We start from the raw sequence: 57,671 nt of genomic DNA, 5'->3' as shown, positions 1-57,671 counted from the left end.
CACCGGCTTTACATGAAAGTTGTGTTATAGGTACCGCTGTTGACTGTATCTCCTTTGATAATACATACGCTCATATTTTCCAATATTTGTTAGGTCGTACGTTAGTAGTGTCCTCTATGGATGATGCTATTGGATTACAGAAGAAATATAATCAACAATTGCGCATTGTTACCCTTACAGGGGAACAATTCCAACCAGGTGGTTCTTTGACGGGTGGTGCTACAAAGCGTAAGCGTGCCTCCGTATTGAGCCGTAAGGAAGAGGCTACTAGTCTTGAACAAGAGCTTGTACAAATTGAAGAACAAATTCGTTCTTTAACAGCTAGTTTAGAAAATCTAGAAAAACGGGTTGAAGAGGCTGAAAAAGAACGAGCTACCCTTGATGAAAGCTATCAACATACGAACTTACTGTATGTGGCTAGCGAAACAAAGGTACAAAATATTCAAAATCAAATGGATCGTAAGAAACGTGTTCTCCGTGAAGAAGAGCAACGTTTATTACAAATTGATATTGATTTAGCTAGTACAACGGCTAACTTGAAAGACCAAGAAACAGCATTGGCTTCTTTGCAAGAAGACCACGGTGTAGATGGCAATCAAGGGGCCTTAATGGAGCGTTTAACTGTATTACAAAAGGTACAGCAAGAGGCGTATGAAGCTTTCACAGAGGCACGCCTCACCTGTGATACGTTGCGACAAACCATTAAGGAACGCGAAGCTCAGCGAGAACAACGTAATCAATCCATTGCTAACATTGTAGAGCGCTTAACACCGTTACGTAATTTGCTGATTAGCACTACAGAGCGCTGTGAAGTGGAGCTACCAAAGGCTAAAGAATTGGCAGACCTAGAATTGGCTTCTGCCACAGCGGAGGTTGCACGATTGCGTGCACTTCGCGATGAGGCTTATGATAAAACATCTACAGGACGTGAAGAGATGGAATCTATCCTCGGTGAGCAAGATCGATTGAATCAACGATATAAAGTCGTTCAAGGTCGACTCGTCGATATGGAAGGTAAGATTACACGTCATCGCATGGATTGTGAGCGCTTTGTAGAAGAACTACAAGAGTTAGGCTTTACATTGGAAGATGCACAAGCCCTTCGTATTGAAGGATCCGTTAGTGATTGGAAAGACGAACAAGCACGTTTGATGGCTGAAATTGCCGAGCTTGGTCCAGTCAATCCAAACGCTGTTGAGGAATATGAAGAAACTAAAGAACGGTATGATTTCTTAACTACACAATTGGCGGATTTAGATACGGCGAAGGAGCAATTGCAAGCGGTTATTGCGGAAATGGATAAAGCTATGAGTACACAGCTATACGATGTATTAGATGTGGTAGGCCGCAGATTCCAAGAGGTATTTAGTCAGTTATTTGGCGGTGGTACAGCTCAAATTGTTCTGACAGATCCAGATAATATCTTGACTGGTGGTATCGACTTTTATATTCAGCCGCCAGGGAAGAAACGTCAACAATTGACCTTGTTGTCCGGTGGTGAACGGGCTCTTACAGTTATTGCTTTATTATTCTCGTTCCTCGACTATCGCCCAGCCCCATTTTGTGTGCTTGACGAAGTTGACGCAGCCCTTGATGAAGCCAATGTAGAAAGATTTAGTTCTTACCTAAATCGAGTAAATAAAGAAACACAATTTATCGTAGTATCTCACCGTAAAAAAACGATGGAAGCTGCCGAAGTATTACAAGGGGTAACCATGGTTGAACGGGGCGTATCACGATTATTAACAGTAGCATTTGAAGATGTGAAGGAGGATCTTGCATAATGGCATTCGGATTCTTTGATAAAATTAAAGACGGCTTAGAGAAAACTCGTAAGTCTTTTGTAAAAAACGTAGAAAGTATCATTATTGGTTATGCTCAAATCGATGATGATTTCTTAGATGATTTAGAAGCAGTTATGCTTACTAGTGACCTTGGTCCTAAAACGACAGAATACTTGATGAAAGAAATTCGTCGTGGTGTAACAGAAGGTATTATCAACAATACCGGCGATGTAATGCCATTTATGGAAGACCGCATTACAGAAATGCTTGTTGACCAAGAGGATGAAATTACACTTCACCATCCAGAGGTTATCTTAGTAGTTGGTGTAAACGGCGTTGGTAAAACAACGACTATCGCTAAATTGGCTAACTACTATACTAAAGAAGGTAAAAAGGTTATTATCGCTGCAGGTGATACATTCCGTGCCGCTGCAGCTGACCAATTATCTATTTGGGCAGATCGCGTAGGTGTGCCTATCGTTAAACATAAAGAGGGTGCTGATCCTGCAGCCGTAGTATACGATGCAATGGAAGCGGCAAAAGCTCGTAATGCAGACCTCGTTATCGTCGATACAGCAGGTCGTCTACACACTAAAGTTAACCTTATGGAAGAGCTTAAAAAGATGGGCCGCGTAGCGAATAACCATGTAGAAGGGGCTCCGCATCAAACATTGCTCGTTCTCGATGGTACTACAGGTCAAAATGCTGTAAGCCAAGCTAAATTATTTGGTCAAGCAGTGCCAGTAAACGGCATTGTGGTGACTAAACTTGATGGTACAGCAAAAGGTGGCGTAGTTATCTCTATTAAAGAGGAACTAGGTGTACCAGTACGCTGGATTGGCGTTGGTGAAGGCATGGATGACTTACGTCCATTTAATGCGAAAGAATTTGCTAATGCACTATTTAATAAAGGAATGATTCAAGGTGACAAATAAATATAACCGGGAATTCTTACTTGAATATGTAGAATCTGAAAATAAGAAAAATGAATGTAATGTTAGCCTAGAAAATATGGAAAAGATTGTTAGCTTAATCGAGTATTTTGGCATTGAATTATATCGTCCTATTACAAGATTGCTACTTTCAAACTGGGAAGAGATTACAGAACGTATTAATAACTATACTGAAGCAGATTGGATGATGGCTGATGAAATCCAAAAGACTACACCTACATTAGATCGCTTCTCTATTGCTATGCTCATCGAAGTATTAGAAGGTGAAGATACGTTGAACCAAGCAGAAAATGCAGGTCGTCGTCTATCTGAGGAAGAGCTCAAAGCTATCCGTAAACATCAGGATGAACAGTAATGAAACATAATACATATAATTACGAAGGGGGCCAACCATTTAAAGTGGAGGCGCCCTTTACGCCTACTGGGGACCAACCAACTGCCATACAATCTCTAACAGAAGGTATTGAACGCGGTGAATGGGCTCAGGTCTTGCTCGGTGCTACTGGCACAGGTAAGACATTTACGATGGCAAAAGTTATCGAGGCGGTACAGAAACCGACCTTGATTATTGCACACAATAAAACATTGGCTGCTCAATTATGTAGTGAGTTTAAAAGTTTTTTCCCTAATAATGCGGTAGAATACTTTGTGTCGTACTACGATTTCTATCAACCAGAAGCATATATTCCTTCAAGTGACACGTACATTGAGAAGGATGCGTCTATCAATGATGAAATCGATAAATTACGACATAGTGCCACTATGAGTCTCTTTGAGCGTCGCGATGTAATCATCGTTGCCTCCGTTAGTTGTATTTACGGCTTAGGTGACCCTGAGGATTACTCGGAGCTCGTATTGTCCTTGCGCTTGGGTCAGACGAAATCTCGCGATGAAATTCTGTCTAAACTCGTAGATATTCAATATACGAGAAATGATATGAATTTTATTCGTGGTACCTTCCGTGTTCAAGGTGATACCATCGAGATTTTCCCTGCTGCTTATAGTGAAAGAGCCATTCGGGTTGAACTCTTCGGCGATGAAATTGATCGTCTCGTTGAGGTAGATGCTTTGACGGGTGAAGTGATTGCTGAACGTAAGCATGTTGCTGTGTACCCAGCATCTCACTATGTAACAACGAAAGATAAGATGCGTATTGCTGTAGAGCGTATTGAAGCCGAATTAGATGAACAGTTAGCTAAGTTAAAAGCAGCTGATCGTTTACTTGAAGCGCAACGTCTTGAGCAACGTACGCGTTATGATATAGAAATGATGCAGGAAATGGGCTATTGCTCAGGGATCGAAAACTATTCAAGACATATGTCTGAACGTAAGGCTGGAGAAGCTCCATATACATTGATAGACTATTTCCCAGATGATTTCCTCATCATGGTGGATGAGTCTCATGTAACGATTCCTCAAGTACGTGCTATGTACAATGGCGACCGTGCTCGTAAGGAATCTCTAATCGAATATGGATTCCGTTTACCATCTGCACTCGATAATAGACCACTTCAATTCGATGAATTCGTAGAGCGTATTAATCAAATCGTCTATGTATCAGCCACACCTGGTCCGTATGAAATGGAAGTGGAAACGAATATTGCAGAACAAATTATTCGTCCTACAGGCTTATTAGATCCATCCATTGAAATTCGTCCTATTAAGGGGCAAATGGATGACTTACTAGGAGAAATTCATAAGCGTGCAGCTAAGAATGAACGTGTTCTCGTTACGACCTTAACGAAGAAGATGGCTGAGGACTTAACAGAGTTCTTGAAGGAAATGGGCGTCCGTGTTCGTTACCTTCATTCAGATATCGTTACCATCGAGCGTGCTGAAATCATCCGTGATTTACGGGCCGGTGTCTTTGATGTACTAGTTGGTATTAACTTGCTTCGTGAAGGCCTAGATATGCCAGAAGTTTCTTTAGTAGCTATCTTAGATGCGGATAAGGAAGGCTTCTTACGTTCTGATACGGCTATGATTCAAACAATCGGTCGGGCAGCTCGTAATGTGAATGGTCACGTTATCATGTACGCAGACCGCGTAACAGGTTCTATGCAACGTGCTATTGATGAAACAGATCGCCGTCGTGCTGTGCAAGAGGCCTATAATATTGAACATAATATTACGCCTAAGTCTGTCTCTAAAGATGTAAAAGAGCTTATTGAGTTGACGAAAATTGAAGAAGATATGGTCACCGATGGGAAGGACTTTTCACCGAAGAAGGGGAAAAAGAAATCCTCTACAACGGGGATGGACCATGGACACGAACCATATGCTCAAGAGGCATCTACTTCTAAGGTGGCAGATATAACGCCGGAAGAGTTATTCAATAAAATTGAAGACCTTGATCGTCAAATGAAGGCCGCTGCAAAGCAGCTTGAATTTGAAAAGGCCACTAAGCTTCGTGACCAATTGGGGGAACTACGTCAACAATGGTCCGATATGCATAGTGCAGGTGAAAGCAAGTTGAAAAAGCCTACATCTAGCAAGGGTAAAAAACGTACAAGTTCAAAGAGTAAATCTTAAGTAGCAGTAACATGCATTCATATATTGTAAAATATTACCTGAATGTAATAAACCGAATCTATATAGATTGTAAGAAAACACATAGATTATATAGACTATATGTGCGATAATATAGATATATTATTTCATGTTAGTAATCAGAGAGATGATGCCGTTTGGTATCATCTCTTTAAATAGGGAAAATAATGAAAGACCAATTGATTGTAAAAGGTGCGCGTCAGCATAACCTTAAAAATATAGATATATCCTTACCACGGGACCAGTTTATCGTGTTGACTGGACTCAGTGGTTCTGGTAAATCGTCCTTGGCATTCGATACGATTTATGCAGAAGGACAACGACGCTATGTAGAGTCTTTATCTGCTTATGCTCGTCAATTCTTGGGACAAATGGATAAACCCGATGTAGATTATATTGAAGGTTTATCTCCAGCTATCTCTATCGACCAAAAGACCACAAGCCGTAACCCTCGTTCTACAGTTGGTACTGTAACGGAGATTTACGATTACTTGCGTCTACTATTTGCTCGCGTAGGTCATGCTCATTGTCCTGAATGTGGTAAGCCTATTACACAGCAAACGATACAACAAATGACAGATGACGTAATGAGTTTCCCAGAAGGTACTAAGATTTTAGTACTGGCGCCTATGATTCAAGGGAAAAAAGGGGAGCATAAATCCGTCTTTGAACAACTTCGCAAGGAAGGTTTTGTTCGTGCCCGCGTAGATGGTGTTGTACGTACATTGGATGAAGACATTGTATTAGAGAAAAATAAAAAACATTCTATCGATATCGTTGTAGACCGCCTTGTTGTTAAAGATGGCATAGAATCTCGCTTAGCAGACTCTATGGAGACCGCATCAAAATGGGCAGAAGGCATTGTAGTTATTCAAGAGGTAGATGGACCTGAACACATGTATAGTCAACACTTTGCATGTCCAGATTGTCATATTTCCTTACCGAAAATTGAACCACGGATGTTCTCCTTTAACAGTCCATTTGGTGCATGCCCAGCTTGTTTGGGTATTGGCTCCACCATGGAAGTAGACGAAGAGCGCGTTATTCCAGATGGATCTATTAGCTTTGCCGATGGTTGTGTACAAGCGTTGAGCTCTAACCCTAATGCATGGTTTATGCGCCAAGTAGAAGGTCTATTGAAAGCCAATGGATACTCCTTAGACTCTACCTATGATGAACTACCAAAAGCATTACAGAAGAAAGTAATGTATGGTACGACGGATAAGGTGGCTTTCACCTATGAAAATATGCGTGGTGAAGTGAAAGAGTTCTTTACGGAGTACGAAGGTATTTTGCCGATGGTAAAACGCCGTCATAGTGAAGCCTCTACTGATTCCATGCGCGAAGAGTTTGAAAAGTTCATGTCTATCAAGCCTTGTACTACTTGTCATGGGGCTCGTCTTAAACCTGAAGTATTAGCCATTACCGTAGGGGATAAGAACATTAATGAGGTAACGCAGTTAACGATTAAAGAAGCACTCGATTTCTTTGGTGCCTTACACCTTACTGAACGGGAACAAGTGATAGGTGCTCAGATTTTAAAAGAAATTAATGCTCGTCTTGGGTTCCTCAACAATGTAGGTCTTGATTACCTTACTATGAACCGTAGTGCAGGCACTTTGTCTGGTGGTGAAGCGCAACGTATTCGTTTGGCTACGCAAATTGGCTCTGGTTTGGTAGGTGTATTATACATCCTAGACGAACCGTCCATAGGTCTACATCAACGAGATAATGATCGACTCATCGATACTTTGAAAGGCTTACGGGACTTAGGTAATACCTTGCTCGTCGTAGAACACGATGAAGATACGATGCGTGCTGCCGATTATCTTGTCGATATCGGGCCTGGTGCAGGTGAACATGGGGGGCAAATCATTGCAGCTGGTACAGTAGAGGAAGTGATGAAGGTAAAAGACTCTATTACTGGTCAATATTTGAGCGGCCGCAAGTTTATCGCCCTTCCTGAAGAACGTCGTAAGCCAGGTAAAAATTGTATTGAAATTCGCGGTGCTAAGGAAAACAATTTACAAAATGTAAATGTAAAATTCCCTATTGGCTTATTCAATGTTGTTACTGGTGTTAGTGGCTCTGGTAAGTCTACCTTAATCAACGAAATTCTCTATAAAGGTTTAGCTAATCAATTATATCGTTCTAATCATAAAGTAGGGGCTCATAAAGAGATTCGTGGTCTTGAACATATCGATAAAATCATCAATATCGACCAAAGTCCTATCGGTCGTACGCCTCGCTCTAATCCAGCTACCTATACAGGTGTATTTGATGCCATCCGCGAGCTTTATAGTCAAACACCGGAAGCAAAGATGCGTGGCTACAAACAAGGTCGCTTTAGCTTTAACGTAAAAGGTGGCCGCTGTGAAGCTTGTCGTGGTGACGGTATCATCAAAATTGAAATGCACTTCTTACCAGATGTGTACGTACCTTGTGAGGTTTGTAAGGGGGCTCGTTATAACCGAGAAACCTTAGAGGTCAAATACAAAGGCAAATCGATTGCTGATGTACTTGATATGACGGTTGATGATGCGGTTGAGTTCTTCAGCGCTATTCCAAAGATCAATCGTAAAATGGTTACCTTACAAGAGGTTGGTCTTGGCTATATTCGTTTAGGTCAAGCGGCGACAACCTTATCTGGTGGTGAAGCACAACGGGTTAAATTAGCTACTGAATTAGCTCGTCGCAGCACCGGTAAAACACTATACATCCTAGATGAACCGACTACAGGTCTTCATGCTGAGGATATTCGCAAGTTATTACACGTATTGCAACAACTTGTAGAGGGTGGCGATACCGTTGTCGTTATCGAGCATAACTTAGATGTGATTAAGATGGCAGACCATATCATAGACCTCGGGCCTGAAGGTGGTAATCGTGGTGGCACTATCGTAGCTACAGGTACACCTGAAGAAATCGTTAAGGTGAAAGAAAGCTATACGGGCAAATTCTTAGGTCCTGTATTAGAACAGACTAAGAAATTTATGAAAGCAGCGAAAAATAAGAAATAAAATATCTAAAAATCTATGAGGAAAGGAGGACATATGCCATCTGAAGAATTACTAGAGAAGGTCAGTCATTTGCCAACTACGCCCGGTGTGTATTTATGGCGTGATCAGTATAACCGCATCATCTATGTTGGTAAGGCTATTAACTTGCGCAATCGAGTGCGTTCCTATGTGCGCAATGATGCCAACCGGGCACCTAAGGTTGCGGCCATGATGAAGCGAGCCGTCGATGTAGAAATCATTCAAACTAAGACGGAAATGGAAGCGCTCATCTTAGAGAACACGCTTATTAAGGAGCATGAGCCTAAATACAATATTAGGCTTCGTGATGATAAAACGTATCCGTACGTAAAAATCTCAGTGCAAGAGGACTACCCACGTGTATATATGACACGCCGTCTTGAACGAGATGGGGCCAAGTACTTTGGACCTTTTACAGATGTAACATCAGTTCATGTAGTACTAAAATTGATTCGTCAGTATTATCCGTTGCGTACTTGTAAATCTATGAAGGTAGAGAGACCGTGTTTACAGTACCACATGCATTACTGTGAAGCGCCGTGCTTTAATAAGATTTCTGTACCAGATTACCGGAAGTATATTGATGAAATTGTAGAACTCTTTGAAGGTAAGCCTATACCATTGCTTAACGAGATTAAGGAAAAAATGGAACTAGCTGCAGAAGACTTACGCTTTGAAGATGCAGCACGGTATCGAGATCAGTTAGCTAGTATTGAAAAGATACAAGAAAAGCAACGGATGGTTACACAGCGTGGCGATTTAGACGTGTTAGGTATTGCGGTGGATACCTCAATGGCTTGCGTACAGTTATTATTTATTCGTGGTGGTCGATTACTAGGTCGTGAAAACTACTTTGTGCAACATGATGGAGATAGTGCTGAAACCATAATGACGGACTTTATCAAGCAATACTATGGGGATACGAACTTTATTCCTAAAGAGTTACTACTCCCTATGGATAGTACAGATAGAGACTTGTTACGTGAATGGTTTACCCGGCTTAAAGGGCAGAATGTAGACGTATCTGTACCACAACGAGGGTATAAGATGGATATGATCAAGATGGCTCATGAGAATGCGAAAACCTTCCTAGAAGAGCGCCGTCGTCAGTGGCAACACCAAATCGATAAGACCGGTGGAGCTGTTAAGAAATTAGCGGAAGTATTGGACTTACCACGCTTGCCGGAGCGTATGGAATGCTTTGATATCTCTCATACCCAAGGTGCTGAAACGGTAGCATCTATGGTTGTCTTTGAAGGTGGCAAACCAGCGAAGAAGGAATATCGTCGATTCAAATTAAAAACGACACAAGGCAAGCCGGATGACTTCAAGTCTATGGCGGAAATCATGGAGCGACGTTACGGTAAGGAAACAGACTGGCCTATGCCTGATCTCATCATCATCGATGGTGGTAAAGGTCAGCTCAATGCAGCATTGCCATTGATCCGTGGTGTAGGTGTTACAGATGTGCCAGTTATCTCTTTAGCTAAACGTATTGAAGAGGTCTTTGTAGAAGGACAATCTGAAAGTATTATCCTAAGCCATCGTTCACCGGAGCTTCAATTGCTCCAACAAATACGCGATGAAGCCCATCGCTTTGCTATTACGTACCATCGTAAGCTTCGTGGGAAACGTAATTTAGAATCTATTTTAGATCACATTGAAGGTATTGGCCCTAAACGCCGAAAGGCATTATGGGCTCACTTTAATAGTTTAGAAGCCATGAAAGAAGCATCTATTGATGAGCTTTCAAAGGTGGAATCTATGAATTATAAGACGGCAGAAACACTATATAATTTCTTCCGCATGTCCAACGTAGAAAAGCAAGATATTCTAAAATAAAAAGGCACCTATTGATAAGGTACACATCAGTGTCATCTTCAATAGGTGCTTTGATTATTTTGCAATAGCGTTAGGTTTATAATGTTGGATGTAGTACGTGCGAAGTGTAAATAGTATACTAGCAACTACTACACTAGATAACAAACCAATCCATACGCCAAATGGTCCATAATTAGGATTTTTAGCGAGAATATAAGCAGTAGGGAAACATACGCCCCAATATGATACGAGGGAGATGTATAGTACTACTTTTACATCCTTGTAAGCTCTTAGTATACCTTGTAGTGGAGTACCGATGGCATCGATAGCGGAAAAGAATACGCCATATCCAAGGAATTGATAAATAAGATCATATACTTCATCATCATTTGTGAATAGGTCCGCAATATCATCCATATGGGTGAACGTAAAGGCACAAATGAGTAACGCAATAATGATGGCCATTACGCGAGCGATGTAAGAATACTGAATGGCATCCTTTTTGCGCCCTGCACCGAGCTCGTAAGCAACGGCAATAGTAGAGGCCATAGCAATACTGAGTGGTAAGCAGTAGAATACATTAGTAAAGGAAATAACCGACTGATGGGCTGCTACTACGGCAGATCCAAAGTGAACCATCAAGAGGCCAGCGATACTAAAGATACTAGCTTCTAAGAAGATGGAACCACCAATAGGAATACCCACATGTAATTGCTCACGAATATAGTGGAAGCTTGGACCTTTAAAGTCTTTATAAATACGATAACCTTTAAGCTTCGGATGTAATAGAATAACCAAGCTAAAGAGGATAAAGTTAGTCCAACAAGCACCAGCTAAACCGTAACCCGCGCCAATACCACCGATTTCAGGGAAACCGTAGTGGCCAAAGATGAGTGCATAGTTTAAGAATACATTAATCACAAAGCTTGTAAAAACGATAGCCATAGAGTAATGTGTTAACCCATGGGAATCAACTGTATTACGCAAAGTATTTACCCAAAGTAGAGGGAATAAACCAAGAGCAAAAGCTTTCAGATAACTAACACAAACCTCAGAGGCAGCAGGTTCTAAATTTAACGTAGTCAGTAATGGGCGAAGACCCAATATACCGATTAGTAAAATGATAAATGCTAGGCCTGTACCAATGAAAAGACCTTGATGGAAAATCATGGAAATATCATCTGTTTTCTTAGCTCCCAATAGCTGAGAAATGATCGGTGTGATACCCATTAAAGTTCCTTGTGCAAAGATATAGAAGAGGAGCCATAAATTATACCCCGTAGCGACCCCAGCTAAATCTATCGTACTATATTGTCCCGTTAAAAAGATGGCTATAAAGGTACCACCTATAAGGGAAAATTGCGTTATGCACATAGGAGTAAATAGCTTAATGAACAACCATAACTTTTGTAATATAGAATATGTTTGATACATACTAACCTCCCTTTTATTGATATACTATACAATATCATAAAATCGCTTAATTTAATAGATAAAACCTAGGAATAATAGGAATTAAATCTATTAATCAATAGCGGTTATATTGTTGATTTTGAGAATAAAAATAGTTATGAATTCCCACTCATGAAGGTGAAGAATGTATGAGAAAAATGTATATATATGTTAATATTTGAATTTTACACTACTGAACTATATCGATTATAATATATATACTATAGTTATATTCTAAGGAGGATACATTGGACATCTTATCTGTACAAGGTTTATTAGCGATGCTTCAGATCATCGTTATCGATATCTTACTTGCTGGCGACAATGCCATTGTAATTGGTATGGCAGCTCGTAACTTGCCAGCACATTTACAGAAGAAAGCCATCTTCTGGGGCACAGCCGGCGCTATTATTTTACGTCTTGTTATGGCATTCCTATTTGTAGAGGCATTGAACAATATTCCTGCACTTCGTTTAGTAGGTGGTATTCTCCTCTTATGGATCGGATACAAGCTCGTTGCCGATGATGAAAGCGAGCATAATATCGAAGCTAAGGATAATTTACGCGCAGCCATTACAACTATTGTTATTGCTGACGGTATCATGGGTATCGATAATGTTATCGGTGTAGTTGGTGCTGCAGGTGGTCATATGACAATGGTAGCCATTGGTATGCTCATAACTGTACCAATCATCATTTATGGCAGTACTTTATTTGTAAAAGTCATCGAACATTTCCCAATTATCCTATACGTTGGCGGCGGTATCCTTGGCTGGGTAGGTGCTGGTATGGCAGTAGAGGATACATTGATTGCTCATAGTGTTGAGCCATATGCACTGTTCATCAAAATTGCTGCAGCAATCCTCGTAGTAGGGGCATCTTTGGTAGCTAAAAAACTCAAGAAATAATAGAATATATCTCTTCTCCTAATCATAGGAGGAGAGATTTTTTTATGTAAACTAATAGCTCTCTTTTTAGGTGAGAAAATAGAAAAATTATGGTATAGTTAAGGGATAGTTATTGAATTACTCGTTTGAATTGAGGTATGTACAGAATGGAATTTTTAGAAGTTGCCACGTGGGTAACCATTGGTAAAATTATTTTGATTGATATTTTGTTGGCTGGCGATAATGCTGTAGTAATTGGTATGGCAGCAGGTAAGCTAGCTCCAGAACTACAAAAGAAAGCCGTAATTTGGGGTACAGTAGGTGCCATTGTAATGCGCCTTGTATTTGCTACCCTTTTAGTAGAGGCTCTTACTTTAATTCCTCTTATCCACTTAGGTGGTGGCCTTGTACTTGTATGGATTGCCATTCAATTATTAAAAGGTGGCGATGAAGATGCACATATCGAAGCTAAGAATTCATTAATGGGTGCCATTTGGACGATTATTGTAGCTGACGCAATGATGAGTATTGATAATGTCATCGGTGTAGTAGGGGCCGCTAGAGGTCATTTAGAGCTTGTTATTGCAGGTATGTTAATTACTGTTCCAATTATCGTATTTTGCTCTACATTATTTGCTCGAATTATTAATAAATTCCCTGCCATTCTTTGGGCTGGTGGTGCACTCCTTGGTTGGGTTGCAGGCGAAATGATTGTGGAAGATCCACTTCTTATGCCATATATTCAAGGTGAAGAATTACTCGTTAAATTCGGCACTGTATTCTTCGTTCTTATTGTGACAGGTATGATTAAAATTTGGAAGAAAAGAGACGCGTAATGAACGGTACTAATCGTACATCTCGTAAAAAACAATCTAAACAACATAGAAGAAGTAATCGCTCTAATTCACCGCAAGCTATAAGCGGCCAATTATCTAAAAAACAACAGGCTATTTTAAATGCGCCTGTTAAGTTTGGTGATGAAGTATTGGTAACTATTCATGGCATCGGTAGCAGCGGTGAAGGGGTAGGTCGTGTAGACGATTTTACTGTCTTTGTGCCTTTTGCCTTACCTGGAGAAACTGTGAAAGTAGCTATTGATATGGTTAAAAAAACCTATGCTACAGGGCGCCTCTTAGAAATTGTTACGATGGCTCACAATCGTATCGATGCAAGTTGTAATCTTTATGGATTCTGTGGAGGCTGCCAACTACAACACATTACCTATGAAGGGCAGCTTTCACTAAAAACACAAAAGGTAAAGGACGTTATCGAACGTATTGGTCATCAAAATCCAGACCTTGTTAAGCCTACATTAGGACCTAAAGAACCATGGGCATATCGCAATAAGATGCAAATGCCTGTAGGCGGCACTAAAGGCGATATTCAAATGGGATTCTATGCGATGGGATCTCACGATATCGTGCAAGGCACAAACTGTCCTATTCAAGATGAAGGGAATAATATCATCGCTCAAGCTTGTTACCAAATCGCTAAAGAGTTTGATATTGAACCGTATGATGAATATACAGGAAAGGGTGTACTGCGCCATATTATTGGACGCATTGGACAATCTGGATGGATGATTATCCTTGTAACGGCAATAGAACAATTGCCGTATAAAGAGAAGTGGGTAGAAAAATTAACTGAACGCATCCCTCAAGTAGAAACTATCGTTCACAACGTTAATGGTAAGCGTACTAATGTTATCTTAGGCCCTAAAAATAATATCCTTTATGGTGATGGGACGATTACAGACCATATTAAGGACCTACAGTTTACATTGTCCCCACATTCATTCTTTCAAGTTAATCCAGAACAAACTACAGTACTTTACGACCAAGCTCTTGAGTATGCAGATCTTAAAGGGGATGAAACCGTTATCGATGCGTACTGTGGTACGGGGACAATTTCATTGTTTTTGGCGCATAAAGCTAAACATGTAATAGGTATTGAAATCGTAGAACCAGCCATTATTAATGCTCGTGAAAATGCGAAACGCAATGGCTATGATAATACCGAATTCATCGTCGCTGATGCGGCTGTAGAAATGCCAAAACTCTACAAGGCTGGCGTACGACCAGACGTCATCGTATTCGATCCAATTCGAGCAGGCTGTAAAGAAGAAGTACTAACCTCTGCAGCAGGGATGGAACCAAAACGCATTGTTTACGTATCCTGTAACCCAGCTACCATGGCTCGAGACATTGAAATCCTTACACACTACGGCTATGAACTAAAAGAAGTACAACCAGTGGATATGTTTCCAATGACAGCGCATGTTGAAGCAGTGGCTTTACTCACTAGAAGCAAAGCGATGTAGTGAGGATTAGAATGGCTCATATTAGAGATGACCAAAATTTATGGAAAAGCTTATTTTTAAAAGTATATGTTTTGTAGGTGAGACTATGAACATTAAGAAACAAATTGTTTTATTTTCAATTTTAGCTATGTCTGTTATGGCAGTATCTGCTGAAGATATTAGCACTTATAATCCTCAAGTTATTGAGAAACACCAAATTACAAATGAAGATATTGCATCAGCAACATCTTATGGACAGTCTTTAGTAGAAAAGAAAAATATCAAAATGATATCTACTGCTAAGAAAAAGTTTATTAAAAGACGTTATGGTGGAATTTTCCCAAGAAATGAATTGCAAGGTATCGTATATGTTCAAACTCCATTCGCAATTTTTGCAAATACGGCATTGGAGGATGCTAGAGGTGTAGCAAGTACTTATTCAACAAGAAATGCTACTAATATATTACAGGTTAGATCTTTCCTTTATATGCCGGAAAGTAAGATGTATAATGATACTAATAATGTCGTTATATCTATAGTACAAAATGGAAATACATATTATCCAATAGAAACAGTACGTGGCGATGATCAATATGAAGGTCCTGGTATGTGGGTAACAGTAGGTTATCAATCATTATTTGAATTATCTAAGATTGATACTAATAGTCCTTTTGAAGTTCATATTAAGTCTGATGCGGTTAAGGTTGGAGAGGCAGTAATTCAGTTCCTACCATTAAATGCGTCTAATAAGTATGTTTTAGATGACTCATATTCACTTTATAGAGGTGATGCAGTTTTTATTGATAAGAAATAATGTTTTATTAAGAATGTTATTTTACATTTTTATAAATCCAAAACTTTTATGGCTTACTTCTAATATAATAAAAGGGTGTAAAAGAATGCAGTAAAACCGCATTCTTTTACACCTTTTTTACATTAAGACTATTTCCAAAGGTTTATTTAGTAAATAATTTTCAGAATGTCTGATTTTTTATATAATAAGGTTATAAATATTAGTACAGTATGTAATGGGGATAATTAGTTCAGAGGTAAGAAGGTAGTATATCAACAACGATTGGTTGACATCACATAGATTGGGCTATAGCATTTTACGTGTGATAAAGTAAACCGAGCGTATACTTTATAAGGGAGATTATAATGGAGTTGGTAAGTTGGTTACTTTATAAATGGAGATGATTCTTTGGCTAACCATGCATATAGAGATAAAGAAAGACGAGATATAATACTAGCAAGTGAGGCTCTTGAAGAAAATAGGGATAAGTCTTTTTATTGTCCATATCCGCTATGTAATAGTAAATTATTTGTATGTGCTGGTGATGGCTCTCGGAAAGCATATTTTAGAGCAACTAAATCTGCGTATAAACATATTGCTAATTGTCCTTATGCAAATAGTTCAGTCGCTTTTGATGACAATAAATTTAATGAGTTAAATTTTTCTTTTGAAAATGCAATGCAAAATCTTTTAGTTAAGAAGAATCCGAAAAATTCAAGTGGGAATTCTAAAAAATCTTCATATGGTGAACATTATAATCTCACACTCAGTACAATAAAGCAGATATATTCTATATGTAAACGATTCCATCCTAATTACTCATATGGAAATGAGAAAATTGGAAGAATGATTTTAGATGATAGAACTGCATACTGGTATCCTAAAGGTGTTTTCGGCTTTAAAATAATTGAGTCTTGTGTAAAAGGTCGCTTTTACGATAGTGATAAAAATGAGATTTATTTAGTAGCTCCTGTAGCAAATCCTAATTATCATTTTATATTATCTATTTCTGATATAAACCTTTATAACAAGATAAGAAATATGGTATTTGAAAATAAAGATAAAATTATTATAGTTGCTGGAGACTGGAAACCTTCAAATTTAGGCTATGGTTACTTTGAAACAAAAATATATAGTGATAGACAAATATCTATTTTAAATTGATATTTTATAAACTATTATGAGATTATTTTTTTGGTGGATAAATAATATAAGCCGTATCTTTTAAAGGAGTAAGACAATGGAGCTTCGATCACTTGCTAGGATATCTTTACCTAAGGACGAATATGTTTACTTGTTGGGGATGGCTATTTCAGTATTTATCTCTAATAATGGTTTTATTATAGAGAACATTATTAATACAGATAGTGATTATTCTTGGTATGACTTGATTGATAAAGAATTAGGCCAACTTAAATCGCCTATTGCTCAAACAATTACGAAAAATGCTGGTGGAGAAATAGCTGAGTTATTTTCAGATATTGTTTATAGGCGCAATCGTATCATTCATAGTTTTAGAATCACTTCATCTAAAAATGAGCAAATTTTAGCTACAAAAGATAGAATTACCAATCAACAATTTTATATAGATGAGCATTATTTGATAAATTTTATAGAGTTGAATAATAAATTATCTTACTTATTGCATGAATATCGTGAATATTAAAATAATCAATAATGATATTTTGTTGTCTAGACTAAAAGCCCTTCGCTTATGCAAAGGGCTTTTACTGTACACTCATACTTATAAATGTAATATAATTAAAATAAATATATGTATTGTATTCGATGAGGTATTTGTTATGGGATTAATTTTAGATATTTATGAGGTAATGCACCAATTGAGTATTTGGCGACCAATATTTCATTCGGAAGCAGATTTTCAGTTTAGCTTAGCCTGGATGATTAAAGAACAATATCCAAATTGTGATATTAGATTAGAGTTTGTACCTGAATTTAATCCTAATTTACATCTTGATATTCTTGTTATATTAGATGGTAAATGGATTCCTATTGAGCTTAAATATACGACAAAAAAATGTATTAAAACTATAAATGATGAAGTGTATGTGTTGAAGGAGCAAGGTGCTAAGGATCAAGGTTGTTATAACTACTTAAAAGATATAATGCGTATAGAGGAATTTAGGGATAAGAGTAATAAGTTTATTGAAGGTTATACAATTAAGATAACTAGTGAAATATCTTATCTAAAGCCTCCGACAAAAGTAAATAGGCAATTTTAAAAGTTTTTGCAAACATTTGTTCTAAAACACTTGACCGAACATTCGTTCGTGTGCTAATATAAGCATGTAAACAAACAAATGTTATCAGATATTATGTTCGATGTAAATGTGAGGTATGAGATGAAAAATATATTAATGATTGTACATACGCCGAATTTTCTATTGAGGATGGTTCTATAAAAACTGGGTGTATGAGTTGGGCCGCTAATACAGGAAAAGGAACAATGCGTGGAATGGAAGCACCTATAGAATTAACTGGGATATATCCTATAAATTGGAAAGAATATTCTAAAGTTGATGATACTAATAGCGGTACTTTTATGTATTTTGTAAATAGGATAAGTAAATAAAATTAGGAGATATATTATGTTTAAACCTATTCGTATAAAGATAAATGAAATAGATCGTGCTGCTACAGAAGCTTTATTACAATCTAATCGTCGTGGAATTATTGCCATGAATGGTGTTGAGGGTTATCCTTATGCTATTCCTATTAATTATTTTTATGATTGTGATAATAAAAAGATTTATTTTCATGGAGCTAAAGCTGGTCATAAAGTAGAGTCATTGAAAACTTCAGATAAGGTATGTTTTACCGTATATGGTAATGAGAGAATTGATGAATCTGAATCCTGGGCGCCGTATGTACAAAGTGTAGTCGTATTTGGAAGATGTCGTTTGCTAGAGGCAGGTTCAGAATCTATAGATCGATTAAAAGAATTTGCTATGAAATATTATCCTAGTGAGCAGCTTGTAGACAAAAATATTGCTCATGCTGGTAGAGCAGTTCAAATGTTTGAAATCACCATTGAACATATGAGTGGTAAACAAGTACAAGAGAAATAATAGATTAGCCCTTCGTTTATACGAAGGGCTTTTACTATACACTCATACTTATAAATGTAATATAATTAAACTAAATGGATAGTATTGGTGGAACATTTATGTATATAGTTAATACGATAAAAATTAGCTAAATAATTAAATTCAAGAAATTCAGGGAGGGATTAACATGTTAGGAGCAATCATTGGTGATATAGTTGGTTCACGATTCGAATTTAATAATATTAGACGGAAGGACTTTGATTTCTTTACAGATCAATGTGTGTTAACTGATGATAGTATCATGACACTTGCTGTAGCAAAGGCCATTCTTATGAGCCAACCAAATTACAGAAATCTTTCAAAAAATGCAGTGGAATGTATGCAGACGATTGGGAGATGCTATCCAGGTTATGGTTATGGTGATCGGTTCTATAGATGGATTTTTTCAGAGAATCCAAAGCCATATAATAGTTATGGTAATGGCTCAGCTATGAGAGTTAGTGCTGCTGGGTTGGCAGCACATAGTTTGGACGAAGCAAAGCTTCTTTCTAAATTAGTTACTGAGGTTACTCATAATCATCCAGAAGGCATGAAAGGTGCAGAGGCGACAGCAGTTGCCGTATACTTAGCTAAAATTGGTAAAGATATACAAGAAATCAGAGATTATATTAATCAGCATTATTACACTATGGATTTCACATTGGATGAAATCAGAGATACCTATAGGTTTAATGAAAGTTGTCAAGGAACCGTGCCACAAGCATTGCAAGCTTTTTTTGAATCTACTGATTTTGGAGATGCCATTCGCAATGCCATCTCAATAGGTGGTGACAGTGATACTGTTGCTGCTATTTGTGGCGGTGTAGCACAGGCATATTATGGTATTCCAACGGATATTAGAAAACAGGCTCTATCGTTTTTAGATACTAAACTGCTAGGTATATTAACTGCCTTTGAAGAGAAGTTTATACCAGTTGTTGTATAAGTAAATATTATATAGGAGAGAGGGATATGATACATCTTAAGGACTTAGGCAGTTTTGAATCTGTACCGAAGTTAGTGACAGATATTATAAATGGAAATATAACAGCACTTGAAAGCGCATTAAATAGTGGTTGGGATATAGATGAACCTGTACAAATTGGTAAATATAGTGAGTATTCACCTCTACAATTAGCGTTAGTAATGGACTGTTTGCCAAGTGTAAAATGGTTGGTCGAACATGGCGTAGATTTAAATGATAAAGAAAATCCAAGTTTCTTGTTAGCTGTTCGGTATGCTGACCAAAAGGTAATAGATTATGTTGTGGAGCATGGTGCTAATATTCATGCTTTGAACTCTGTGGATGTAGATGCTTTTCAAGCTGCCTTATATGGCAAGAAATATGAGAACTTACAACTGATTCATGACTTAGGCCATACAGTACAGAAATATGGCGGTAAAGCTTTCAGAAATGCCATTACAGATGAAAATTATGAGGTCTTAGATTTCTTTATTAATAATGGTGTGGATATTAATTACAACAAGCCTGATTCTGTATATCCTTTTAAGCCAACCCCACTATGTGTAGCTGCTCGGTACGTAGATTTACAGATGTGTAAATACTTGGTAGAACATGGTGCGGATGTGACTATCACCGAAAAGGATGGTATGCGTCCTTATAGTATTGCTATTGAACGTGGCGATATGGAAATGGCTGAGTATTTTAAAAATCTAGAACCAGCTGAGTATCATGATTTACAGAATAAAATGGATCAATTGAAACCTTTTAAACTACCAAAAGCATTAGTTGCATTTTTAGAGTCGGATAATCTTTATTTTGAATTGCCAGAGTCTGATTTTATATCCATAGAATTTTTCCCTCTAATTGATACAATTCCATTTAAAGTAGGCCGTCGTAACCTATTGCGTTTATCTAAAGAGCTAGGTGAATATGATCATTGGCAAGTTGTGTGGGATCCTAAATCTAAAAAGATTGGTTGTTATGATACAGAACATCAAGAGTTACAAGAGCTTTGTAAATTTGATGAGTTTATAGCAGATATGGCAGGTCAATTAGAAACCTTATTCTAATGTATATTGTAAAGTTGAGGAGATACATATGGCAGATGCAGTTGAGAAAACTTATACAGATTGGTCAATTGATGTAGGTGACTATAAGTATGAAGGAATTACCTTGAATGAGGTTGAGCAAAATCTCTATGCTATTGAGGATCAAGAGCAAAATTTTGTAGTTATATCACCATCAAAGGCAATCCTAATAGATAATAAAATGTATAACTTTGTACAGGTCTGTAATGATGAAGATACCGATTTATTGCATATAGAGCTTAGTGTAACTAATGATGGTGAGCAGGGTGCCATTATATACGGTAAAAATGAGCTAGGCCCTCAAGAGACATTCCATATCATAGAAGAATTTATTGCACATCATAAGGTACCGTCATTAGATGATTGGGAAATCGTGTTAGATTTAAGACCGAAGATGGAAAGCTATTTAAAGGGTACAAACGATGACTAATCCTGTAATATATGATGAACAGTTAAGGCAATATACCATATCCTACGAAGGAATACAGTTTTGCTGGGATGAGAAACCAACAGATATTAATTTAGATACGGCAAAGTTATTGGCTGTTAATTACCATAAAAATATAGATACAATTGTAACTTTCATTTATAACGAAATACGAGATTGGTATGGTGATGTAACTATTGATGACGTGAAATCATACATTGGTACGCCTATTATTGAACCAGAACGTGATGTTGTAACCTATTGCGAGCAAACCTTTGATGATACCCATATCTTTTCTTTTACATTTTGGGATGATGAATTCAAAGATTTACATTATTTTGCCATAGATGGATGATATATTTTCCATGATTTTGCTAGTATGACTTATATGTGGAGTCTATTATGTTATATACACCTAATAACATTTTGTATAAGTATATTCGCTATCGATTTAGACGGATTCAGATTCAGTGCAATATGTTATATGATATAGCACCAGAGGAAGAAGATGAGATTTGTCGTAATCTATTAAAAAAGAGAGCGAAGATATTAATTCCCGTTGGCATATTATATTTTTTGCTTTTTGGGATTATCTTTGCTTGGCTAGTAGGAACAAGTGAGGAATTGAATCCATTAATGCAATGGGAATTAAGAGTTATAGATTATGTTATACCCATTTTAAATACCATAGATATTAAGTGGTATGCATATTCCCTAGACTTATTGCGAGTAGCAGTTATTTTAGCCCCTATAGCGATTATAAATGCATCTCCTTATATTATTATTTCCTATATGGTAGATACTATTTTGATACGACGTGAGGTAAAAGCTTTAATCAAAACTTATTCTATGAATGAGTAATTAAAAATTTAGATTATATTGGTTTAAACTAGGAGAGAGTATTATGAGTAATCTAAAAGACTTTGATTGGACCGGATTTTGGAATGATGTTGACTATGCGTTTGAATCCTATATTGGTAAACCGGTTACTGACAAGGATATTAAAGCAGCTGAAGCAGATCTAGGTTATACATTGCCTGCTGCATATATTGAGCTACTTAAAAACCATAATGGTGGTGTAGTAAAGAAAAATTGTTTTATTAACGATGATGACGATTGTGTATATGTAACAGGAATATATGGCATCGATAGAGATAAAAAATACTCTCTTTTAGGTGAGATGGGAAATGAGTTTTGGATTTCAAAAGTAAAATATCCCCCTATCGGTGTCGTTGTAGCCGATACGATTTCTGGTGGGCATGATATGATTTTCCTCGATTATCGTGAGTGCGGTCCAACCGGTGAACCTAAGGTTGTACGGGTCGATCAAGAATGTGATTACTCCATGACTCCCTTAGCAGATAATTTTGGTGACTTTATTAAGAACTTATATATCAGTATAGAAGATATTACGGATGAAGAGTTTCAAGAATTAAGTGATGCGGATAAGGTTAAGATCCTTAATGAACAAGAGGACTTAGACATCGATCGTGCCATGGAGCTATTAACTAACATAGGTATCGATAATTTGTCACCTATACTATTAAGCACCTTAGGACGTATGTATAACAATAATGGCCGCGCATCAGAGGCTATTGATTTATTTAATCGTATCGACGAGGCACATCGTGATTGGTCTTGGTATTATCGTTGTGGCTATGCTCATGCGATGTTAGCTATTGGTGAAAGCTACGAATCTGAACATGTACAGAAGGCACTACAGTTAATAGAAACGGGCATAAAAATGACGAAAGAAGCCGGGTTAGATAAACAACTTGGTTGGTGTTGTGAAGTTGTTAAATACTTATTAACTCAAATCAAGCCAAAAGAGTACAAGGAGGATTATCCTTTGATATTTGAAACCATTAAGAATGTCTTTGATAATAAAAATAGTAAAAAGACTACAGAAGATAACCATATTGAAGACGCTAATGAAGACGAAGAGGATAACTATCCTACATATGATGTAGTACATTGGGTATTTAATAAGCAAACATATAGCAGAGAAGAGTTTTCCAAAGAATACAATGAAAATGTAAAAAGATATGTAGATGATGATCAAGCAGATGACGACGATAGATTAGAAGAACCTGAAATTCTAGTAACCTATGAAGCTTGGATTGAAAGTGAAGACCAACTTTTTTATAATGAACGTGTTACAGACGAAGAATTGCTGGAAGAAGATAAAGAAGATGGCATGTGGCAGGTAGAAATTATGGCTCATCTTGTGGCTGATAATGGCACATATTTTACTAGAGAAGAATTGCTCTTTAAATTGCACAATTTGATGGCCAATAAAGAATTAGGCGATCATGTATTCTTTGAAGGTATTGAATACGAAGGCCATGAATGTGAAGGTTACGGACTTATAGATAATGAAGATGGCATACCTGTATTCTATATTTGCTGTGGTAGTTGATTAATAGAGAAATAATATATTAGCCCTTCGCTTATGCGAGGGGCTTTTACTATACATACAAACTTATACCAGTAATAAAATAAATTAAATTATTGTACTTATGTGCTTTGGGCTACGTTATTTTATATGGGGTACGTGTAAAATATAACGTGATATTTTACACATTTTAAAATCTTAGGGTTGTTAAAGAGAGAGAGTTGATGCCTATGACAGAAAATGAACTCATATATGATGAGAAATATTGTGAATATAGAATTCTTTATGAAGGCTTAGAATTTTGTTGGGATGAGAAACCATCAGGTGATTATTTAGATACTGTAAAAGTCCTCGCAAAAAATTATCATAAAAATATCGATAAAATTGCTGCTTTCATGCTTGATGACATTCGAGAAATGTATGGTGAATCTATTACTATAGATGATGTGAAAGCGCGAATAGGTGTGCCTAAAATTGAAATAGAAAATGGAACTGCCACTTATTGTGAGCAAACCTTTGACTATACCCATATATTTTGTTTTGAATTTTGGGACGACGAGTTTGAAGACTTAAATTACTTTGCTATTGATGGCTAATATATTGCTATAAAAATGGCAAAAGAGGCTACTTTAGATATATAAGTTTGATGTTGTGAAGTAGTATAGTATCTATTAACTTCAATTTATTTTAAAGGATTACAAGGAGGATTATCCTATGATTTTTAATGCCATAAAAAACCTGTTTAACAAGGATGAGAATACTGAGCAGATTGAATATCTTGGTACTGATAAAGATGGTAATAAAATATATGAAGGTTACTATCATGAGTTTAAGGGAATTCCTTGGGTTTTCAATAAAACGACTTATACTAGAGAAGAGTTTCTTAAGGCGTTTTATGAATGCTTAGAAGAGCATAATGTTAATCGTGATAATTTACCGCCATTAGTAGAGTCTGAAATTTTAGTGAGCTACGAAGCTTGGATTGAAAGTAAAAGTCAGCTTCACCCTAATGAATACTTATATGAAGACGATGAATTAGAAGAATATGATAAAGAAGACGGTATGTGGCAAGTAGAAATCTATGCTCGCTTCAAAGCAGATAATGGACAGTACTTTACTACTGAAGAGATTCTTTTCAAGATACATAACACAATGGCCAATAAAGAGCTCGGTGATCATGTATTCTTTGAAAATCTAGCCTATGATGATCACGAGTTTGAAGCTGACGATGCCGAAGATGTCGACGATGATGATGAAGGTACTCCTGTATTTGTCGTATGGCTTGGTAGCTAGTAAATAGCTGTTTTTGATATAAACTATTATTTTAAAATCAGTCAGTTTGATATGTACCCCCTTTACTGGACAACCAGTAAAGGGGGTATTTTAATGAGATATAGTTATGAATTTAAAAGAAAAGCAATTGAATTATTCTATCAAGGTGAATGGCCGAAGACACCTGCCGGTGTATCAACACATATATTTCATAGTCAAATAAGGGGATGGGTACATATCAGTTATTGTTTTGAGTTATTTGTTATTTTTATGATAAGATGAGTTCATATACATATTAATGATATGAGAGGAAGTGTATTGTATGTCTATGAGTGTTAAGCAGTTTCTATCTTTGACTGATGATGAACAGTTGCAAACTATTAAAGATCTCAATGATATCGGTCAAGAGGATATTATTATCGATGTATTGACGGGGGTTGGTATCGATAACTTATCTGTACCTTTATTAGGCGAACTTGGTAGAGCCTATAACAATAACGATAAGCCAGAAGAAGCTATTAAAGTATTTAAGACCATCGATAAAGAACAGAGAGATGCAGTATGGCATTATCGCTGTGCGTACTCTCATGGCTCTATTGCTTCTACTAATCATGAGGCTTATACATCAGAGAACATGCAACAGATGTTAGCTTTAGTAGATAGGGGTGTACAATTAGCTACTAAAGAAAATCGAAATGATATAAGGGAATATTGCTTTGAAATCATGGATATGTGCCGTCTACAAATGGACTTTGAAAAATGTGAAGTTGACTATCCTGATTTATGCGTAAACTATAGCCAGTATATAGCAGAGAAAAAGAAGAAAAGAGAAGGTGTACCTCGTCAACGAACGATTACTGTAGAAGAAATTTTATCTACAGACGATATGTGGACTATTAATGAGCCTGCTTACTGGACCATAAATATTTATGGCTCTTACGATGATTACATAGAGTCAGCTAAGACTTTTACCTTGGAGCAACGATATCTTAATGCTATATGCTGGTATTTCGCTGAGGTTAATAATGGTGGGCATCATCAATTCTTCTATAACTCTACAGGCATTGTATGGGAGGATACTCTCGGGGGGTTACGCCTTTTCAAGATGGATATACTAGCAGATAATTTACAATCTGTAATCGATTACTTTGGCGGTTCTGTTCCATTTAATAGAGAAGAACGATGGACCATTTTAAAAGAATGGGACGATGAGGTATTTGATTTTCTAGATGGAAAAGACGATGTAGTCTATGAATATGAAGGAATCTTTGAAGATGTATTTGTACATGAACATCCTGAATTATTTGTATTTGATGGAACCTATACAGTCTCAGAATAAGATTGGTGTATAATTAACATGTATAGTTACTTTTACTATGATGTTTACTTTCACCAAATTATATTAGAGGTATTACATGTTAGATAAACAAGGCGTATATGATTGCCTACGTGACCATCATATCGATTTCGAAATTACGGATCACGCACCGTTATTTAGTATGGATGATAAGCCTAATGTAGAGTTGCCATATCCTGAGTGGGATGCAAAGAATTTATTCATTCGAGACCATAAACGGGAACATTATTATTTGATTACCGTTCGTGGATCTAAGCGTGTGGATCTAAAACAGTTCCGTAAGGATCATAAGCTTAAAAAGATTTCCTTTGGTTCCGAAGAAGAGCTATGGGATATTTTGAAGATTAAACCAGGTCACGTATCTCCATTCTGTTTGCTCCACGATGAAGACCGTAAGGTACATTACTACATTGATGCGGATTATAAAGATAATCTAATCGGTATACATCCAAATCAAAATGATGCTACCGTATGGCTACAGGGAAAAGACTTAGTTAAACTTATTGAAGAACATGGTACAATAGTAGAATATATTACATTGTAATCTTGAAGTACTTAGGAGTATTTAAGAACGTCTATGAATAGAACATTATTAAAACGTATGATAATTACATCTGCTATTGCTGTATTAGGTGTTAGTACATCCTTTGCGGCTCTTGTTATGGAACGTGATGAAGGTTTAGACACAGCACCTAGTGTAGGCATGTATCGCTATCAAGTTCCTACAGAGTTACAGGGCACATATAACAGTGCAGGTGTTGCCAATCTAACAGCATCTATGGAGAAAGAACCTAATACATTATCTATGAATGTAGCGCATGTAAAAGGTAATCCATCTGAGTCTTATGTAGTAGAGGTTTATAAAGATTTAGCTGCTATTGAAACACATCGCAAATCTGATCATTATCAAGCCTTTGTTAATGAAGTAGGTTCTAAATTAACAAATCGTAAAATGTACGACGTACAGTCTGTGCTATTGTTTGAAAAGAAAGATGCATTATCTATCGTCAATGATGGTAAAGCGGTAGTGACTTTGACAGAGTTTACTGTTAATAGCAATGATATCGATACAGTACAACGTCAATATGAACTTGATATCGAAAGAGCTGTTCGAGACGATGCTGGCTATAAGGCTGGTTATGTGCTTCGTGAAAGAAATGTAAAAAATCATTGGTATGTCATCCAAATTTATAGTGATCAAGAGGCCTTAACAAAACATCTAAATAGTCCTGGTTATCGCTTTATGATGAGCCAAATCCAAGGTAGTCTACAAAATGTTACCACAAAGGTTTTAGATGGGGATGTCCTCGTCAACCATGGGGGTCAAGCATTTGTAAGACCTTAAAACTGAATATAATATAGTATAATATAATCACAGTAAAGTTACTGCTAGCATATACATATGTGCTAGCAGTTTTTTGTTATATATTAGGTGAACGTATAGTCTATAAAAAAAGGAGTTACATATGACACAGCAAGAACGGTTACGCTATTTGGTTGAAGGCTTAGTAGCAGAATACAATGAGAGACATAACGAACATATAGAGATCCCTATGAATGAAGAAGAGCAATTTACTCTCTTTAGATCTTTATGTAATATTCGTCCTGCTGGTGGAATGCCTCTTGAATGGATGAAGATAGAGTCTGAATATTTAAATATATTGTCCCATGAAAAGGGAATCGTAACGATTAGTGATATGGAAGAGCGAGAGCCTCAGATTTATTTGTGGCAAGGAGATATTACTCGATTATCTGTAGATGCAATTGTAAATGCAGCCAATAATAAATTGCTCGGATGTTTTGCTCCAAATCATAAGTGTATCGATAATGAAATCCATACCTTTGCTGGTATAGAGCTTCGCATGGAATGTGCTAGAATGACTGAGTATATGGAGATGCCTGAAAAAACGGGTATGGCTCGTATGACCTATGGGTATAATTTGCCCGCAAAGCATGTACTTCATACAGTAGGTCCTATTATTTATGAAAGTGTAACAGATAAGGAAAGAATTGAATTAGCTTCTTGCTATCAATCCTGTTTAAAGTTAGCTAATGCTTATAATTTACATTCTATTGCATTCTGCTGTATCTCTACTGGTGAGTTCAGATTCCCAAATGAAGAGGCTGCCCGAATTGCAGTTGATACTGTGAGAGCCTATTTGAAAGAAACTAATAGTAAAATCCAAGTGATATTTAATGTATTTAAGGATATAGATTATGACATCTACAACAAATTATTGGGATAAATAATATACTCCTTTTGAAATTCATAAAAATACTGTATCATTTAATAATGACATACAAAAGGTTATGAATGATTTGTTAGTTTAAGAAGGAGATAATGTACTATGAATTATAAATACACCTATGAAAGCCCATTAGGAACTATGATTATGCTTGGTACATTATCATACTTAACAGATTTGTTTTTTATCGATGAAGATTATGCACCAAGTTATGATGATGCGGAGTATATAGAGCAACTAACAGGTCCATTTGAAGTAACTATTATGTGGCTAGACCAATACTTTAATGGTAAAAAGCCTTTTATTACACCACCGATTCAGTTAGAGGGGACAGAGTTCCGTAAGTCTGTATGGTCCATATTACAAACTATAGCTTATGGTGAAACTACAACATATGGAGATATAGGTAAAGAGATTGCAAAACAGCAAGGAAAAGATAGGATGTCTGCCCAAGCAGTAGGAGGTGCTGTAGGTCATAATCCTATATCTATTATCATTCCATGTCATCGTGTGATTGGTAGTAATGGAAAATTAACTGGCTATGCTGGCGGTATTGAACGCAAGAAATACATGCTTGATCTTGAAGCGAAACATAAATAGTACATATTAGATTGTAAAATCATATTTAAATAGACTTATAGAAAAAGAAGAAAGAGATTACTCATGATGGATAGACACATCATAGGTAATCTCTTTTAGTATATATAGGTGGGACTATTTAAATTGATTTACTAAGGTACCAATGCCACTAATCGATATAGATACGGTATCTCCTGATTTTAACCAACCATATCGTTTTTCATTTTTACCAAGTACAACACCACTAGGTGTACCGGTAAAGATAATGTCACCTTCCTGTAGTGTAATAAACTGGGATACAAATTCGATAATCGCGTCCGGTTTAAACATCATTTGTTGTAATTTGGCTTGTTGACGTATTTCACCGTTGACTGTTGTCGTAATAGTGGTACTTTCAAAGTCAAAATCATCTGGAGAAACAATAGTAGGACCGATAGGGGCAAAGTTATCTAGTGATTTGCCGAGAATCCATTGGGAGCCTCTAAATTGTAAGGTTCGAGCTGATACATCATTACCTATGGTATATCCTAAGATATGTTCTTTAGCTTGGTCGCGAGATATATTTTTACCCGCCTTACCAATAACAATGACGAGCTCGCCTTCGTAATCATAATGAAGGTTTTCATCTTGAATGGGAACTATATCTTGATGTGATGCCAATGCATTAGATGTTTTCATAAAGATTTCTGGAAAATCATGTGTAGCAAGACTAGTTTCCTCTATATGGTCTGCATAGTTTAAACCGATACAGATAATGTTTTTGGGATTAGTAATTAGGGTACGGTTAGTAGATTCTTTCATGAGAGATACCTCCTTAAGAGATGAGATACATATATGGTAAGTTAATTATAATATAAATCAGTATGTAAAAAATATTTTTGACGAAATAATAATATAGAGGAATTTTTGTCACATCCTGTTTATTATACTTAAACAAAGTAATAAAAGGAGGAGTCCCTATGTATATGCAAAGAAATGTGACAGATAAATTTATAGGTGCCGTAGTATCTTGTGACATTATAAGTACGGGTAGCTGGTATGGTGATTTACCAGAATCCGTTCCAAAGGAAGTGAAATTAAATCGTAAAGATTACTATATCGAAGAGATACAACATATTTCTATTAAGGAAGCCATTAGTGTTACCTATGGCATTAAATGGGAGCATATCTCGAAACCTGTAGAGGGTAAAATAGAATCCTTAACTACTAAGGAGTACTCAATTGACGAATCTAAAAAACAATATCTATTAGAGCTTATGGGGCGTAGATTTTCCGATGATATTGACATATATGATGAGGATGAGTGTGCTGTCCAAGTGCAGCTCATCAACACTGAGGATCAGGAATTTATATATGAATTTCCTTTTGATAATACTCTGAGGGCCATGTCTATACTATTCAGACAAATTCTAGGAATGTCTACATTACTTTTATTTGATGGAAATCGAGAAAAAGATAGAATTCAAGAGATTCATATTGAAGTGCAAAAAAATATGTACCAAGAATATGGTGACGTAAATACATTGAATTTTAATTGGAATGAGCCGTCTATTTCCATTGATTGTAATAGTAAGCAATTTGGTCACTCTAGCCATAGTCATAGCGAGTATGTAGATAATCAAATGATTCATCAATTGAAGCAAGATATTGACTTTCACATTGGCGAAACGCTATATAGTCTAGATTCTTTTAGTCTTAGTGAAAGTCATGACCTTGATAGAGAACCTGCTCGTGGTGGTATAGTAACAGTACGTATTAAATGGGCGCATAAAGAAGATACATTGTTTATAGGGAATGTAACTGATCAGTATGTGCCCACTTGGTATAAAAATCTAATTAATTTTATACATGCTCATACAAGAGATAAATCTTTACAAGAGTTTTTACAATCAAATCATACATCTGATAGAAGGATTTATACGTATTGTTCAGTATATATTTTTAAGATAAACCAGGAATTTTATTATCGTACTGATAGAAATGATATATATGAAGGGGATATTGTAAAAGTTCCATTTGGATCCGATAATGCGGTTCGCACTGGTCGTGTAGAATCTATTTCATATCATACGCGTTACGACGTACCTTATGATTTGAAACGAACTAAATTTATTATAGATAAAGACATAGAGATTATTTATGATATCAATCGTTATAGATATGATGATCCATATGATTTATAAGGCATCAAAATAAGTGGTATTCTATATTTTGTACTTAAATATACTCAACTTATTACATGTCTAAGTTCTGTTCTCTATAGAATATGTTGAAATAACTTGCTCATAGTGTTAAGATTATAAGTATATTAATAAGCATGGAGGTTATTGTTATGAGCAAGAATATCGATTGGGATAATCTCGGTTTTGGTTATGTAGAAACCGACTACCGTTATTTGACTACATATAAAGATGGTAAATGGGACGAAGGCGGATTAATTACTGATGCTAACGTTACCCTTAATGAATGTGCAGGTGTATTCCAATATGCACAAACTGTATTCGAAGGTTTAAAAGCATACTACACTAAAGATGGTCACATTGTATGCTTCCGTCCAGATCTTAATGCAGAGCGTTTAAATCAATCTTGTGAACGCCTTGTAATGCCTACATTACCTGAAGGTCGTTTCCTTGAAGCTGTAAAAGAAGTTGTAAAAGCCAACAAAGACTTTGTTCCTCCTTATGGTCATGGTGCAAGCCTTTATATTCGTCCTTACATGATGGGTACTAACTCCGTTATCGGTGTAAAACCTGCAGATGAATATCAATTCCGTGTATTTACTACACCAGTAGGCCCTTACTTTAAAGGTGGCGCAAAACCAATTAAAATCCGCATTACTGATTTTGACCGTGCAGCTCCTCATGGTACTGGTCACATCAAAGCTGGTCTAAACTATGCTATGAGCTTGTACGCTATTACTGATGCACATGAAAAAGGTTATGCAGAAAACATGTACCTTGATGCGGCTACTCGTACACATGTAGAAGAAACTGGTGGTGCAAACTTTATCTTCATCACTAAAGATGGTAAATTAGTTACACCTAAATCCGATAGTATTTTGCCATCCATTACACGTCGTTCTTTGATGTATGTAGCAGAACACTACCTTGGTATGACTGTAGAAAATCGCCCTGTTCATAAAGATGAATTAAAAGACTTTGCTGAAATTGGCCTTTGTGGTACAGCAGCTGTTATATCTCCAGTAGGTCAAATCGATACTCCAGAAGGCACTATTAATGTACCGGCTGGTATGGATGATATGGGTCCTATCACTAAAAAATTATATGATACATTACTTGGCATTCAACATGGTGAAATCGAAGCTCCTGAAGGCTGGGTAGTTAAAATTTGCTAATCTTTTAATAGATTAATGTAGTAGATTATATAATTTAACACGTAAATAGAAATGGCATCTATCGTTGGATAGATGCCATTTCTGTTTTTTATTTTGTTATGTTAAATTAGCGATTAGGGTATTGTAAAATTAGTTATAGACTATTATTAAATTAGTTATTAGTTAGATTTTGCACGACTTACTACTTTAGCCATGAATTTTTCGTTATTAATAACAAATCGTTCATGAGTTCCTCGACCAATGATACCAACGCCGTCAGATGCTTCAATATCAAAGGTTATTTTACGTCCTTCTACAGCACTAACTGTAGCTTTAGCAGTTACTGTTGCACCAAGTGGAGTAGGGGCCTCATGAGTAATGGATAGAGCGATACCTACAGTGCCTTCGCCATCTTCTAAATATGGTTGTACTGCTGCTTGTGCTGCCTCTTCCATTAATGCACACATAGCTGGTGTAGCAAAGACCTCTAAAGAACCAGACTTCATTGTTTTTGCAATATTGGATTCTGTAACTGTTACAGTTGCCGTAGCTGTTTGACCTGCTGATACCATAATATACCTTCTTTCATTAAGAATATTCTCGTTATAATAGTATTATACATCTTTCGATAATTTTTATGCTAATGCTATTATACATATTTTATAGATACTACCAGTTAAAAGTAATTATTTTTAACTGGTAGTAATTAGATAAATAGAATGTTTAAGTTCTTACATATAACAGTTCTATAGAATCCGTGATATAATAGAACTAGTTTTTTATAAAACGAGGTATATATGAGTACAAAAAAATTAAAGCCTTCTGGTGAAGGTTGGGTACAGTTAATAGCAGGCATTGGTTTTGTCATTCTATTAATTGCCATCAATATAGTAGATCCTACATTCTATCCTACCATGTGGCATTTAGCGACGAGTGGATCTATGGATGAGATAGCAGAGTATATTCAAGGCTTTGGTCCTATGGCTATGGTCGTTAGTATGCTTCTCGATATTTTTGTTAATGCTGTTGGTTTCTTACCATCCATATTTATCTCTACCGCAAACGGTTTAGTGTTTGGTATGTGGCCAGGCATCATTATTTCTTGGCTTGCAGAAACAATTGGCGTAGTCATTAGCTTTTACATTATGCGTTACTTCTTGCGTGATACGGCGGATAAGCTTATTGCTAAAAGTACAGTATTGATGAAAGTAGATGATTTTTCCGGTAAAAATGGTTTTGTGGTCATGTTATTTGCACGATCCTTACCATACTTTCCATCTGGTGTTATCACAGCACTTGGTGCCATTAGTAAAATCAAACCGAGAGACTATATATTAGCGAATTTAATCGGGAAATTTCCATCTACAGCTCTTGAAGTAGCTATCGGTACAGATATCGTAAATTTCCAAGAGAATATGGGGCGATTAGGAATCATCGTAGTTGTTGCAGGTATTGTATACTTCATTCTTTGGAAAGTATATAAGAACTACATCAATAAGAAAAATGCTGAACAAGAGCACGATCCTAATGCTTAACAATCTCTAATTAATTAAATGTTATTCAATTTAGTATATATGAAAGAGGCGATAGTATGAGTTTTTCTCTTCCTGAACGGGTGACCTTAAAAGGTCCTAATTTTATTCGTGAAGTATTTGAACGTGGTGTAGGGGTAGAAGGTTTTATTAGCTTTGGTATTGGCAATCCTGCACCAGAAGCCATTCCTGTTGAGGTTATTGAAAAGGCTTTTGATGAAGTGGTTCACTCTAATCCCATGAGTCTTTTACAATATGGACCAATGCAAGGGGATGCACGTTTAGCAGAATTGACATTAGAGCGTCTTGTAAAAACACATAAGATGAATCCAGAAGGACAAGGTCTTATAATCTCCAATGGTGCTGGTCAGCTATTAGGCCTTGTACCAATTACCGTATTGGAACCTGGCGATGAAGTATACATGGATGAATTTACTTTTACTAGTGCTATCAATTCTGTACGCAATATGGGTGGTAAAGCATTAGGTATTAAGACTGATGAGTATGGCATGATTCCTAGTGAATTAGAAAAAGCTGCTCAATCTGGTAAAGGTAAATATATTTATCTCATTCCTAACTTCCAAAATCCAACAGGTATTACGATGCCGTTGGAACGCCGTAAAGAAATTTACGCTATTGCCTCTAAATATGATTTGTTTATCTATGAAGATGATCCATACGGTGAGATTCGCTTTGCTGGTGAGTATATTCCAACATTTAAATCCTTTGATACAGAAAATCGTGTTCTCTATGCAGGTTCATATTCCAAGACATTATCTGCAGGTTTGCGCGTAGGTTTCCTATTTGGCCCAGCGAAGGTAGTAGAAACTATTCAAGCATTAAAAAATAATACAGCAGGGCAACTGCCACTAGTTACACAAAAGGTTGTAGCTAACGTATTGGATTCAATCGATTACGATGAGCATTTAGATAATGTGCGCAAAGTATATAAAATGAAATGCGATGCTTTACTTAACGCTTTTGACAAGTATGCGAGTTCTAAAGTTCATTTAACTAAGCCTACAGGAGGTATGTTTGCATGGATGACTATGCCAGCTGAAGTTAACTGTGATGACTTCTTCGAAGCATGTATGGACAGAAATGTAGGGATTATTAAGTGTGGCGCCTTTGCGGCTGATGGAGCAGGGGAAGGACATGCATTCCGTTTGAGCTATACTGTACCAACAGTAGAAGAAATTACAAAGGGCATGGAAATTCTTGGAGCTTTAACTAAAGAATTCTGTGGTGAGTAATATATTGATAAAGTTTGATATGACATGATACAATGTAACAGTAGATACATTGTATCTACCATATAGAAAAAAAGTTTTACATATAGATGTGAGGTAGTTCCTCAAAGAAAGTAGGTGTTTACTATGGGTTGCGGTAGCAGCAGTGATTGTGGCGGATGCCCATCTCAATCTTCTGGTTGCGGTGGCGGCGCTCCTCAACAACCTCAAGATTTTACAGCTCCATTACACGAGCTTAGTTCTGTTAAACATGTAATCGGCGTAGTATCTGGTAAAGGTGGCGTAGGTAAATCCTCCGTTACAAGCTTGATGGCCATTACTATGGCGCGTAAAGGTTACAAAGTAGGTATCCTCGATGCGGATATTACCGGTCCTTCCATTCCTAAAATATTCGGCATCAAGGAAAAAGCATATGCTGACGAAATTGGTATGTATCCGGTAAAATCCAAAGGTGGTATTGACGTTATGTCTGTTAATCTCCTTTTGGAAAACGATACAGATCCTGTTTTATGGCGTGGTCCTATTTTAGGCAATGTTGTAAAACAATTCTATAGTGATGTTATTTGGAAAGACATCGATTATTTATTCGTTGATATGCCACCAGGAACAGGTGACGTAGCGATTACAGTTTACCAATCCTTGAAATTGGATGGTATCATCATTGTTACATCTCCTCAAGACTTGGTATCCATGATTGTTGAAAAAGCAGTTAAAATGGCTGATTTAATGCAAGTGCCTATTATTGGTGTAGTGGAAAACTACTCTTACTTCCATTGCCCAGATAACGGTAAGGATTACCAAATCTTTGGTGAAAGCCACATTGAAGAAATCCTTCAAAAATACGGTCTATTATTGTTGAATCGTTTGCCAATTGATCCAACTATTGCAAATCTTTGCGATAAAGGTGACATTGAAGCTATTGAGAAAACAAATTTAGAGAACGTATCTCTACCTGAATAGGATTTATATGATAATGAAAGCTGTGCATACCTCGGGATGCACAGCTTTTTTTCACATCTTTTTATCTTGAAATATATTATATTTATGATAAGAGGATATAAATATATTTTAGTTTTTCCTATGTAGGAGGTATGTGTATGAAAAAACTGTTAAACTGGATTATTCCAGCGGTCTTTGGTATAGGCCTATGGTTTATTCCGACACCAGAGGGGTTAACACCTCAATCTTGGCATTTATTCGCCATCTTTGTGGCTACAATCGTAGGCTTTATTACTCAGCCATTACCGATTGGTGGCGTATCCATCGTTGTGATTACTGTGGCAGCTTTGACTGGTACTTTGAAAATCGGTGAAGCTATCTCGGGTTTTGCTAACTCTGCTATTTGGCTAATCGTAGGTGCGTTCTTATTCTCTCGTGGCTTTATTAAAACTGGTTTGGGGAAACGTATTGCATATAATTTGATTGCTGCTTTTGGTAGTAGCTCCTTACGTTTAGCTTATGCATTAGCTTTATCTGATCTAATTTTGGCTCCAGCAACTCCATCCAACACAGCTCGTGTAGGTGGTGTTATTATGCCGATTACTACTAGCTTGGCAAAAGCGTTCGGTTCTGAACCTCAAGATGGCCCTCGTAAAATTGGTTCCTTCTTGATGCAATCTATTTATCAAGTTAATACAATTACATCTGCTATGTTCCAAACATCCATGGCTGGTAACACATTGGTTGCAGCATTGGCGCTTCAATCTTTTGGTATTGGTATCACATGGGGTGATTGGGCTATGGCTGCCATCGTGCCAGGTATTATTGCATTGATCATTATGCCGTACTTTATTTACAAAGTATATCCACCTGAAATTACAGATGCCCGCGAAGCACAACAAATGATTAAAGAAGAGTTAAAAGGCCTTGGTAAAATGTCTTTCCAAGAATGGGTTATGCTAGGCGTATTTATTTTAGCTTTAGTGTTATGGGCTACTTCTCAATTTACTAAAATTGATGCAACAACTGTTGCATTCTTAGGTATTTCTATTTTGCTTGCTACAAGTGTTCTTGTATGGGACGATGTTAAAAGCGAAAAAGGTGCTTGGGATACATTAGTTTGGATGGGTACATTAATGGGCTTTGCTGGTTTCTTGTCCAAATTAGGTTTCATCAAATGGGCTACAGTACTTGTAGGTGGCTATATTCCAGAAGGATCTTGGATTATTGCCTTTGTTATAGCTGTACTTATTAATACATATTCCCACTATGTATTCGCATCCTTGACTGCACATATTTCTGCAATGTTTGTAGCATTCTCTGCAATTGCTATCTCTGCAGGTGCACCACCAATGTTGACATTGTTGATGATTGCATTCACATCTAACTTGTGTATGTCTTTGACTCACTATGCTGCAGGTCCATCTCCTGTAATCTTCAATACTGGTTATGTTCCTCAAAATACTTGGTGGAAACTAGGTTTCTTCGCATCCGTAATCAACTTAATTATCTTTATGGGCCTTGGTTCCGTATGGATGAAAGCAATCGGTATGTGGTAAGACAAGATATCCAGAATTTTATATACTTGTAATACATTAAAAACTATATATGTCATAGTTTGATTATAGTGTGGTTACAAAATATACGAAAAGCCGTCCCCTTTGGGGCGGCTTTTTTGTGATAAAATAAGAGCAGTTAATATATTATTAATGTATATGTTGTAAAATTATACGTAAATGAACTATTCATGGTGAATATACGAATAGCATCATTATTTTACATAGGAGGAATCTATGAAATTTAATAATGAACAGTTATTGAAATATATTGGTGCTTGTACATCTCCGTATCATACAGTAGATACAAGTTTACAAATGTTATTGGATTCAGGTTTCACAGAACTTAATTTAGATGATGAGTGGCAATTAGACTCTGGTTCTTATGTAGTTAATGTGTTTGGTACTACTTTGTTTGCTTTTCATATAGGAAAGAAACCAGAACACACATTACGTATTGCCTCCGCACATACAGATTTTCCTGCAATTCGGGTTAAACCAAATCCTATTACATCAGTAAAAGGTTATACCAAGTTAAATGTGGAAATGTACGGTGGCTTCATTGAAAATACATGGCTTGATCGTCCTCTAGGAGCTGCTGGTACTGTTGTATTAAAAGGTGATAATGCCTTTGATGTTGATTCCGTATTGGTTGATACAAAACGTCCTATTGCAATCGTTCCAAACTTAGCTATACATATGAACCGTTCCGTTAATGATGGTGTTAAATTGAATCGTCAAAAGGAAATGCTTCCTATATTGATGATGGATCGTAAGGAAAAGGAGAATTCTAGTAAATCTTTAAATGATCGGAACAATCCAAGCTTATTCCCAGAATCTGATATTCAATACGATGCGTGGACTACGTTTTTGGCTGATGAAGTCAACTGTGATCCATCTGAAATTTTATCTTATGAAATGACATTATACCCAACAGAACAAGGCTGTGTATTAGGGACTGAAAGCGATTTTATTAGTGCGCCTCGTCTAGATAATTTAACATCTTGCTTTGGTGTACTATCAGGGATTATTCAGGCTCGTAAGGCTAATGCTGATGGTGTACGTTGTGCTATTCTCTTTGATAATGAAGAGGTAGGGAGTCGTACTAAACAGGGCGGAGCAGGGATGCTTTTACCAAACCTTATTAAACGAGTATATGATGCATTAGGATATTCTAATCAAGAAATGGATAGTTTCATTTCAAAAGGATTTATGATTTCCTCCGATGTAGCACATGGTTTGCATCCAAATTATCCTGAAAAAAATGATATCACTAATATTCCTACACTTAATAAAGGGGTGGCTCTAAAAATAGCATGTAGCCAATCCTATGCCGGTGATGCCAAAGCTATTGCCATTGTTAAAGGTTTGTGTGATGAAGCTGAGGCCAACTACCAAATTTATGTAAATCGTTCTGATATACCTGGTGGATCTACAGTTGGGTCTATTTCATCTGCTATGTTACCGATGAGAACAATGGATGTGGGCTTACCATTATTAGCGATGCATTCTGCACGGGAATTAATGGGTGCAAATGATCAAGAACAACTCAATCGATTAATGATTCATTTCTTAGGTGATTAATAACGTAGAATATAGAATTAGTTCGATGTGCATCGATAAAAGACATATGAGTTTTTGTCATGTACAGCAACTAATGTATTTTATGATTTCGTAATTAATATAATCCTTTAAATATGTGGAAAATATTGTATAATAGTTATATGTAATTATGAATATAATGCTCATCATAAAAAATGATGAGATATCCAAATATATTGTTTTGACTATAAGTATAGGGAATATTCATATATTAATAAAATTGAAAGCTGATAGTTCACATTAGTGGAAGCTAGTAGGAGGCAATACATGAGAAAAATTAAATCCGTATTGGTTGCCAACCGTGGTGAGATCGCAATCCGCGTGTTCCGTGCATGTAATGAAATGGGCATTAAAACTGTAGCCATTTACTCCAAAGAGGATACATTATCCTTGCACCGTAACCAAGCTGACGAAGCCTATCTCGTAGGGGAAGGTAAAAAACCAGTTGAAGCATATCTTGATATTGAAGATATTATCCGTATTGCAAAAGAACATGATATTGATGCTATCCATCCAGGTTATGGTTTCTTGTCTGAAAACGAAGAGTTCGCTCGTCGTTGCGGTGAAGAAGGTATCATTTTCATTGGACCTCATGTAGAACATTTGAATATGTTCGGTGATAAGGTTAATGCTCGTGCACAAGCTAAATTGGCAGATATCCCAATGATCCCTGGTTCAGATGGGGCTTTGCGTGATTTTGAACAATTAGAAGAATTTGCAAATACTCATGGTTTCCCATTGATGATTAAAGCCGTAAATGGCGGTGGCGGCCGTGGTATGCGTGAGGTTCATCGCAAAGAAGATCTTCGTGATGCATATGATCGCGCTAAATCTGAAGCAAAAGCTGCTTTTGGCGATGATGATGTATATGTAGAAAAACTTATCGTTGAACCTAAACATATTGAAGTACAAATCCTTGGTGATGAACATGGTAATGTAGTTCATTTACATGAACGTGATTGCTCTGTACAACGTCGTCACCAAAAAGTTGTTGAAATGGCGCCAGCTTTTGCATTGCCATTAGAAACTCGTAAAGCCGTATGTGATGCAGCCGTTAAAATCATGAAAAATGTAGGCTACGTTAATGCTGGTACTGTAGAGTTCTTGGTAACTGCTGATGGTTCCTTCTATTTCATCGAAGTTAACCCTCGTATCCAAGTAGAACATACTGTAACAGAAATGATTACAGATATTGATATTGTTCATTCTCAAATCCGTATTGCTGAAGGTTATGACTTACATAGCCCAGAAGTAGGTATTCCTGCACAAGATGAAGTTCCTTGTAAAGGTACTGCAATTCAATGTCGTATCACTACAGAAAATCCTAAAAATAACTTCATGCCTGATACAGGTAAAATCTTGGCATATCGTAGCTCCGGTGGCTTTGGTATCCGCTTAGACTCTGGTAATGCTTTCACAGGTGCCGTAGTAACACCTTACTATGATTCCTTACTTGTAAAAGCAACTGCATTTGGTCCTAACAATGAAGAAACTATTCGTAAAATGCTTCGTTGCTTGAAAGAATTCCGTATTCGTGGCGTTAAAACAAATATTCACTTCTTGATTAACGTTCTTGAACATCCTGAATTCCAAAGCGGTAACTACACTGTTAACTTCATCGAAGATCATCCAGAATTATTCGAATTGAAACCTGACCGTGACCGCGGTACTAAATTATTGCGTTACATTGCAGACGTAACAATCAATGGTTACTCTGGTGCAGGCCCTCAAGAAGTACCTGATTTTGAACCAATTCAAATGCCATCTAATTTAGATGTATCTCCTGCAGCTGGTACAAAACAAAAATTTGATGAATTAGGTCCAGAAGGCTTCAGTAAATGGTTATCTGACCAAAAACAAGTATTCTTTACAGATACTACATGGCGTGATGCTCATCAATCCTTGTTTGCTACACGTTTACGTACAATTGATATGGCACGCGTAGCTGGTCATGCTGCGAAAGGTGTTCCTAACTTATTCTCATTAGAGTGCTGGGGCGGTGCTACATTCGACGTATCCTATCGCTTCTTACATGAAGATCCATGGGAACGCTTACGCATGTTCCGTCGTGAAGTACCAAATACATTGCTTCAAATGTTGATTCGCGGTGCCAATGCAGTAGGTTACACATCCTATCCAGATAATGTAGTTCGTCAATTTATCCAACGTGCTGCTACAAACGGCATTGATGTATTCCGTGTATTTGATAGCTTAAATAGCCTTGATAATATGCATGTAGCTATTGATGAAGTACGTGCACAAAATAAAATTGCTGAAGTAGCATTGTGCTATACAGGTGATATTCTTGATAGCAACCGTCCTAAATACAATTTAGGTTACTATGTAAATATGGCTAAAGAGCTTGAAAAAGCGGGTGCTAATATTATTGCTATCAAAGATATGGCAGGTCTTTTAAAACCTCAAGCAGCTTATAATCTTGTATCTGCATTAAAAGATGCTGTAACAGTGCCAATTCATTTACATACTCATGAAGGTTCTGGCAATGCTATCTACTCTTATGGTCGTGCTGTAGATGCTGGTGTAGACGTTATTGACTTGGCATACTCTGCATTTGCTAATGGCACATCTCAACCTAGCATGAACTCTATGTACTATGCTTTGAGTGGCCATGACCGTCAACCTGACATGAACATTGACTACATGGAAGAAATGTCTCATTACTTTGGCAGCATTCGTCCATACTACAAAGGTGTGGATAAAGCAGAAGCATATCCTAACACTGAAGTATATCAACATGAAATGCCAGGTGGCCAATACTCCAACTTGCAACAACAAGCTAAGATGGTAGGCCTTGGTGATCGTTGGAATGATATCAAAAAAGTATATCATCAAGTAAATATGATGTTTGGCGATATCATTAAAGTAACACCATCCTCTAAAGTTGTAGGTGACATGACATTGTACATGGTACAAAACAACTTGACTGAAAAAGATATTTACGAAAAAGGCGATGTATTAGACTTCCCTCAATCTGTAGTAGAATTCTTTGAAGGTCGTCTTGGCACTCCATACCAAGGTTTCCCTGAAGAGTTACAAAAAATCATCTTAAAAGGAGCTAAACCTATTACAGTTCGTCCTGGTGCAGTATTACCTCCAACAGACTTCGAACATGTTCGTCATGAATTAAGTGAAATGGGTGCTAATACAACTGATGAAGATATTAGTGCATACTGCTTATATCCTAAGGTGTACCAAGATTACAATAAATTTGTAAAAGACTTTGGCGATGTATCTGTACTCGATACTCCAACATTCTTCTTCGGTATGAAGCGTGGTGAAGAAATCCAAGTAACTATCGAAAAAGGTAAAACATTGATCATTAAGATGAATGGTGTATCTGATCCTGATGAAGATGGTAACCGTATCGTATTGTTCGAGTTCAACGGTCAACCTCGTGGCATTAAAGTTCATGATAAACATGCTAAGACTACTGGTGTTGTTCGTCGTAAAGCAGACGAATCTAATCCTGGCGAAATCGGTGCTACATTGTCCGGTTCTGTTGTTAAGATCCTCGTTAAGAATGGTCAATCTGTAGTTAAAGGTGAACCATTAATCGTTACAGAAGCGATGAAGATGGAAACAACAATTACAGCTCCTATCGATGGTATCGTAGAAGAAATTCTAGTTCGTGAAGGTAGCCGTATCGAATCTGGCGACTGCTTGCTTCGCGTTCAAGATGCTCCTAAACGATAGTTATAATCGTAGGTAAAATTAAAAATATTATTTCTAAAGTATTTCATAAAATAAAATACTGTAGAATAATGGAAGAATCCCTAGGAAATCCTAGGGATTCTTTGTATTTTAAGGGGTTTCATGGTACTATATATAGTAGAGAAAATGGGCGTATTATGCACTATTTTAGAGTGATTATTAGAAAAAGGAGTAGTAACAGATGAGATGTCCTTATTGCCAACACACAGACACGAAGGTAACAGACTCTAGAACGACTGATGAAGGTAATAGTATTCGCCGTCGCCGCGAATGTATCAATTGTGGCCGTCGCTTTACTACCTATGAAATTATAGAAGAAGTACCACTTATGGTATTAAAGAAAAACGGACGTCGTGAATTATTTGATCGCGGTAAATTATTAAATGGTTTATTGCGTTCTTGTGATAAACGTACTGTACCAATGTCCGTGATGGAACAAGTGGTTAATGATGTAGAGCGCGATATTCGAAATGAAATCAATCAAGAGGTAACTACGGATCGCATTGGCGAACTTGTATTGCAACAATTAAAAGATATTGACCAAGTTGCATATGTTCGTTTTGCTAGCGTATATCGTAAGTTTGACAATATTGATAGCTTTATGGAAGAACTGAAAGCATTAAAGAAACTAGATGCTAAAAAACCAAAACGTAATTAATTACTAATATTACATGTGAGGCTTTATGATAGATTTACACTGCGATACGATAATGAAATTAATAGACCATCCTAGTAGTGGGGATCTCTATCGTAATACTTGGAAAATCGATATAGAAAAGTTGAAAAAGGCTCACAGCAAGGTGCAAGATTTCGCACTTTTTATCAATCTTGGTGAAACAAATGACCCTTATGGTCGTTATGAAGCGATGCGTAATTTATGTACATCACAAATTCAGCATTATGGAGAGCACATACAACATGTGCTCTCTTATCAAGATATAGAGTCCGTGTATGAGTCCGGTAAGATTGGGGCTCTCATGTCTATTGAGGAAGGCGGCGTACTAGGCGGCGATTTAGATAAACTAAAACAAGCTTATCAAGATGGTGTTCGACTTATTACGCTTACTTGGAATTATCCAAATGGATTGGGTGAGCCTCATTGTGGTGACCAGCATAAAAAATTAACATCTAAAGGTGTTGAATTTGTGGAGGCTATGCAAGATTTAGGAATTATCGTTGATTGCTCTCATTTAAATGATGCAGGTACTGAGCAATTAGGAGAAATTTTAGATGTACCTTTTATAGCATCTCACTCCAATGCACGTGAAGTTACAGCCCATACAAGAAATTTACCAGATTATTTAATTAAGCTGATTGCTAATAAGGGTGGCGTTATAGGCCTTAATTTTGCGCAATCTTTTTTAGGTACATCACCCATAAGTCGGATTGAAGATATCGTAAAACATGGCTTATATCTCATCAATAAAGGCGGGGAAGATGTTGTGGCATTAGGAACCGACTTTGATGGTATTAAGCCAGATACAGAAATTAAAGATGCTTCCGAAATGCATCGATTATATGATGCATTTAAAGAGGCAGGTTTGTCTGTAGAGCAATGTGAGAAATTGTTCTGGAAAAATGCAGATAGACTATTAAAGGAGATTTTATAATGACTGATTTAAATCCAATCATTGCAGATCGTTTTACAGAGCATCTCGAGGTTTTTGGTAAAACGATGGAGCATATGGATACCATTCAAGAAATTGCCTATCGCTGTAAGGCGGCTTTAGAAAATGGAAATAAAATTTTGTTCTGTGGTAATGGCGGTTCTGCTGCAGATTCTCAACATTTAGCGGCGGAATTGATTTGTCGCTTTAAAAAGGAACGACGCTCTCTTGCAGGGATTGCATTAACTACTGATACATCTGCATTAACAGCCATTGCGAATGACTATGATTTTGAATCTGTTTTTGCACGTCAAGTAGAGGGACTAGGCCGTACAGGTGATGTTCTTATTGGTATTTCTACATCTGGGAACTCCAAGAATGTTATCAAAGCGGCGGAAATGGCCCGTTCTATTGGTATGCATACCATTGCTTTCACTGGAGAAGGTGGTGGTAAACTAGCTGAATTATGCGACATTACATTAGCCATTCCAAGTAATGTGACAGCTCGTATTCAAGAAATGCATATTTTGGCTGGTCATATCATGTGTGAAATTATTGAAGAAGATTATTAACCATTACGGTCTTATTTATAAATAGATACATGTTTGATGCCAAGTATTTTATGTAAGTCGTTATGCATGTATATTGTGGTAAGGAATAGGTGGATTATGATAAATGCTACCATTAATCAATTTTTAACAAAGCAACTACCAAATCTAAAGATTGCCGTTATAGGTGATGTTATGGTAGATCGTTATGTTTTTGGTGATGTAAGTCGTATTTCTCCAGAGGCACCGGTTCCTGTTAACCGCGTGGCAAAGATGAAAGAAGTGCTTGGCGGTGCTGGTAATGTTGCGTCGAACCTATCAAATTTAGATTGCACAGTATATCTTGGTGCTATTGCCGGTAATGATGACCATGGTCGTTTATTACAACAGTTACTCGATGCAGATAAGATTGATACAACAGGTTTATTGACGAGCGATGATCGATCTACTATTACTAAGATGCGCATCTTAGGTGATCGTCAGCAGATGATGCGCTTAGATTTTGAAACCATAACAGATTTGTCGTCTCATGAGGAACAGAAGCTCTCTACATGGTTGGAAAATCTCTGTAAAGCGGGTATCGACGGTATTGTTGTATCTGACTATGGTAAAGGTGTTTGTACACCGACATTGCTAAAAAAAATCTTTAGTTTAGCTAAGGAGTATGGCGTACAAACGATTGTAGATCCTAAGGGTTCTGATTGGTCTAAATATAATGGAGCCACATGTATTACACCGAATGTAAAAGAGCTAGGTGAATGTGTAGGCCGTAAATTAGAAAATGATGATACCACTATTGTTGAAGCTGCTAAGTCAGTACTGGCTAATGTTGATTTAGAGTACATTGTGGCTACACGGTCTGCTAAGGGGATTACTGTTATCGCAAAGGACGGCCGTACATGGCATAATCCGGCCACACAACAAGAGGTCTTTGATGTAAGTGGTGCAGGCGATACTGTTGTATCCATGATGATGACATGCCTTGCCAGTGGCCTATCTATGCGTTTAGCCTTACATATTGCTAATGGCGCTGCAGGCATCGTCGTATCTAAGGTTGGAACATATCCAATTCATCGTTCTGAATTACTGGATTTATGGCATTCTTATAAGCATAGTGTTCAATCGAAGCCTTTATACACAAAGGAAGAGATGAAGCAGCTTATTACACAATGGCAAAATAAGGGTGAAACTGTTGTGTTTACAAATGGTTGTTTTGACATTCTTCATCGTGGGCATATTACGTATCTACAAGAGGCTGCTCAGTTAGGTGATCATCTAATTATTGGTTTAAATTCCGATGCTTCTGTTAGACGCCTAAAGGGTGAAACACGTCCCATCGTAAGTGAAGAGGATAGAGCAGCATTATTAAGTGCGTTGCGCTGTATAGATGGTGTGGTTTTATTCGAAGAGGATACACCAGCTGAACTATTAGCTTATTTGCGTCCTAATACGCTAGTTAAGGGCGGCGATTATAAGATAGAAGATATTATTGGACGTGAGTCCGTAGATCATGTAGAGGTGCTTTCATTTAAAGAAGGTTACTCTACATCAGATATCGTAGGGAAAATAGCTACTATGGCTAAGGAGGGTAAATTATGATTATCGTTACAGGCGGTGCTGGTTTTATCGGCAGTAATATTGTGAAAGCATTAAATGACCGTGGTCGTACAGATATTCTTATTGTTGATGACCTTACTGATGGTCGTAAAATCCGAAATATTCAAAATTTAGAATTCTTGGATTATATCGATTGTGATGATTTTGATTGTGCTATTGCTGATGGTACATTTGATGTAGGTCCTATCGAAGTAGTGTTCCACGAAGGTGCTTGTGCGGACACAATGGAATATAATGGCAAATACATGATGAAGAACAACTATGAAGGTTCTAAAAATCTATTCCACTATTGCCAAGACCGTCGCATTCCATTCATTTATGCATCCTCTGCATCTACATATGGTAATGGTACAAATGGTTTCGTAGAAAAACCAGAAGCTGAGGAAGCCCTCAATCCATATGCGTACTCCAAATTGTTGTTTGACCGTTATGTGCGTAAATATGAAGGTGAATATACAGCTCAAGTAGTAGGCTTACGTTACTTTAACGTATATGGTCCTAATGAGGCTCATAAAGATAAAATGGCTTCCTTAGTTCGTCAAATGTTCTACAAAAATAAAGAAACTGGTATTATCAATCTATTTGAAGGTACAGATGGCTACGAAGACGGTGGTCAAACACGTGACTTTATTTATGTTAAAGACGTAGTTAATGTAAACTTCTATTTCTGGGAACACCCTGAAATCTCTGGTACTTTCAACTGTGGTACAGGTAATGCTCATAGCTTTAACCAATTTATGCAAGCTGTTATTGACTATAACGGTAAAGGCAAAATTGAATACATTCCATTCCCAGAGGTATTAAAAGGCAAATACCAAAGCTTTACAGAGGCTGATACTACTAAATTATTGGCTGCTGGTTATGATAAAGGGTTCCATAAAATGGAAGACGCTGTTAAAGAATATTGTGAATTACTCGATAATAACGAAGGGTATTTACGTTAATGCGCAAAGTATTATTTTTAGATCGCGATGGTGTTATCAACAAAGATGTTAGCTATCTATATAAAATCAGTGATTTAGAGTGGGTAGATGGTGCTAAAGAGGCACTAGCTTATGCGTATGGCAAGGGCTATGACCTCATTGTAGTGACCAATCAAAGTGGGGTCGCTCGAGGTTATTATAAGGAATCTGATGTTCAGATTTTACATGACCATATGGCTCATGAACTAGATTGCAGCGGGGCGCCGATTTTACATTTCTATTATTGTCCTCATCATAAAGAAGGATCTGTACCTCTTTATGCTGTCGATTGTGAATGCAGAAAGCCAAAGCCTGGCATGGTTAATCAAGCTATTAAGGATTATGATGTAGATCCTAAATCTAGTTTTCTTATTGGCGATAGTCAGCGCGATGTTGATGCTGCAGAAGCAGCTGGTGTAAAAGGATATCTATTTACAGGTACAAATCTGTTAGATTTTATTAAGACTATTATTTAGTTAATTATTACCATTACTTTGTTTTACTTTTAACTTATGTCTGTTTTAAGGTGATATAGGGTTTTTAGTTGTGGTGTTGTATTTTGGGAGGCTATATGAAAGATTACAAGAATATACTCATCATAAAGATGAGTTCCTTAGGTGATGTGATTCATGCATTACCTACCTTGTATGCAGTGCGTAAAAATTGGCCTAATGCGCATATTACATGGGCTATTCATGAGCAATTTGCTAGCCTCCTGCCAGGTACACCATGGGTAGATGATGTCATCATTATCGACAAGAAACAACTTAAAAAGCCTGCCTATTTATGGCAATTACGTAAGGAGTTACATAGTCGTCACTTTGATATGACATTGGACTTACAATGTATTGCGAAGAGCGCCATTGTATCTCTACTATCTGGGGCTCCTGAGAAATATGGTTACTGGGAGCTTCGGGAAGGTAGTAATTTAGTCAATAAAGCTCTAGTAGGTGAGCATAAATACGACCATGTCATTGAACGCTATTTAGATACTGTTCGAGCGCTTGGTGGTGACGTAGATAGTATAGAATTTCCTATGCCTGCCTACGTAGATGCGGAGAAGTCCGTAAAAGAGAAGTTAGCCTGTCATGGCGTTGACGAAGATTATATAGTTGTTGTTCCTGGAGCTCGCTGGATTATTAAGGAGTGGCCTTTACTTAACTTTGGAGAGCTATGTATCCGTTTATGTGAATCTGGTAAAAAAGTCGTTATTGCCGGCGCTTCTGATGATGCAGAAAAAGGAGCTTTCATAGAAAACTATGTAAAAAATAAGAATCTCGTCAATTTAGTAGGATCTACGACTATGCCAGAATTGATTGAGTTGATTCGACATTGTGAAATTTTCATCAGTGCTGATACGGGCCCGTTGCATATTGCTAATGCCTTTAAGCGCCCTTTGATTGCACTATTTGGAACCACATCTCCGAAACGAACTGGTCCATACGGAGGCAGTCATGTACATCTGATTATTTCACCCACATCAAAGGCTACGCCTGAGCAGCCGCTCGTAGATGATCCGGATTGTATGGCTCAAATTCCAGTAGATGCAGTATGGTCTGTATATGAACAAGTACTTGGAAAGGAACTGTAATGGAACTCGATTATAAACGCATTGTGGTCACCTTTCTTATGCATTTGGGAGACGTTATATTAACAACTCCTTTTTTAGAAGTGCTTCGAAAAGCTGCGCCACATAGTCATATTACATATGTAATAGATGAAAAACTACAACAAGTAATGCAATATAATCCAAATATTGATGAACTCATTGTAGTTGATAAAAAAGGGCGTCACAATAGTATTTCCGGACTTAATGAGATTGCTCGTGAGATTAATAAAAAAAGGAAACCTGATATCGTTATTAATTTACATCCCAATGAACGCACATCTTATTTGGCATGGAAAATTCATGCCCCTATTACAACGGGGATGAGTCATTTTCTATTTAGACCATTTATGACAAAGTATACGCGCTTAGATCGTAAAACTCGTCATGCTGCAGATATGTACATCAATGTACTAGAACAATTAGGGGTAACCGATATTTCAAACTCTGGTCTACACATTGAAACCAGTGAAGCATGGCGCCGTGAGGCTCAGGAGTTTTATGCTAGCCAAGGTTTAACAGATAGTGATACGCTCATCGGTTTTAATATTGGTAGTGCGGTTCCTGAGAAACGCTGGCCTGCTGAACGATTTGCCCATGTAGCTGATTATTTGGGTCATTTAGGGTATAAAACAGTATTCTTTGGCGGCCCTATGGATCTCGAAATGGTGCAACCTGTAGTAGAACAAATGGAAACGAAACCGATTGTGGCTACTGGAAAATTCCAGTTAGGACCGTTGGCGGCGGCAATGAGCCGCTGTAATCTATTGATTACAAATGACTCTGGTCCTATGCATGTGGCCATCAGCCAAAAGGTGCCAATTGTGGCGCTTTACGGTCCATCAAACCCATTCTTTTATGGTCCGTACCAAGCTCATGCTATCGTTCTTGAAACGATGGACTCCTATGAGGTTGGTAAAAGCATGAAGAAGATTATTAAAGAAGGAAATTACAAAGGTTTGTCCGTAATTTCTGAAGAACAGGTCATTAAAGCAGCGGAAACGTTGCTTTCAGAATCGAAATAAACATATGAACTATATTGTATTTGATTTAGAGTGGAATCAACCCTATAGCAATGACATTAGCTTTATGAAGCGCACAAAAATGCCACTAACTGGGGAAATCATTCAAATCGGAGCGGTAAAACTGAATGAAAAGATGGACATTGTAGATCATTTTACAATGTTCATCAAACCACAATATCTGCCACGGATGCACAAACATGTTCGTGAATTGACAGGTATTACATCTCGAGAGCTCGATCATGGTGTGCCATTTAAGACTGCTATGCAGTACTTTCAAAACTGGTGTGGTGATGAGTATATGCTGTTATCTTGGGGCTCTGATGACATTCTCATATTGCGTGAAAATCTGATGCTTCATAGGATGAAAGCGTTATCCTATGATCAATGGGTTGATGCACAGATGATTTATTCCTATCAACGATATGGTACAAGTCAACAGTATTCTGTAGCTCATGCCATGGAGGATCTTAATATATCTACCGAGCATTTATCAGCTCATAATGCGTTACATGATGCTGTGTTTACGGCACATATATGTCAAAAATTAGATATACCACAAGGTATTTTACATTATGATCAAATTCGAAAGGAAAGCAGTAATCCTTTCTTATATCCACCGATTCTGACATTTTTTATGTATGAAAACTTCCCTGAGAAGAAACGTATCGTTCATGATAGACGGGTTCGATTATCGTTCTGTCCATATTGTCAGACACGGTTAGAAATGACTAGGCCTGAACGATTACAAGGGGACAAGCATCTCGCCATCGGCGTTTGTCCTAAACACGGTGACTTTGCGGTGCAATTAAAAGTTGGAAAATATACGATTAAGTCCGGTAGTACTAAATTCTACGTTACAAAGGTATTGACCCATTGTACGGACGAAATTCGTTCTCTATATACTCAGAAGTCTGAAATCAATCGAGAAAAAGAGCGAAAATATTTAGAATTTCGCAGGGCGGAACTTGAAAAGGAACGCCAAAAATAATATTGTTAATGCAAGTTCACAACGATAGAGCTGTAATGGTTAAATTGTGAACTTATAGAAAGGATAGATTATGGAACGTAAATATGCTTGGCATAATTATGATGATGCCACAATGGAAAAGGTATATGCTTTAAGTGATACATATCGTCAATTTTTAGATAATGGTAAAACAGAACGTGAGTGCGTTGTACAAGCCGTTGAATTTGCAGAAGCAAAAGGATATGTAAACTTAAAGGATATTATTAAATCCAATACACCAATCAAAGCGGGTGACAAGATTTATTACACACATATGGATAAATCCATTGCTTTATTTAATATTGGTACTGACGATATTGAATTAGGTATGAATATTTTAGGTGCTCATATTGATTCTCCACGTATCGATGTAAAGCAAAACCCACAATATGAAGATAGTAATTTAGTATTTTGGGATACTCACTACTATGGGGGCATTAAGAAATACCACTGGGTTGCAATGCCTCTTGCTATTCATGGCGTTGTAGTTAAAACAGATGGCACACGTATCAATATTAATATTGGTGATAAAGAAAATGACCCTGTATTCTGCATTACTGACTTGTTACCTCATTTGGGCCAAGAACAAATGCAAAAGAATGCAGCAAAGGTAATTGAAGGGGAGGCCCTCGATTTACTTATCGGCAGTCGTCCTGTAAAAGATGAAGAAAAAGAAGGGGTTACGAAATTTATTAATAACCTCCTTGAAAAAGAATATGGCTTCGTAGAACGTGATTTGTTATCTGCAGAGCTTGAAATCGTACCAGCAGGAAAAGCTCGTGATATGGGCTTTGACCGCTCCATGGTTATGGCTTATGGTCAAGATGATCGCGTTTGTGCGTATACATCTTTAGTGGCTATGCTTGAGGTAGACAATGTAAAACGTACGACTTGTTGTTTGCTTGTAGATAAAGAGGAAATAGGTTCTGTGGGCGCTACTGGTATGCAATCTCGTTTCTTTGAAAATGCAGTAGCAGAAGTGCTTACCCTTATGGGAAAACCTAACTCTGTAAGTGTACGACGTACATTGGAAAATTCTCGTATGTTATCTTCCGACGTTAGTGCTGGCTATGATCCGCTATATGCATCTGCTTTCGAAAAGAAAAATGCATCTTACCTAGGTATGGGTGTTGTATTCAATAAATTTACTGGTTCTCGTGGTAAATCTGGTTCCAATGATGCGAATGCTGAATATATGGGCTTTATTCGTCGTGTCATGGAATCTAATAATGTAACATATCAAACTGCAGAGCTTGGTAAGGTTGACCTTGGCGGTGGTGGTACCATTGCGTACATCATGGCCTTATACGGTATGAATGTTATCGACTGTGGCGTAGCCGTGCTTAGCATGCATGCTCCATGGGAGGTTACGTCTAAGGCGGATATTTACGAGGCTAAACATTGCTATGTTGCATTCTTAAATGCAGCTGATGAATCAATCTAAAATTATGGGGCTTTCACCATTGGTGAAAGTCCATTCTATGTGAGGTATATATGAAGCAAACAGATTTAGGTGCAGCTATAGAGGCAGCTAAGGGAGAGGCTACAGAGGTTAAGACTGTAAAGGTGGATATCTTTGATATTCCTGAAACAAAGGCAGAAGAGTATATTGCAAATCGTGAAGAGGTAGCAGAAGCTGCAGCACAGGTAATGAAACCTTACTGTGTAACAGTAAAGCGTGAAACGTTAGATCCTGAAGAAGGGGAAGCTGTTGTTGGGTATTATGTAACAGGTGAAATTTTAATGTGTGTTATCCTTGATCCATTTGAAGTGCCTGTTATGAAGGTTGCTCTCGATAAAGGGACCCTTAAAGACTATATTTTAGCGGCCAATGAGCTAACAGAAGACATGTTAGCATCGCTTGAAAAATAAGAGGATTTCAAATTTTTATGTGTCCTATAAATGGACAAATGTAAAATACTTTAATCTGCTACATTGATGTAGTAAAGAAATTTGTTTATAATAGATGTATTATAGTCATTGCAGATAGGAAGGAAATCCCCATGAATTTAAAAAAAGGTATTGCCCTAGCGCTCACGGCGGCAGCATTAATGGCATTTACAGGCTGTGGCTCCAATGGAACAACATCTAATGGTGAATACAAGGTTGGCGTAGTACAACTGGTAGAACATCCTGCACTTGATGCAGCAAACAAAGGTTTTGTTGATGCTCTAAAAGAAAAGGGCTTAGCTGATAAAATCACCTTTGACCAACAAAATGCACAAGCAGATCAATCTAATTTGAACAGCATTGCACAGCGTTTTGTATCTGATCGTAAAAACTTAATTTTAGCGATTGCTACACCAGCAGCTCAATCTATGGCGAATGCAACTCACGATATTCCAATCTTGGGTACTGCTATTACTGATTATGAAGCAGCTAAACTTGTTAAATCTAATGAACATCCTGGCGGCAATGTATCTGGTACATCTGATATGAACCCTGTAGAACAACAAGTTGATTTAATTTTACAAGTATTGCCGAATGCAAAAACTATCGGCACAATTTATAGCTCTAGTGAAGTAAACTCTCAAATTCAAGTCGAGAAAATGAAAGCTTACGCAGCTACAAAAGGTATTAAGGTTGAAGAGGTTACTGTTTCTAATGTAAACGATATTCAACAAGCTGCACAAAATCTTGTATCTCAACATGTAGATGCCATTTATGTGCCAACAGATAATGTTGTAGCTTCTGCGATGAGCAATCTTGTAGCGATTACTGACCCAGCAAAAATTCCTGTGTTTGGCGGCGAAGATAACCATGTAAAAGGTGGTGCTGTAATGTCCTTGTCCGTAGATTACTACAAACTTGGATACCAAACAGGTTTAATGGCAGCTAAAATTTTAACTGGTGAAGCTAAAATTGAAGATATGCCTATTGAAATGCAAAAAGAATTTAAATTAGTTGTAAGTAAAGATAAATTACAAAAATTGGGCATCACATTACCAGAAGAATTGATGAACAAAGCAACTATGATTTAATACACAACTGGTAAGGAGTTACAAATGAACTGGAAAAAAGGTATTGCAGTAGCACTTAGTGCTATCTCTATTATGGCAATGGTAGCTGGTTGCGGTTCCAATACAGCAACTAATGATCAAAAGAAAATCGGCGTTATTCAATTGGTAGAACATCCATCCCTTGATGCTGCTAACAAAGGCTTTGTTGATGGCCTTGCATCTAAAGGTTATAAAGATGGGGAAAACATCAAATTGGACCAACAAAATGCTCAAGCTGACCAATCTAATTTGAATAGTATTGCTCAACGTTTCGTATCTGATAAAAAGGATTTAGTATTAGCCATTGCAACGCCAGCAGCACAAACTATGGCAAACGCATCTCATGATATTCCTATCATGGGTACTGCTATTACAGACTACGTTACAGCAAAACTCGTTCAATCTAACGAACATCCAGGTGGCAATGTATCTGGTACATCTGATATGACACCTGTAGAAAAAGAGGTTGATCTTATTATTGCATTAGTACCAAATGTAAAACGTATTGGTGCAATTTATACATCTTCTGAAATCAACTCCCAACTTCAAGTTGAAAAAATGAAAGCGTATGCAGCTACTAAAGGTATCACTGTTGTAGAAGCAACAGTTTCTAACGTAAATGATATCCAACAAGCGGCTACAAATCTTGTAAATCAAGATGTACAAGCTATTTATACACCAACTGATAATGTATTGGCATCTGCTATGGCTAACTTAGCTCAAATTACTGATGCTGCTAAAATTCCAGTATTTGCTGCCGATGAAGGTATGACAATGACTGGTGGTGTGGCAACATATTCTGTTGACTACTATAAATTAGGTTATCAAACTGGTTTAATGGCTGCAAAAGTGCTTTCTGGTGAAGCTAAAATTTCTGATTTAGCCATTGAAACACAAAAAGATATTAAGTTAACTGTTAACGAAGAACGTGCTAAAAAATTAGGTATCACAATTCCTGAAGCACTTCGTAAAGATATGAAACAATAGAGGAGATTTTGATGTTAGATTTAGTGGTAGGCACCATAACAACTGGCCTTTTATGGTCTTTGTTAGCGGTTGGTGTATTTATAACCTTCCGTGTATTAGATGTGGCTGACTTAACTGTAGAAGGTACGTTTCCAATGGGGGCGGCCATTTCTGCAATTTTAATTACAAGTGGTATGAACCCAATCCTATCTATCTTGATTGCCGGCATTGGCGGTATGGCCGCAGGTGCTGTAACAGGCTGGATTCATACTAAATTGAAGATTCCTGCATTGCTAGCTGGTATCTTAACAATGATTGCTTTATACTCCATTAATCTTCATATTATGGGTAAAGCTAACGTATCTTTGCTTCGTATGGATACAATTTATACAATTATTGGTAGTGTACTTCATACAGCCAATATGTGGTCTGCAGCTATCGTAGGTATCATCGTAGCTGTTGTAGTTTGCTTATTACTATTCTGGTTCTTCGGTACTGAAATTGGTACAGCATTACGTGCAACAGGTGTTAACCCTCAAATGATTCGCGCCCAAGGCGTAAACACAGACAACATGATCGTTCTTGGTCTTTTGATTTCCAACGGTTTTGTTGGTATGTCTGGTGCATTGATTGGCCAATTCCAAGGCTTTGCCGACGTAGGTATGGGTATTGGTACCATCGTAATCGGTTTGGCTTCCGTAATTATCGGTGAGGTAGTATTTGGTACAAAATCCTTTGTACGTAGCCTCATCGCTGTAGTACTTGGTTCTATCGTATATCGTATCGTTATTGCGGCTGTACTCTATATGGGGATGCCACCAAACGATTTGAAATTATTCACTGCTATTCTTGTTGCCATCGCGCTTTCCTTGCCTACATTGAAAGCAAAATGGTTGGCTCGTTGAGGAGGACACTATGTTAGAAGTAAAAAATATGGTAAAAACCTTCTTTAAGGGCACAATCAATGAAAAAACTGCTCTTCAAGGTATTGATCTTCGTTTAGAAGAAGGCGATTTCTGTACTGTAATTGGTGGTAATGGTGCTGGTAAAAGTACGTTGCTAAACTCCATCGCTGGTGTATTCCCGGTAGATGAAGGTTCTATCACAATTAATGATATTGATGTTACTAAAATGCCGGAATACAAACGTGCTAAATACATTGGCCGTGTATTCCAAGACCCTATGGTTGGTACGGCAGGTAACATGCAAATTGAGGAAAATTTGATCCTTGCTATGCGACGTGGTAAAAACTTAGGTCTTAAATGGGCTTTCAAAGATAGCGAACAAGCATTCTTCAAAGAACGCCTTGCACTATTAGGTTTAGGGCTTGAAGACCGCTTATCTGCTCGTATGGGCTTGTTATCTGGTGGTCAACGCCAATCCATTACATTGTTGATGGCTACTATGCTTCGTCCTGAACTTTTATTACTTGACGAACATACGGCGGCTCTTGACCCTAAGACGGCAGAAAATGTTTTGCAATTAACAGATAAACTCGTGGCAGAACATAACTTAACAACTCTTATGATTACCCATAATATGCGCGATGCATTGCGCTTCGGTAATCGCCTCATCATGATGGATGCTGGTCGCATTATTTATGATGTAAAAGGGGAAGAAAAGAAAAAATTAACAGTTGCTGATTTATTACAAAAATTTGAAGTAGCTGGTGAAGGTGCATTAAGTGACCGTATGATGCTTGGTGCAAAATAATAAAAGAGGGCTGTGGCCCTCTTTTATTTATGACATATCTTTACAAGTTACGGAACATACTGTATACTAAATAAGGTCGTAAGACATATCGTAAGCGAAGTATTCGAATCTCCAACGGTTACTTAAGCTTATCGGGATTATTTATTTTTTAGGAGGTAACATTAATGTTAACTACAGAAGCTAAATTAGCAGTAATTAAAGAATACGCTACTCATGAAGGTGACACTGGTTCTCCAGAAGTACAAGTTGCGATTTTGACAAGCCGCATCCAATACTTAACAGATCACTTGAAAGAACACAAAAAAGACCATCATTCCCGTCGTGGTTTGTTGAAATTGGTTGGTCAACGCCGTAACATGCTTGACTACCTTCGTCGTAAAGATATCGAACGTTACCGTTCCCTTATCGAACGTCTTGGTCTTCGTAAATAATAAAACTAGCCGTCCTATAGGACGGCTTTTTTATTTTATTTCTCTATGTTATAATAACGTTAGGCAAAGGGAAACGAATGCCGATAATCTATTGTGGAAACACGAAAAAAGGACAGAGCGGCAACTCTGTCCTTTTTGTTGTGCTAGTTGCTATTTAAGGGTTATAGGACAAAACGTGTTGGTTTTATAGGCGATGGAGCCAGTAAATTACTGGCTCCATCGCTATTTTAAGTT

Annotated in this window: 54 protein-coding genes (1 of these 54 running past the window's edge); 51 read left to right on the top strand and 3 right to left on the bottom strand. The window is 37.3% G+C overall.

All coding sequences use genetic code 11. The annotated features are described in order from the left end of the window. The 6 genes from smc to uvrC form a co-directional block, all read left to right on the top strand. A protein-coding gene (gene smc / locus LKD20_RS02010) for a chromosome segregation protein SMC (RefSeq protein WP_227720724.1) crosses the window boundary here: on the top strand, window positions 1-1,784 show its 3' portion. Its footprint begins 1,771 nt before the window's first position; the window shows 1,784 of its 3,555 coding nt (coding positions 1,772-3,555); its start codon lies beyond the left edge, outside the window; it ends in the stop codon at window positions 1,782-1,784. Beyond that, window positions 1,784-2,719 (top strand): signal recognition particle-docking protein FtsY, encoded by a 936-nt coding sequence (gene ftsY / locus LKD20_RS02005; RefSeq protein WP_227720723.1) that lies wholly within the window; start codon window positions 1,784-1,786, stop codon window positions 2,717-2,719. The genes smc and ftsY overlap by 1 nt, the downstream gene beginning before the upstream one ends. After that, window positions 2,709-3,092 (top strand): hypothetical protein, encoded by a 384-nt coding sequence (locus tag LKD20_RS02000; RefSeq protein ID WP_227720722.1) that lies wholly within the window; start codon window positions 2,709-2,711, stop codon window positions 3,090-3,092. Before ftsY ends, LKD20_RS02000 begins: the two co-directional genes overlap by 11 nt. Continuing rightward, window positions 3,092-5,269, top strand: coding sequence for an excinuclease ABC subunit UvrB (gene uvrB, locus LKD20_RS01995; RefSeq protein WP_227720721.1), 2,178 nt, complete (start codon window positions 3,092-3,094; stop codon window positions 5,267-5,269). The genes LKD20_RS02000 and uvrB overlap by 1 nt, the downstream gene beginning before the upstream one ends. A gap of 185 nt (window positions 5,270-5,454) precedes the next feature. Next, a complete protein-coding gene (uvrA, locus tag LKD20_RS01990) occupies window positions 5,455-8,307 on the top strand; it encodes an excinuclease ABC subunit UvrA (protein WP_227720720.1) in 2,853 nt (950 codons plus the stop codon). 33 nt (window positions 8,308-8,340) lie between these two features. Continuing rightward, the gene (gene uvrC, locus LKD20_RS01985) at window positions 8,341-10,167 is read left to right on the top strand and encodes an excinuclease ABC subunit UvrC (protein ID WP_227720719.1); all 1,827 of its coding nucleotides are present in this window, start codon (window positions 8,341-8,343) and stop codon (window positions 10,165-10,167) included. A gap of 54 nt (window positions 10,168-10,221) precedes the next feature. Here the strand turns inward: uvrC and LKD20_RS01980 are convergent, their stop codons facing one another. Further along, complete coding sequence (locus LKD20_RS01980) at window positions 10,222-11,580, bottom strand: MATE family efflux transporter (protein WP_227720718.1); 1,359 nt, start codon at window positions 11,578-11,580, stop codon at window positions 10,222-10,224. A gap of 266 nt (window positions 11,581-11,846) precedes the next feature. Between LKD20_RS01980 and LKD20_RS01975 the strand changes: the two genes are divergently transcribed. The 21 genes from LKD20_RS01975 to LKD20_RS01875 all read left to right on the top strand — a co-directional run bounded on the left by LKD20_RS01975 (window position 11,847) and on the right by LKD20_RS01875 (window position 29,033). Then, window positions 11,847-12,506 (top strand): TerC family protein, encoded by a 660-nt coding sequence (locus LKD20_RS01975; protein WP_118353324.1) that lies wholly within the window; start codon window positions 11,847-11,849, stop codon window positions 12,504-12,506. A gap of 146 nt (window positions 12,507-12,652) precedes the next feature. After that, window positions 12,653-13,321 carry a TerC family protein gene (locus tag LKD20_RS01970; RefSeq protein ID WP_005386950.1) on the top strand — a complete coding sequence of 223 codons (669 nt, stop codon included), beginning with the start codon at window positions 12,653-12,655 and terminating at the stop codon, window positions 13,319-13,321. Next, the gene (gene rlmD / locus LKD20_RS01965) at window positions 13,321-14,805 is read left to right on the top strand and encodes a 23S rRNA (uracil(1939)-C(5))-methyltransferase RlmD (RefSeq protein WP_118353323.1); all 1,485 of its coding nucleotides are present in this window, start codon (window positions 13,321-13,323) and stop codon (window positions 14,803-14,805) included. Before LKD20_RS01970 ends, rlmD begins: the two co-directional genes overlap by 1 nt. An 85-nt stretch (window positions 14,806-14,890) precedes the next feature. Next, window positions 14,891-15,598 carry a hypothetical protein gene (locus LKD20_RS01960; protein ID WP_118353387.1) on the top strand — a complete coding sequence of 236 codons (708 nt, stop codon included), beginning with the start codon at window positions 14,891-14,893 and terminating at the stop codon, window positions 15,596-15,598. A 387-nt stretch (window positions 15,599-15,985) separates the two neighbouring features. Beyond that, window positions 15,986-16,741 carry a hypothetical protein gene (locus LKD20_RS01955; protein ID WP_005386945.1) on the top strand — a complete coding sequence of 252 codons (756 nt, stop codon included), beginning with the start codon at window positions 15,986-15,988 and terminating at the stop codon, window positions 16,739-16,741. Window positions 16,742-16,817: 76 nt separating this feature from the next. Beyond that, window positions 16,818-17,243, top strand: coding sequence for a hypothetical protein (locus LKD20_RS01950; protein ID WP_005386944.1), 426 nt, complete (start codon window positions 16,818-16,820; stop codon window positions 17,241-17,243). A 136-nt stretch (window positions 17,244-17,379) separates the two neighbouring features. Next, complete coding sequence (locus LKD20_RS01945; protein WP_227720717.1) at window positions 17,380-17,820, top strand: hypothetical protein; 441 nt, start codon at window positions 17,380-17,382, stop codon at window positions 17,818-17,820. A 366-nt stretch (window positions 17,821-18,186) separates the two neighbouring features. Next, window positions 18,187-18,666 (top strand): pyridoxamine 5'-phosphate oxidase family protein, encoded by a 480-nt coding sequence (locus tag LKD20_RS01940; protein WP_118353322.1) that lies wholly within the window; start codon window positions 18,187-18,189, stop codon window positions 18,664-18,666. A 166-nt stretch (window positions 18,667-18,832) separates the two neighbouring features. Continuing rightward, window positions 18,833-19,630 carry an ADP-ribosylglycohydrolase family protein gene (locus tag LKD20_RS01935; protein ID WP_118353321.1) on the top strand — a complete coding sequence of 266 codons (798 nt, stop codon included), beginning with the start codon at window positions 18,833-18,835 and terminating at the stop codon, window positions 19,628-19,630. A gap of 26 nt (window positions 19,631-19,656) precedes the next feature. After that, on the top strand, window positions 19,657-20,718 hold the full coding sequence (locus LKD20_RS01930) for an ankyrin repeat domain-containing protein (protein WP_118353320.1): 1,062 nt from the start codon (window positions 19,657-19,659) through the stop codon (window positions 20,716-20,718). A gap of 28 nt (window positions 20,719-20,746) precedes the next feature. Next, entirely contained in the window at window positions 20,747-21,166 is a 420-nt protein-coding gene (locus LKD20_RS01925) for a bacteriocin (RefSeq protein WP_118353319.1), read from the top strand. After that, window positions 21,159-21,518 (top strand): hypothetical protein, encoded by a 360-nt coding sequence (locus tag LKD20_RS01920; protein ID WP_118353318.1) that lies wholly within the window; start codon window positions 21,159-21,161, stop codon window positions 21,516-21,518. The genes LKD20_RS01925 and LKD20_RS01920 overlap by 8 nt, the downstream gene beginning before the upstream one ends. 47 nt (window positions 21,519-21,565) lie before the next feature. Further along, window positions 21,566-22,024 (top strand): glycosyl transferase family 4, encoded by a 459-nt coding sequence (locus LKD20_RS01915; protein ID WP_118353317.1) that lies wholly within the window; start codon window positions 21,566-21,568, stop codon window positions 22,022-22,024. Between the two features lie 43 nt (window positions 22,025-22,067). Continuing rightward, window positions 22,068-23,582, top strand: coding sequence for an SMI1/KNR4 family protein (locus LKD20_RS01910; RefSeq protein ID WP_118353316.1), 1,515 nt, complete (start codon window positions 22,068-22,070; stop codon window positions 23,580-23,582). 206 nt (window positions 23,583-23,788) lie between these two features. Then, window positions 23,789-24,154 (top strand): hypothetical protein, encoded by a 366-nt coding sequence (locus LKD20_RS01905; protein ID WP_118353386.1) that lies wholly within the window; start codon window positions 23,789-23,791, stop codon window positions 24,152-24,154. Between the two features lie 118 nt (window positions 24,155-24,272). Next, window positions 24,273-24,851 carry a hypothetical protein gene (locus LKD20_RS01900; RefSeq protein WP_118353315.1) on the top strand — a complete coding sequence of 193 codons (579 nt, stop codon included), beginning with the start codon at window positions 24,273-24,275 and terminating at the stop codon, window positions 24,849-24,851. Window positions 24,852-25,152: 301 nt separating this feature from the next. After that, window positions 25,153-26,169 (top strand): DMP19 family protein, encoded by a 1,017-nt coding sequence (locus LKD20_RS01895; protein ID WP_118353314.1) that lies wholly within the window; start codon window positions 25,153-25,155, stop codon window positions 26,167-26,169. A gap of 76 nt (window positions 26,170-26,245) precedes the next feature. After that, on the top strand, window positions 26,246-26,731 hold the full coding sequence (locus LKD20_RS01890) for a prolyl-tRNA synthetase associated domain-containing protein (protein WP_009350914.1): 486 nt from the start codon (window positions 26,246-26,248) through the stop codon (window positions 26,729-26,731). Window positions 26,732-26,764: 33 nt separating this feature from the next. Then, window positions 26,765-27,532, top strand: coding sequence for a putative quinol monooxygenase (locus LKD20_RS01885; RefSeq protein ID WP_118353313.1), 768 nt, complete (start codon window positions 26,765-26,767; stop codon window positions 27,530-27,532). Window positions 27,533-27,653: 121 nt separating this feature from the next. After that, on the top strand, window positions 27,654-28,433 hold the full coding sequence (locus tag LKD20_RS01880) for a protein-ADP-ribose hydrolase (protein ID WP_118353312.1): 780 nt from the start codon (window positions 27,654-27,656) through the stop codon (window positions 28,431-28,433). A 102-nt stretch (window positions 28,434-28,535) separates the two neighbouring features. Next, window positions 28,536-29,033 carry a methylated-DNA--[protein]-cysteine S-methyltransferase gene (locus LKD20_RS01875; protein ID WP_105089065.1) on the top strand — a complete coding sequence of 166 codons (498 nt, stop codon included), beginning with the start codon at window positions 28,536-28,538 and terminating at the stop codon, window positions 29,031-29,033. A 114-nt stretch (window positions 29,034-29,147) separates the two neighbouring features. On the opposite strand, the gene LKD20_RS01870 is transcribed toward LKD20_RS01875, so the two are convergent. Beyond that, window positions 29,148-29,813, bottom strand: coding sequence for a fumarylacetoacetate hydrolase family protein (locus LKD20_RS01870; protein ID WP_118353311.1), 666 nt, complete (start codon window positions 29,811-29,813; stop codon window positions 29,148-29,150). Between the two features lie 158 nt (window positions 29,814-29,971). Here LKD20_RS01870 and LKD20_RS01865 point away from each other — a divergent pair, with 158 nt between their 5' ends. Both LKD20_RS01865 and LKD20_RS01860 read left to right on the top strand, forming a co-directional pair. Next, window positions 29,972-31,195 (top strand): hypothetical protein, encoded by a 1,224-nt coding sequence (locus LKD20_RS01865; RefSeq protein WP_227720716.1) that lies wholly within the window; start codon window positions 29,972-29,974, stop codon window positions 31,193-31,195. A gap of 149 nt (window positions 31,196-31,344) precedes the next feature. Beyond that, window positions 31,345-32,367, top strand: a complete 1,023-nt coding sequence (locus tag LKD20_RS01860) for a branched-chain amino acid aminotransferase (protein ID WP_227720715.1) — start codon at window positions 31,345-31,347, stop codon at window positions 32,365-32,367. Window positions 32,368-32,525: 158 nt separating this feature from the next. Here LKD20_RS01860 and LKD20_RS01855 read toward each other — a convergent pair whose 3' ends face one another. Then, window positions 32,526-32,918: a thioesterase family protein gene (locus LKD20_RS01855; RefSeq protein WP_213466932.1), complete on the bottom strand. Its 393-nt coding sequence runs from the start codon at window positions 32,916-32,918 to the stop codon at window positions 32,526-32,528. Between the two features lie 225 nt (window positions 32,919-33,143). On the opposite strand from LKD20_RS01855, the gene LKD20_RS01850 reads away from it, so the two are divergent. From LKD20_RS01850 to rpsO, 22 genes are all read left to right on the top strand, one after another. Next, entirely contained in the window at window positions 33,144-33,881 is a 738-nt protein-coding gene (locus LKD20_RS01850; protein WP_005386912.1) for a TVP38/TMEM64 family protein, read from the top strand. A gap of 56 nt (window positions 33,882-33,937) precedes the next feature. Then, window positions 33,938-35,131 (top strand): aminotransferase-like domain-containing protein, encoded by a 1,194-nt coding sequence (locus LKD20_RS01845; RefSeq protein ID WP_227720714.1) that lies wholly within the window; start codon window positions 33,938-33,940, stop codon window positions 35,129-35,131. A gap of 123 nt (window positions 35,132-35,254) precedes the next feature. Continuing rightward, window positions 35,255-36,088, top strand: a complete 834-nt coding sequence (locus tag LKD20_RS01840; protein WP_060924709.1) for an Mrp/NBP35 family ATP-binding protein — start codon at window positions 35,255-35,257, stop codon at window positions 36,086-36,088. A 137-nt stretch (window positions 36,089-36,225) separates the two neighbouring features. After that, the gene (locus LKD20_RS01835) at window positions 36,226-37,626 is read left to right on the top strand and encodes an anion permease (RefSeq protein WP_227720713.1); all 1,401 of its coding nucleotides are present in this window, start codon (window positions 36,226-36,228) and stop codon (window positions 37,624-37,626) included. Between the two features lie 234 nt (window positions 37,627-37,860). Beyond that, window positions 37,861-39,207 (top strand): M18 family aminopeptidase, encoded by a 1,347-nt coding sequence (locus tag LKD20_RS01830; protein ID WP_227720712.1) that lies wholly within the window; start codon window positions 37,861-37,863, stop codon window positions 39,205-39,207. A 285-nt stretch (window positions 39,208-39,492) separates the two neighbouring features. Further along, the gene (locus LKD20_RS01825) at window positions 39,493-42,939 is read left to right on the top strand and encodes a pyruvate carboxylase (RefSeq protein WP_227720711.1); all 3,447 of its coding nucleotides are present in this window, start codon (window positions 39,493-39,495) and stop codon (window positions 42,937-42,939) included. 199 nt (window positions 42,940-43,138) lie between these two features. Then, window positions 43,139-43,615, top strand: a complete 477-nt coding sequence (gene nrdR / locus LKD20_RS01820) for a transcriptional regulator NrdR (protein ID WP_024065834.1) — start codon at window positions 43,139-43,141, stop codon at window positions 43,613-43,615. Between the two features lie 25 nt (window positions 43,616-43,640). Then, complete coding sequence (locus LKD20_RS01815) at window positions 43,641-44,567, top strand: dipeptidase (protein WP_227720710.1); 927 nt, start codon at window positions 43,641-43,643, stop codon at window positions 44,565-44,567. Continuing rightward, complete coding sequence (gmhA, locus tag LKD20_RS01810; protein ID WP_227720709.1) at window positions 44,567-45,136, top strand: D-sedoheptulose 7-phosphate isomerase; 570 nt, start codon at window positions 44,567-44,569, stop codon at window positions 45,134-45,136. The genes LKD20_RS01815 and gmhA overlap by 1 nt, the downstream gene beginning before the upstream one ends. Window positions 45,137-45,232: 96 nt before the next feature. Next, a complete protein-coding gene (gene rfaE1 / locus LKD20_RS01805) occupies window positions 45,233-46,711 on the top strand; it encodes a D-glycero-beta-D-manno-heptose-7-phosphate kinase (protein ID WP_227720708.1) in 1,479 nt (492 codons plus the stop codon). Further along, window positions 46,708-47,673, top strand: coding sequence for an ADP-glyceromanno-heptose 6-epimerase (rfaD, locus tag LKD20_RS01800; RefSeq protein ID WP_005386892.1), 966 nt, complete (start codon window positions 46,708-46,710; stop codon window positions 47,671-47,673). Before rfaE1 ends, rfaD begins: the two co-directional genes overlap by 4 nt. Further along, window positions 47,673-48,167 carry a D-glycero-alpha-D-manno-heptose-1,7-bisphosphate 7-phosphatase gene (locus tag LKD20_RS01795; RefSeq protein ID WP_227720707.1) on the top strand — a complete coding sequence of 165 codons (495 nt, stop codon included), beginning with the start codon at window positions 47,673-47,675 and terminating at the stop codon, window positions 48,165-48,167. Before rfaD ends, LKD20_RS01795 begins: the two co-directional genes overlap by 1 nt. Window positions 48,168-48,262: 95 nt before the next feature. Next, window positions 48,263-49,282: a glycosyltransferase family 9 protein gene (locus LKD20_RS01790; protein ID WP_005386890.1), complete on the top strand. Its 1,020-nt coding sequence runs from the start codon at window positions 48,263-48,265 to the stop codon at window positions 49,280-49,282. Next, window positions 49,282-50,322, top strand: a complete 1,041-nt coding sequence (locus tag LKD20_RS01785) for a glycosyltransferase family 9 protein (protein ID WP_227720706.1) — start codon at window positions 49,282-49,284, stop codon at window positions 50,320-50,322. The genes LKD20_RS01790 and LKD20_RS01785 overlap by 1 nt, the downstream gene beginning before the upstream one ends. 4 nt (window positions 50,323-50,326) lie before the next feature. Continuing rightward, complete coding sequence (locus LKD20_RS01780) at window positions 50,327-51,310, top strand: 3'-5' exonuclease (RefSeq protein ID WP_349226939.1); 984 nt, start codon at window positions 50,327-50,329, stop codon at window positions 51,308-51,310. Window positions 51,311-51,380: 70 nt separating this feature from the next. Next, window positions 51,381-52,772, top strand: a complete 1,392-nt coding sequence (locus LKD20_RS01775) for an aminopeptidase (RefSeq protein ID WP_227720704.1) — start codon at window positions 51,381-51,383, stop codon at window positions 52,770-52,772. A gap of 50 nt (window positions 52,773-52,822) precedes the next feature. Beyond that, entirely contained in the window at window positions 52,823-53,200 is a 378-nt protein-coding gene (locus LKD20_RS01770) for a hypothetical protein (protein ID WP_005386886.1), read from the top strand. A 131-nt stretch (window positions 53,201-53,331) separates the two neighbouring features. Then, a complete protein-coding gene (locus LKD20_RS01765) occupies window positions 53,332-54,309 on the top strand; it encodes an ABC transporter substrate-binding protein (protein WP_227720703.1) in 978 nt (325 codons plus the stop codon). Window positions 54,310-54,333: 24 nt separating this feature from the next. Next, complete coding sequence (locus LKD20_RS01760) at window positions 54,334-55,314, top strand: ABC transporter substrate-binding protein (protein ID WP_178885117.1); 981 nt, start codon at window positions 54,334-54,336, stop codon at window positions 55,312-55,314. Between the two features lie 11 nt (window positions 55,315-55,325). Next, a complete protein-coding gene (locus tag LKD20_RS01755) occupies window positions 55,326-56,198 on the top strand; it encodes an ABC transporter permease (protein WP_024066234.1) in 873 nt (290 codons plus the stop codon). 10 nt (window positions 56,199-56,208) lie between these two features. Continuing rightward, the gene (locus tag LKD20_RS01750; RefSeq protein WP_227720702.1) at window positions 56,209-57,006 is read left to right on the top strand and encodes an ABC transporter ATP-binding protein; all 798 of its coding nucleotides are present in this window, start codon (window positions 56,209-56,211) and stop codon (window positions 57,004-57,006) included. A 164-nt stretch (window positions 57,007-57,170) separates the two neighbouring features. After that, window positions 57,171-57,437, top strand: a complete 267-nt coding sequence (rpsO, locus tag LKD20_RS01745; RefSeq protein WP_005386879.1) for a 30S ribosomal protein S15 — start codon at window positions 57,171-57,173, stop codon at window positions 57,435-57,437. Window positions 57,438-57,671: the final 234 nt, after the last annotated feature.

The organism is Veillonella fallax (assembly GCF_020687175.1).
Classification (GTDB): Bacteria; Bacillota; Negativicutes; order Veillonellales; family Veillonellaceae; genus Veillonella; species Veillonella fallax.
The sequence above is the reverse complement of the archived record's forward strand: the minus strand, read 5'-3'. Positions and strand labels throughout refer to the sequence as shown.

Excerpts from the sequence above, each read along its gene's own strand:
- LKD20_RS01825 (WP_227720711.1), top strand. The coding sequence starts at position 39,493 with ATGAGAAAAATTAAATCCGTATTGGTTGCCAACCGTGGTGAGATCGCA.
- LKD20_RS01950 (WP_005386944.1), top strand. The coding sequence starts at position 16,818 with ATGGAGCTTCGATCACTTGCTAGGATATCTTTACCTAAGGACGAATAT.
- gmhA (WP_227720709.1), top strand. The coding sequence starts at position 44,567 with ATGACTGATTTAAATCCAATCATTGCAGATCGTTTTACAGAGCATCTC.
- LKD20_RS01835 (WP_227720713.1), top strand. The coding sequence starts at position 36,226 with ATGAAAAAACTGTTAAACTGGATTATTCCAGCGGTCTTTGGTATAGGC.
- LKD20_RS01770 (WP_005386886.1), top strand. The coding sequence starts at position 52,823 with ATGAAGCAAACAGATTTAGGTGCAGCTATAGAGGCAGCTAAGGGAGAG.
- LKD20_RS01860 (WP_227720715.1), top strand. The coding sequence starts at position 31,345 with ATGAGCAAGAATATCGATTGGGATAATCTCGGTTTTGGTTATGTAGAA.
- LKD20_RS01905 (WP_118353386.1), top strand. The coding sequence starts at position 23,789 with ATGACAGAAAATGAACTCATATATGATGAGAAATATTGTGAATATAGA.
- nrdR (WP_024065834.1), top strand. The coding sequence starts at position 43,139 with ATGAGATGTCCTTATTGCCAACACACAGACACGAAGGTAACAGACTCT.
- uvrA (WP_227720720.1), top strand. The coding sequence starts at position 5,455 with ATGAAAGACCAATTGATTGTAAAAGGTGCGCGTCAGCATAACCTTAAA.
- LKD20_RS01935 (WP_118353321.1), top strand. The coding sequence starts at position 18,833 with ATGTTAGGAGCAATCATTGGTGATATAGTTGGTTCACGATTCGAATTT.
- LKD20_RS01790 (WP_005386890.1), top strand. The coding sequence starts at position 48,263 with ATGAAAGATTACAAGAATATACTCATCATAAAGATGAGTTCCTTAGGT.
- LKD20_RS01765 (WP_227720703.1), top strand. The coding sequence starts at position 53,332 with ATGAATTTAAAAAAAGGTATTGCCCTAGCGCTCACGGCGGCAGCATTA.
- LKD20_RS01795 (WP_227720707.1), top strand. The coding sequence starts at position 47,673 with ATGCGCAAAGTATTATTTTTAGATCGCGATGGTGTTATCAACAAAGAT.
- LKD20_RS01970 (WP_005386950.1), top strand. The coding sequence starts at position 12,653 with ATGGAATTTTTAGAAGTTGCCACGTGGGTAACCATTGGTAAAATTATT.
- uvrC (WP_227720719.1), top strand. The coding sequence starts at position 8,341 with ATGCCATCTGAAGAATTACTAGAGAAGGTCAGTCATTTGCCAACTACG.
- LKD20_RS01815 (WP_227720710.1), top strand. The coding sequence starts at position 43,641 with ATGATAGATTTACACTGCGATACGATAATGAAATTAATAGACCATCCT.
- LKD20_RS01880 (WP_118353312.1), top strand. The coding sequence starts at position 27,654 with ATGACACAGCAAGAACGGTTACGCTATTTGGTTGAAGGCTTAGTAGCA.
- LKD20_RS01855 (WP_213466932.1), bottom strand. The coding sequence starts at position 32,918 with ATGGTATCAGCAGGTCAAACAGCTACGGCAACTGTAACAGTTACAGAA.
- LKD20_RS01910 (WP_118353316.1), top strand. The coding sequence starts at position 22,068 with ATGAGTAATCTAAAAGACTTTGATTGGACCGGATTTTGGAATGATGTT.
- LKD20_RS01780 (WP_349226939.1), top strand. The coding sequence starts at position 50,327 with ATGAACTATATTGTATTTGATTTAGAGTGGAATCAACCCTATAGCAAT.
- LKD20_RS01895 (WP_118353314.1), top strand. The coding sequence starts at position 25,153 with ATGTCTATGAGTGTTAAGCAGTTTCTATCTTTGACTGATGATGAACAG.
- LKD20_RS01865 (WP_227720716.1), top strand. The coding sequence starts at position 29,972 with ATGTATATGCAAAGAAATGTGACAGATAAATTTATAGGTGCCGTAGTA.
- LKD20_RS01885 (WP_118353313.1), top strand. The coding sequence starts at position 26,765 with ATGAATAGAACATTATTAAAACGTATGATAATTACATCTGCTATTGCT.
- LKD20_RS01750 (WP_227720702.1), top strand. The coding sequence starts at position 56,209 with ATGTTAGAAGTAAAAAATATGGTAAAAACCTTCTTTAAGGGCACAATC.
- rpsO (WP_005386879.1), top strand. The coding sequence starts at position 57,171 with ATGTTAACTACAGAAGCTAAATTAGCAGTAATTAAAGAATACGCTACT.
- LKD20_RS01940 (WP_118353322.1), top strand. The coding sequence starts at position 18,187 with ATGTTTAAACCTATTCGTATAAAGATAAATGAAATAGATCGTGCTGCT.
- LKD20_RS01830 (WP_227720712.1), top strand. The coding sequence starts at position 37,861 with ATGAAATTTAATAATGAACAGTTATTGAAATATATTGGTGCTTGTACA.
- uvrB (WP_227720721.1), top strand. The coding sequence starts at position 3,092 with ATGAAACATAATACATATAATTACGAAGGGGGCCAACCATTTAAAGTG.
- LKD20_RS01915 (WP_118353317.1), top strand. The coding sequence starts at position 21,566 with ATGTTATATACACCTAATAACATTTTGTATAAGTATATTCGCTATCGA.
- LKD20_RS01760 (WP_178885117.1), top strand. The coding sequence starts at position 54,334 with ATGAACTGGAAAAAAGGTATTGCAGTAGCACTTAGTGCTATCTCTATT.
- LKD20_RS01850 (WP_005386912.1), top strand. The coding sequence starts at position 33,144 with ATGAGTACAAAAAAATTAAAGCCTTCTGGTGAAGGTTGGGTACAGTTA.
- LKD20_RS01900 (WP_118353315.1), top strand. The coding sequence starts at position 24,273 with ATGATTTTTAATGCCATAAAAAACCTGTTTAACAAGGATGAGAATACT.
- ftsY (WP_227720723.1), top strand. The coding sequence starts at position 1,784 with ATGGCATTCGGATTCTTTGATAAAATTAAAGACGGCTTAGAGAAAACT.
- LKD20_RS01775 (WP_227720704.1), top strand. The coding sequence starts at position 51,381 with ATGGAACGTAAATATGCTTGGCATAATTATGATGATGCCACAATGGAA.
- rfaE1 (WP_227720708.1), top strand. The coding sequence starts at position 45,233 with ATGATAAATGCTACCATTAATCAATTTTTAACAAAGCAACTACCAAAT.
- LKD20_RS01920 (WP_118353318.1), top strand. The coding sequence starts at position 21,159 with ATGACTAATCCTGTAATATATGATGAACAGTTAAGGCAATATACCATA.
- LKD20_RS01845 (WP_227720714.1), top strand. The coding sequence starts at position 33,938 with ATGAGTTTTTCTCTTCCTGAACGGGTGACCTTAAAAGGTCCTAATTTT.
- rfaD (WP_005386892.1), top strand. The coding sequence starts at position 46,708 with ATGATTATCGTTACAGGCGGTGCTGGTTTTATCGGCAGTAATATTGTG.
- LKD20_RS01945 (WP_227720717.1), top strand. The coding sequence starts at position 17,380 with ATGGGATTAATTTTAGATATTTATGAGGTAATGCACCAATTGAGTATT.
- LKD20_RS01840 (WP_060924709.1), top strand. The coding sequence starts at position 35,255 with ATGGGTTGCGGTAGCAGCAGTGATTGTGGCGGATGCCCATCTCAATCT.
- LKD20_RS01925 (WP_118353319.1), top strand. The coding sequence starts at position 20,747 with ATGGCAGATGCAGTTGAGAAAACTTATACAGATTGGTCAATTGATGTA.
- LKD20_RS01890 (WP_009350914.1), top strand. The coding sequence starts at position 26,246 with ATGTTAGATAAACAAGGCGTATATGATTGCCTACGTGACCATCATATC.
- LKD20_RS01870 (WP_118353311.1), bottom strand. The coding sequence starts at position 29,813 with ATGAAAGAATCTACTAACCGTACCCTAATTACTAATCCCAAAAACATT.
- LKD20_RS01755 (WP_024066234.1), top strand. The coding sequence starts at position 55,326 with ATGTTAGATTTAGTGGTAGGCACCATAACAACTGGCCTTTTATGGTCT.
- rlmD (WP_118353323.1), top strand. The coding sequence starts at position 13,321 with ATGAACGGTACTAATCGTACATCTCGTAAAAAACAATCTAAACAACAT.
- LKD20_RS01960 (WP_118353387.1), top strand. The coding sequence starts at position 14,891 with ATGAACATTAAGAAACAAATTGTTTTATTTTCAATTTTAGCTATGTCT.
- LKD20_RS01930 (WP_118353320.1), top strand. The coding sequence starts at position 19,657 with ATGATACATCTTAAGGACTTAGGCAGTTTTGAATCTGTACCGAAGTTA.
- LKD20_RS01980 (WP_227720718.1), bottom strand. The coding sequence starts at position 11,580 with ATGTATCAAACATATTCTATATTACAAAAGTTATGGTTGTTCATTAAG.
- LKD20_RS01785 (WP_227720706.1), top strand. The coding sequence starts at position 49,282 with ATGGAACTCGATTATAAACGCATTGTGGTCACCTTTCTTATGCATTTG.
- LKD20_RS01875 (WP_105089065.1), top strand. The coding sequence starts at position 28,536 with ATGAATTATAAATACACCTATGAAAGCCCATTAGGAACTATGATTATG.